Source organism: Actinomycetota bacterium (assembly GCA_018334075.1).
Lineage (GTDB): Bacteria > Actinomycetota > Coriobacteriia > Anaerosomatales > UBA912 > JAGXSC01.
Genome location: JAGXSC010000021.1, coordinates 1 through 57,671 on the forward strand (window position 1 = coordinate 1; position 57,671 = coordinate 57,671).

Genomic DNA, 57,671 nt, shown 5'->3' on the forward strand with positions numbered 1-57,671 from the left:
GCTGTTGCCTCTGCGCTCCTGTGACACTTCAGGCAGTTGCCGTCAAAGGCCTTTTGCTCTTCGGATGCGACAGGTTGCCTTGTAGCTCCCACAGATCCTGCCCAGCTCATCCAAAGCCATGCTCTGGAAGGTCCTGTGGCACTAGTGCCCCTTGGAGTTTGTGAGTGCGGGAAGGTATAGCCTGTTCGGGTAGAGCTATCGGTTTGGTCGTGGCAGCTTTCGCAATCTGTGACAGGAGCCCATGCGATCGGAAGACCGGCTCTGCTCGTAGCTGTAGTAGAGCCTACAGTTGGATGTCCTGTTTTCGATACAGGCGTGTGATCACCTATGTTTTGGTGGCGATTCTCCGCCCACCACCGCGTCTCCCCATCAACGGTCCAGCTTCCCACCACCGCTAGCATCGTGGAGGTGTGGCAAAGGTTGCAGTTGTATCCGGTTCGAACGATCGACTCTGTTGAATCGGGCCAAACGGTGCCTGAAAGGGCGGTTGTCGTGATGCCTGAAAGATTAGGGCTTGCAAGCGCTGTTGTAAGCAGAGCATCGGTTGCCGGGTTCAAAAGCTTCTGAGAGATGACTTGATACTGCGAGCCTCCGACACCATGCGGGTTGTTCAGATGACATCCGATAGAGGTGCAAGCGGCATTGTCTCCAGAACCGTGAGGTCCTCCGGCCTCCCACGTTATAACGACGTTTGTGACCGTGGAAGCCCCAGCCCTGTGACACCCCGTGCAGGTGGCATCTTGAGTGTTTAGAAGGAATATCCCATCCCCTCTTGCCCTGTGGACAGAGTGACACACTCCGCACTTGGCGGTTGTGGCCTTATATCCTCCGTGTACTCCAGGCGATGTGGGGTTGTCCCCGATCCACCTCAAGTAATCGCCTCTGCCGCCAGGACCTCCCCTTGTATCTGGAGCGTAGTAATCAGGAGCTCCCCAGGTCCTTACGTGAAGTCCGGGGTGGCAGCTGTTGCACCTGACATCGTTATTGGCAACCGCTGTAGATATCGTGATATCGACGTTTGGAGCGTGGCAAAGTGCGCAATCTCCGTTGTGTTCAGGGATAAGGTTTGAGACGTGACACGCACTGCAGCTTGCGGGGAAGGGTGCTAGCCCTCCGTCGTGAAGCACATCGTGGCCGGCTCCCACATGACAGGTCTCACAGGCGAAAGGCTCAGTCACATTCATCGCCGAGACTTGCTGAGCTGAGAGTTCCCCTGAATCTCCAGATAAAGACTGCCCTGATACTCCAGAAGATCCCGCCGGCAAGATAGCAAAGGCTGGAACTGATCCTGAAGGCCCAGCGTGGCACGTAAGACAGGTAAAGGGCTGGCCTGCTCGGGTTGTAAGCCCTTCGTGCTCAGCGGTGATCGCAAGATCATGGCAAAGCCCACACTGGGGCGAGCTTGTGGTTTGGTGACGGGCGTCTTCAAGTGCAACGGAGTGGGGCGGTGCTGGGTCTGCCACGACATGAACGTCAAATGCGGGAGGATCGTGAGGTATCCACCTGCTTGGACGCGGCACTGCTCTATAATGGCAACTCAGGCAGTCCCGATAAAAGGCCGACGAGTGAAATGCTGGGCCGAACACGGCTCCCAGCCAGGCCGCGCTGTGAACACCATGGCAGCCGCTAGCCTCGCATGCCACATAATTAGAGAAATTGCCGTGGCATATCGAGCAAGTCGTCTGACTGATCCTGTCTTGGTGAAGCGTCTGTCCGTGGCAACTCCAACACTCTTCGACCCCGATACTTGGAGTTGTTGTGGAAGCCGTGGCTTCGGGGATCGACAGACACAACCAAGCCCCAAGAAAAGCCGCAATTAAGCAGCCAAGCTGCGTATATCGAAGATTCACCCTCATTTCATTCACTGCCCCTTGTGAGATGCGCTGCTCGAATCAGACCTTTCGCAAAGTTCCCTGAAGTAGTCTAAATAATAACCCACTTGCCTATCTAACGTAAACTTCGACTTCACTCGTCTGACTCCTGCCATGGCATACTCACGCCGCAATCCCTCATCGGAAAGAAGCCGCACCAGACCGGAAGCGAACTCTTTCGAGGAGCCGGCCTTGGCACAAATACCGGTTTTACCATGGAGCACGATCTCGGGAATGCCGCCGATATCACTTGCGATGACAGGTATCCCACACGCCATCGCCTCTACGGTTACGAGAGAAAAACTCTCGGCGAGCGATGGGTTCACAAAGACATCGGCAGCCCTGTAGTAATCGGCGAGCACCATCGGGTCGCTCGCAAATGGCACGCCCCTTACCTCGACCGGGCTGCCTGCAAAGCGCTCTCCCTGCCCACTCGTGTCCTCGCCGAGCACGAGCACAAGCAGGTCCTTTGCAACTTCGACGGGAAGCTCACTAAGCGCCGCGCTGAGCACACCGAAGCCCTTGAGGGGATTGCTGAAAGCTCCTTTGGCGACAACGAGCGCGATCTTTTTTCCCATTGGCAAACCCAAGCGCGCCCTGGCCTCCTCGAGGTTACCCGGGACGAAAACCCCTTCCGCATCGATGCCGTTGTAGATGACGCGGGCCTCGCGTCCCTCTGTAAGCAAGCCCGCCTTCTCTGCCATCGAAAGCATCCATTGCGATGGAGCTACCAGCGCCACTTCGCTTGAAAGCAGCGAGCGACGCTTCACTTCGAGATTTTCCGCGCTCTTATCGGCCCTGATAGGAACGTAGCGCTTGAGGTCTGGACACGAACCGCATCCTGTCTTCCAGCGCAGGCACTCGAGCGGCTGCGCGCAGTGCCCCGTCAACAGCCATGTATCGTGCAAGGTAATCACGGTAGGCACTTGCGCCGAGATCGCCGGCAGTGCCCTGACATCAAAATACCCACCGTGCAAGTTGTGCAGGTGAACGATGTCCGGCAAAAAAGGACTGAGGTCGAGCAGGTGCTTTGTCCAGGGAAAATCGAAATCTTCGTGCCCGCGGGCGACACGCAGCCAGCGATCCGGCTCTGCGGCGACCCTAAGGCCCCTGGAAAGCGTCGCACGAACGCCCGGGCGGGCGGTGTACCCACCCTGCACTCGCCAAGCAGCTCTAAGCAACTCTCGCGCCCAGGCGCTTCGGTAAGCGTCGCGCGGAATCTCCATGACACCGTCAGCCTCAGCGTTATAGTTGGCAACCGCCAGTACGGACTCAACGCCACGGGCCAGATACGACTCGTGCAGTGACAGGGCGGATTTCTCGGCGCCTCCTCCGAGCACGGCGGCGTTGACGGAGAGCACCTTCACGAATCGCTCCCTCCGTTGTTTGACGAACTGATCACCCTTGCTGCCTGGCGAGCCGCTCCATGTCGGCGTCGACCATCATCGCGACCAGTTCCTCGAACGTAACCCTTGGCTCCCAGCCCAGCTTATCGCGAGCTTTTGTGGAGTCGCCCAAAAGCCTGTGGACCTCAGCTGGGCGCCAAAATTCGGGATCCTCCACAACATGATCGCGGTAATCCAGCCCTACCCGCGCGAACGCGATTTCGCAAAACTCACGCACGGAGTGCTCGTGACCCATCGCAACAACGTAGTCATCAGGCTCATCATGCTGGAGCATCAGCCACATGGCTTTTGCAGAGTCGCCGGCAAAACCCCAATCCCTCTTGGCTTCCAGGTTACCGAGCCTAAGCTCGCGCGCGAGCCCCAGCTTGATGCGTGCCACACCATCGGTGATCTTTCTGGTGACGAACTTCATGCCTCGGCGAGGCGATTCGTGATTGAAAAGGATGCCGTTGCTGGCATGAATTCCGTAAGACTCGCGATAGTTCACGGTAATAAAATGCGCGTATGCTTTTGCGACACCGTAAGGTGAGCGCGGATGAAAGGGGGTCATCTCGGTTTGCGGAACCTCGCGAACGTGCCCGAACATCTCTGAGGTCGAAGCCTGATAGAAGCGCGTGTCAGGCGCAAGGCGCCTTATGGCCTCCAGAAAACGCAAGGGCCCTAACGCGTTGTACTGCGCTGTAAGCATCGGCTGCGAAAAGGAGGTCGGTACGAACGACTGCGCGGCTAGGTTGTAGACCTCGCCCGGCGAGGTGCTCGTCAGAACATCCATTATCGAGTACTCGTCGAGCAGGTCACCTTCGACGAGCTTGACCTGGTCGAGCAGGTGCTCCACCCTCTCATAGTTCTCAGCTGAGAGGCGTCTTACCATGCCAAAAACCTCATACCCCTTCTCAAGCAGAAGCTCGGCCAGATAGGAGCCGTCCTGCCCGGTAAACCCTGTTATTAGCGCACGTTTCCCCACTATATCTAAACCTCCCTGTTCCAGTCGTCCTCGATCCGAACGATATCGTCCTCGCCCAGGTACTCGCCCACCTGAACCTCGATAACTTTCAGCGGCACTTTACCGCAATTCTCGATCCTGTGTGTCGATCCGATGGGTATATACGCACTTTCATTGACGTGGACCTCGAAGCGCTCGTCGCCTCGGGTCACAAGCGCGGTACCCGCCACGACGATCCAGTGCTCGGATCGATGATGATGCCGTTGCAAGCTCGGCTTGGCGCCGGCATGTATCTCCAGAAGCTTGATTTGAAAGCCTGGACCCTTCAGAAGGCTCGTCCAAGAGCCCCATGGGCGCAGGCTGACCTTCGGCAAGACCGCCTCCTCGGCCTTGAGCGCCAATAGCGCATCAACGACAAGGCGCACATCCTGCGCGCGATCCTTGGCGGCCACCAAGGTCGCGTCCGCAGTGTCGATCACGAGCAGGTCCTTTACCCCCAAGGTGGCGACGAGACGATCGGTCGAGTACACAATCGTCGAAGAGGTATCAATATCGACGCCTCTTCCTGACCGAACGACCCCGCCCTCATCGGGAGTTGCGACACCCTCTAGCGCAAGCAGGGAGCCCACGTCACTCCACTTAAGTGAAGCCGGAATAACCGCGACGCTTTCGGATCGCTCCAAAACCGCGTGATCTATCGATATGGCCGAGAGCTTCGAGAACCTCTCACGAGCCTCATCGAGATCGGGAGAACCGCCGGCACTTTGCCGCGCAAGCCAACGCGCCGTTTGAGCGATAGGGGCAGTGTCCTCGAAAGAATCCATCTCTTCGAGCACTTGCGCTGCGCGCATCACAAAGATGCCGGAGTTCCACAGATAGCCCCCTTCGGCCAAAAGCGCCTTCGCGACCGAGAGCTCGGGCTTCTCGACGAAGCGCTCCGCCACATGCGCGAGCGCTTCACCGCGCGGGCCCGCAGAAAGAGTCGGGTCGATCTCTGTGCCATGCGCAGTATCTGGCAACAGGTGGCCGACCTTGATGTAGCCATATCCAGTCTCAGGCCCCGTCGGGGTGATCCCGATAGTCACCAGAAAACCGCTCCTGGCGGCATCTATGGCCGAGCGCACGCACGATTTCCACTCCTGGCCTGCGTCAAGCAGGTGATCGGAGGGGGAAACGATCATAACCGCTTCCGGGTCAGCAAGCTCCAGCGTAGCAGCAGCATAGGCGATCGCGGGCGCCGTATTGCGCGCAAGCGGTTCGACCAGATATCTGACCTTGCGCGCCGAACTTTCCGACTGAGAAGAGAGGTGGTTTCTCAACTCATCGAAGAGCCGCTCGCCTGTGACCACCAAAACGTCGCCGGGCTCCACAAAATCGTCCACGCGATGTATGGCCTGCACAATAAGGGAGTTGTGCCCAAAGACGGTGAGCATTTGCTTTGGGGACAGCTCACGCGAGAGCGGCCAGAACCGCTGACCGCTACCACCAGCGAGTATGACCGCATAAACACAACCTCTAGTTTCCAAGCAAATCCTCCTTATATCTGTCACTGCCTATCGCCGATAAGGGCTTCGGCGCGCTCAAAGTAATCGTCGATGAAGGGATAATAATTACCCCACCTACGGGCATCAGGCAACGCTTCGAGAACCCGATCCGGGTCGCCGGTAAGGACGGCGAGGTGCAGCTGCTCGGCCACAAGGGCGGGAGTGGGCGGAATCCTGGCTGCCGCTGTATCGAGCAGCTCTTGTTCCCACGACAGGTCGGTACGGCCGGTATTTCGGGCCTGATAAAGTGAGTGGGTCGCGATACTCACGAGGTTTGGGGCGAACGCGGCGATGTGCTCGGGTGCCCGCTCGACGGCCTGACGGGCGTAAAGATGCTCGTCAGCATCGCGAGCGACAAGCAAACGCGTCTCAAGCGCTTGTCTTTGGACCTGGGGGTGACCGGGTATCTTTTCAAGCGTTTCCTCGAAAAAGACAAGCGCTTGTCTTGGATCGTCAGCATGGAAAGCTGTAAGCCGCATCTCGGCATAACCAAGCCACACCGCGACAATCGCTGTTAGCAGGCCGGAAGCGACAAACAGGAGTCGCAGTCGGCCGAATATGCCCGCGTCGCCCGGCGCAGGGTTTCGCTTCCGCACCGGATTTTCAGCTTCCGCCGACGCCAACGGGGCGACCGCGAGCCCGGCCATAACCGGAGCAAAAAGGCCGATCGCGAAGATCACCGGATTGACAAGCAACGCAAAGAGAGCCGAGAGAAACCCAGCCGCGAGCCCGAGCCGCAAAGTTGCAGCCGAGTCGGGCACCTTCAACTTCTCCCTTAGCACCAGCGCCCAAACCGCGAAAAGCCCCATAAAAGCTATAAGCCCGAGGAGTCCCAGTCGCGTGGTGATCTCCCAGATGATCGAGTGAGGCGACTGAGGGCTATACACCGTCGGATCTATGCTGTCGGGTCGATCGGGAATGTGCTGAAACGCTTCGGGCGGAAGGTACTCCACGGCGGCCACACGATATCCACTTGGGCCAAAGCCAGTCAGCGGTCGGTCGAGAAGCATCTCCTGTGCGCCCTGCCACATGTGAACTCGCGAAAGCATATTTCCGTCCCCAGCAGCCAGCGCATGAAAGTCGACAAACCTTGCGCTAAGCGCGGGAACTTGCGCGAAAATCAGGGCTGAAGCCAGCAAGAGAGCGACAAGCATCGCTGAAGCGCGAAGAGCTCGAAACACACCTCCCGCCCCGTGCAAGATCGCCGGATGAACGAATACCGCCAGCGCGACCGAGAACACAACGCTCAAAAGCCCCATCGTCGAGCCGGAAAACACCCCCGCCCCGATGCCGATCACCAACGCCGAGGCATACATTACCAGACGCGTCGCTCCCACTGTTCGAGACGCGATAGCGACAGCGATGGGTATCAGCGGCATCAGCGCCGTTGTGCTGTACCCCGTCGAGCCAAAAACCCTGATCGTCGCTGTCGTTATCTGCTGATAGGCAACGATCGCCGATAGGAGCGCGGCGACGCACACAACTACCAAAAGGGAAGATTTCATCTCACTTTCATCAAGCAGGAGTCTGGCCGCCAACAGAAACATCGCAGGGAAAGCGAGCCACTGCACGAGTGGCATATTCGCGTAAAGATCGTAGAAAAAAGCCGCAAACAGGCTGCCTGCGCCGAGCCACGAGATCGCGATCGCAACTAAAACGGCTGCAACTCCCAGAGAAAGACGCCTATCCAGCCTGGTGGTGGCGACAACACCTAGGCCTAACGCGATAAGCCAGAGCGCGACAGTCAAAAGGTTGAGCGCCTTGGCGATCGGCACTGGAGGAAGATTGGTGATAAGCCAAGCGCCGGGAGAGAGAAACGCAAGCAAAATCAGGGCACCAAACATCCAGCGTGAGCTCAAGATTGGACTACCCTGGATGCCTGACATCGATAAAACCTCCTACCGAGGACTATACCGGTAAGCGGCCTCTGTATGACACACATCTAGACAAAAGTCCCGCTGGGCAGAGTAGGCCCACTGTTGATGGCAGGTATCACACGCTGCCTCATCCGCGCCCTGATGATCACTCATCAGCGAAGGCGGATGCCCAACTCCAAGCATCTGTCCGTGACATTGGGTGCATGGGCGTCTCGTCTCCGTATGACACGGCTGGCAAAGACGACCGTCACCGGTCCAGAAATCCACCGCCGCCTGGCGAGCATGCGCATACAGCTTGAACTCGTTCGAATGCGGCAACCTGAGTCCATGGCAAGGATCGCAGTCCCTCACTTCGTTGTGGCATCCACCACATCGAAGCTCCTGAACTAACGCTGCGGGCTGGAACGTGGCGGGAACGCTGGCCGAGGCGGCCGGGTCTCCCTCATGACAGACCGCACAATCACTCGATGCGATCACTTGGTTGTGACAGCGCAAGCACGGCGCCATCCCCGCACTGTGACTGGCGACAACCCCGTCGTAGAGAGTGTGACAATCAAGACAGGCAGCCCCTGCCTCTAAAGGTTCATCGTGAGACATTCTGATGCCGCGCCGCTCGTTGAAGGTATCTGCAGCAATTTCAGCAGAGTGACAGGTGCGACAGGCCGACTGCGTAACCCTGCCATAGTAGTCGTAGTCCACAAAACCGGTAAGTGCGCCGAAGATATGCAAAGAGCGCGATGGGAGTTCCGTGGTCACCCTTGCCAGAACACCTCCAGGCTCATGGCAAGCAACACAGGTGACCCCCTCGTGCGGATCCTCAGCCACATCCGAAATCGTATGCACGCTCTCGACATGACAGCCGGTACAGACGAACGAAACCGATGTCGTATAGCCTGTAACCATCCAGACTCCGCCAAAAAAGAGCAAAAAGATCCCGGCACTCGCAAGCCTTTGCCGTAAAGGCACGTAGGATTTTTTCGCCGAGATGGGCGCGGGAGAGTCCTGGTTCACCTCCTCAACTACCAGGTCAGGCGAGGCTACCGCCTGGTCGGCATCTGGCTCAAGCTCTTCATCCTCCTGGTCATCGCCGGAGGCAACAAACATGATCGCAATGACGAGCAGTATCGCAAGGAGTGTCCCGATGATCGCGTATAGAAGCAGGGCAGCCGCAAGATCGGAGATAGGATCAAGTAGCAACGTGAGGAGCAGAGCGCCGACATTTTCCAGCCCCAATTCGCCTCCGGGCATCATCGACCCCCTCCCTCGTCCGGCAGCGTTCCGATCGCGCCTCCGGGATGTACATGCGCGTCATGGCAAAGATTGCAGTCAGCCTGTAAATGACAGCGATTACAAGACCGCTCATCCTCTTGCGCTGGCTGTGCGTGTGTCCGAACGAATTCGCCTGTATGAGGCATTTCCGTCCCATGACAATCGTCGCAGAAGCGCTGCTGATGGCAGTCGGTGCACTGTGCCTCAGGGCTTAGCGCGTAATCCGAGTGCGCTCGAACGAAGTTAGGGCTATGGGGAGTTCCGACCCCATGGCAAGTATCACAAGAAGCGGCCGTGTGACAGGCCACGCACGTCGTGGAGTCTCCCATGCCATGCGTCTGTTCCCATCGCTCACCGTGAGTGACAGCAAACGTCCCTGAGGTAATGCGATCCTCCCTGGACCGACCCTCGTGACACATCGCGCAATCCATAGCCGCTTGTGCGACATGGCACGTCAGGCATGTATCCATCGAATAGGTACGCACCCAGGATATCTGCGCCCCATGAGCTACCGTCGAGTGACACTCGGCGCAATCCGTTTCGACCGCACAGTATGCATGCTCGATTCTGATCCCGTTATTCGTCAGCCGCGCCTCCACCACTTCTTCGTGGCAGCCCAAGCAGGCAGAGTTACTGACATAACTCAAATCCCTCGCGCCGTAAGGGCGAGAGAAAACAACGTTGGCGAGATGCTGAGCTCCGAATTCAACTCTACCAATAACGCCGCGCGGGATATGGCAAGACGCGCAATCGACTTCGGAGTGTGGAGAGGCGGCTGTGGCGTTTACGAAGGACTCCTGCTGATGGCATGAAAGGCATGATGGAAATGCCATGTAATGGTAGGTGCCCGCAAAGAGCGCCAACGTAAAGGGAGCGACAACAACAAGCCACATCCACAGCTTGTTCTTGTCGCTCAATACGGGCCACTTAATCACGAATCAACACCTTCGCGTAGAGTACGACCGGCTCCTGACATTGGGGCCGGTCCCACATACGTGAGACCGGCCCCCACTTCTGCTTACAACCATAAAGGTTACAGCCGTAAACAGTTCATGCGTCTGAATGCTAGTAGGTCACACCGACACCAGCATCACCAGCAGTGTTACGATGGCACTTGAGGCAGTTGCCGTCGAATGCCTTCATTTGATCATTTTCGATGCGGCTCAGAGGCTGTCCTACGCCGCCGGACCAACCCATCCACAGCAAGGACCTACCCGCCGGCAAATTGCTTGCACCAACCGGAGTCTGTCCGTGCGGGAAGGTAAAACCGGACCATGTCGCGGCATCTGTCTGGTCGTGGCAGCTCTCGCAGTCAGAGACCGGAGCCCACGCGATCGGGACACCCGCTCTGCTCGTAGCAGCCGTAGAGCCTATAGTTGGATGTCCAGTCTTTTGAACCTGAGCGGTCTGAGTCGCGGCTATGTTGGCATGACGATCTTCCGCCCACCACCGTGTCTCACCCTCAACAGTCCAGCTTCCGACTACCGCAAGCATCGTGGAGGAATGGCAGATGTTGCAGTTGTATCCTGTGCGAACAGCTGACTCGGTGGAGTCAGGCCAAACGGCACCATCCAGCGCGGCCACGGTTATACCCGAAGAGACGGGGTTGGCGAGCGCTGTGGTAAACATGGAGTCCGTGTAAGGATTGAGCAGCTTCTCAGCCACAATCGTGTACTGTGAACCACCGGCGCCATGCGGGTTGTTCATATGGCACGCCCGGTTGAGACACAATGCGGGGTTACCTGAAGAGTGCGGACCACCTGACGCCCAGTTAATAACTACGTTCGTAACTGTAGAACCAGTCATATGACAGCCAGCACACGTACCGAATTGAGCATTGAGCAGCTTGACTCCATCACCTCTGGCTCGGTGAACCGAGTGGCAGATACCGCACTTGGCGGTGTTTGCCAGATAGTTGGCGTGAACTCCAGGGTTGGCCGGGTTAGCGCCAATCTCTGCAATTGTAATGCCTCCGGCCACGCCGCTTCCTATCGGGGTTCCCCAAGTGTAGTAATCAGTCATCCAGTTGAAAGTCCTGGCCCGGGTTGGAGCCAGGTATGCGTATGCGGAAGCCGCGAAAGCAAAGACAAGGGCGACCGTCAACGCGACAAACAGAATACTTCTTTTGCGATTCACCATACCTCCTTTTGTACCAAATGTACGTGAAATTACTTGTTTCATTAGCTACACCTCCATTCCCAAGTTTAGATTTTGGTGCGACCCCAATATCAGGGTTCGCGAGCCAATTCTTAGACAGCCTACATTAAGTAAACTGTACTCTTCACAGAATACTCAAAACTCCACACGTTGTCCATACCCCTGCAGCCCCTCAGGAGGTGGTCAACGCATCTTTCTGCTTCTTCTTGCGCGCCCTGCTGATAAGGAAGACTGCCAGAGCCATTATGACGAGCGCAAGCGGTATCGCACACGCTCGAACCGGGCCGGTAAGCGCCCTGTTCGCAGCTGCTACCAGATCGCCACCTCCGGATGATCCCGGAATCCTTACGATCTGCGCCCTGCTGTTCAGGCTATCGGCAACCGTAAACCAATCCCGCTGAGGATCGTAACTGACACTTGTCGGGTAGAAAAACTTTCCGTCTTCGGCTCCCACGTTGCCAAACTTGCCAACAAACGAACCGTCCTCGGCGTTGAAGACCGCTAAAGTGCATTCGAACATATCGGCTACCACGATGCGTCCCGCACCATCGAGAGTGATGCCCAACGGCAACTGCAAGGCATCCTGACCCTTGAGCACCTGATCCTCGGCCTCTCTTACCGTAAGGCGACCATCCTCCATATCGGCCTGGTTGCCGGGCATGCCGGTACGTACGATCCAAAGCCGGTTTCCATCCGCGTCATAAGCGCTAAGACGATTGTTGAATGAGTCGGCGACAAAGATATTACCGTTCTCCGCAATTGCAACACCGTGAACATAGTCGAACTGATAGTCTGCTTGGCCTCTTGAGCCGATAATCTCGATGGGACTACCCTCTTTATCCAATATCGCAAAACCCATTATCGATCCGACCACAATCCTGTCATCGCTGACAGCCACAGAAACGGGTCTGGGGATATTGAAGGAGCCCGCATCGTTTCCGGCCGAGTCAAGTACCCTGACCCTGTCTTGCTGCGTCTCTACTATATACATAAGGCCATCAGAGCTAACCGTCATACGCGATGGAGAGATCAGCGGATCATCTTCGGGTCCCCTGAACATCTCAATGAACCTGCCATCAGGAGTGAATCTCATAACCGCGCGGTGCTGAGAGTCGATGATATATATCGAGCCGTCCGGGCCGGGAACAGCCGACGCGGTACGGAGAAACTGATCTTCCGGGGCCAAGCTCATTCCATATATGGATCGCACCCAAGTGACACCACCCAAATCGGCTTCAGCCACTGGATCTCCAGGGGGATCGATCAGCCTTAGCAACAGAAATGTAGCGAGCCCGAGCAAGAGAAAGAGCACGACGAGGGTCAATCCTAAAATTCGCCTGCCCCTGCGTGACTTTTTCGCCGGAGCCGGTGCTGCAGGTGTGAGTGTAATGGGCAGATCGCTCATTGCGAAGCTCCGATTCTCTCAAGTCCATCGTGCGCCCTCGGATAGTAGGGGTCGAATCTCAGCGCCTCGCGGAAATCAGCCTCCGCCCCACTCTCGTCTCCCAGCCTTAGCTTTACGTTTCCGCGATCAACAAGGATATCGGCAGCTCCGGGGTTGCCCTCAATGAACTGGTTGTAATACTCCAGGGCGCCTTCCCAGTCTTCCATGTCTTCGTAAATCTTCGCTTTGAGAAGCTTAGCTGTGTAGTAGTTCTCGTGTTTCCCCTGCAGTTCCGCAGCACGCCCGACCACCCCGCCGCGAGCAATTTGTGCTTCGTAGTATTTGTCGATCTGCTCGATGGCTTTATCGGCAGCGGTAAGTGCCTGCTGATACTCGCCTTGTGCTCGCAACAGACGCGCCTCCCCTAAAGCGATATCAGCGGTTTTCGAGTCATCGACGCTTTCGCGCGCATCCGCGATGGCCGCTCTTGCACGAGCATACTGCTCGGTAGCGACGAGCGCCGCTATGTGCTGACCCCAGACACTGGCGTCGGTTGTTCCCGCGTCGATAGCCTGACCAGTGACGGTCAACTCTCTTTCCATCAAGGTCCTGGGTCCGGTCTGCTGAAGCACCCCTGTGAGCAATGCGCTCACTACGGTAACGAGGAACAGAATCAATACTCCCGTAGCGACAAACGCCATGATGCGAACGGCTTTGTCGTCAAAGATTGAAGATGGGCGTTTTGTCCTGCCCGGGCCAGGAGTTCGGTTTGCTTGCGTCTTAGAGTCGCCTTGCTGGACGGGATCTTCCGGCATCAAAAATCCTCCATCATGTTGGGTCACACACCAGTAATTGATTCGAGCTCGCGATCTCCTGTCATCAGGCCGCGATTACCAGCCGCTAAGTCTACAGCAAGTAAATGGCCAATTCCTAGAGCAGGGAGCAGATTACTGAAGTGGACCTGTCATGTCAGGTCATCAGGCAGGGCAATGTGTCCGGCCACAGCGCTTGCGGCGGCAACCGCGGGAGAGCTCAGGTAAACCTCGCTCGTCGGGTCTCCCATGCGCCCGACAAAGTTGCGATTGGTAGTCGCCACCGCACGTTCGCCCGCAGCTAAAATGCCCATATGGCCACCCAGACACGGACCGCATGTGGGAGTCGAGATGGCGGCGTTTGCGTCCAGGAAGATATCGAAGAGTCCTTCGTGCATCGCTTGCTGGTATATCCGCTGAGTCGCCGGAATTACTATAAGCCGAACCCTGTCATGAACTTTTCGGCCCTTCAAGACAGAGGCGGCGATCCTAAGATCCTCGATGCGCCCGTTTGTGCACGAGCCGATCACGACCTGGTCGATCGCGACATCGCGGGACTCCTCGGCAAGACGGGTGTTGGACGGCAGATGCGGGAAGGAGACAGTCGGCCTGAGAGCGGATGCGTCGATCTCGATGATGCGAGCATATTCGGCGTCTGGATCGGAGTAATACTCGACCCACGGACGCTTTGCTCGGCCGGTCAGATACTCACGCGTGATATCGTCGACGGCGATAATCCCGGATTTGGCGCCCGCCTCGATGGCCATGTTGCAGACAGTCATCCGATCGTCCATCTCCATGCTATCGATGGTAGATCCGGTGAACTCCATCGCCTGATATATCGCTCCATCCACGCCGATCATGCCTATGATGTGCAATATGAGGTCCTTGCCGCACACCCAGGGCTGAAATTCGCCGTTAACCACGAACTTGATCGAGGCCGGAACCTTGAACCAGGCCTCGCCGATAGCCATTCCGGCAGCAGCGTCGGTGCTACCCACCCCTGTGGAAAAGGCGCCCAATGCGCCATAGGTGCAGGTGTGGGAGTCAGCGCCGATGATAACATCTCCGGCCACCACTATCCCTTGCTCAGGCAGCAAGGCATGCTCAACACCCATGCACCCGATCTCGAAGTAGTTGGTTATGGATTGCTCGCGCGCGAAATCGCGCATGATCTTCGCCTGCTCGGCTGATTTGATGTCTTTATTCGGCGTATAGTGATCCGGAACGAGCACTACCCTCTCTGGATCCCAGACCTTACCGGCGCCCGTGCGCCTGAACTCACGGATCGCGATAGGCGCGGTCACGTCGTTTGCCAGGACGATGTCCAGCCGGCAGGTAATGAGCTCGCCTGGCGTAACCTCATCCATGTCAGTATGTGCGGCAAGTATCTTTTCCGTGATCGTCATCGGGCGGGGCATTCGCTGTTTCCTCCTTGTTTAGGGATGTGACTTACCAAACCTTCAAAACCCCTGATCAGGGCTCGTCAATAGCTGAGGGTTTTTGCGCTGCAAGCAGCAGCCTGTTGAGCGCGTTGACGTACGCTCGCGCAGAGGCTGTGATGATGTCGCTGTGTGCGCCTCGGCCGGTAAACACCCTGCCATCCGAGCTACGCACGCGGATCGTGACTTCACCCAGGGCATCGATGCCGCGCGTGACGCTTTGGACGCTGAACTCGATCAGGTCATTTTCCACATCTATCATGCGATTGATCGCGCAGTACACGGCATCAACGGGGCCGGTCCCGTGACTCGAGTCGATCATCCGCTCGCCGGTTGCGACCACCTCAAGCTCCACGGTCGCTGTCGGAATACCCGGCTCGCCACACATGACGTGAATCGACTGAAGATGATAGACCTCGCCGGCAAGCGCACGCTCGGACTCGGAGACCAGAGCCTCGAGGTCTTCGTCGTATATCTCCTTCTTCTTGTCGGCGAGCTCCAAAAACTCCGTGTACACGCGCTCGAACTCGTGGTCTTTGAGCTCGTGTCCGAGCTGCTCGACCCTGTGGCGTAACGCGTGCCGACCACTTCGCGCGGTAAGGACTATGGCGCTGCCGCGAAGACCGACTTCGACAGGATCGATGATCTCGTAGGTTGTGCGCTCCTTCAACACGCCGTCCTGATGGATTCCGCTTGAATGCGCGAACGCATTGGCTCCGACGATCGACTTGTTGGGCTGTACGAAGATGCCCGTGACGTTGCTGACCAGGCGCGAAGTGCGCATGATCTCGCGCGTGTTTATCGACGTGTCGACTCCGAAGTACTCGCTGCGGGATCGAAGCGCCATTACCACCTCTTCAAGGGCGGTATTTCCGGCCCGCTCGCCGATGCCGTTTATCGTGCACTCGACCTGCCGAGCGCCCGCCTTGACGCCCGCGAGCGCATTGGCGGTGGCCATGCCCAGATCATTGTGGCAATGAACGGCCACGGTCACGCCCTCGATGCCGTCGACAGAGTCGAAAAGTCCACGCACCAAGGCTCCGAACTCCTCCGGATAGGTGTACCCCGTGGTGTCCGGAATATTGATGACGGTCGCGCCTGCCGAGATAACCTCCTGAACCATCCTGTAGAGGAAGAGCGGATCCGCCCGACCGGCGTCCTCGGCGTAAAACTGCACGTCATCGACGAGGGAGCGAGCCAACTTCACCGCAGCTACCGCTCGCTCGATGGCGGTTTCCGGAGTGACGCGCAACTTGTCGCGCATGTGACTCTCAGACACCCCTATCCCGGTATGGATCCGTGGCCTTTTCGCGCCGACAAGCGCGGCCGCGGCGCTCTCGATATCAGCAGGAACCGCACGTGAAAGCGCGCACACCACAGCTGCGTCGCCCACCTCGGCGGCGATTAGCCTGACGCTCTCAAAATCGCCGGGGCTCGAAGCCGGAAATCCGGCCTCGATCACATCGACGCCGAGCCGCACGAGCTGACGGGCGATCTCGAGCTTCTCCTCGGTGTTCATACTCGCGCCCGGGGACTGCTCCCCGTCACGCAAAGTGGTGTCGAAGATGAAGACCTTCTCTGGCGCTTTAGGTGATGGATCGCTCACTAGGTGATTCCCCTCGCGACTCCGCGCTCCATGATTCCTCTCACAGCTCCACGCCCCACGCCTCATCCATGCCGACTTTCTCGACTATCGTACGCAGCAACTCAGCGCTTATCGAAGAATCGACCGTCACGCCCATCAAGGCCTTTCCGCCGGCCTCGTCCCTGCCGACCTGCATGGAGGCGATATTGATGCCCTCGGAGCCAAGGATCGTTCCGACATTGCCGATCATGCCTGGCCGGTCGCGATAGGTGAAAAAGGCCATGAACTGTGATGGCGCCATGTCGAGATCGTAACCGAACAGCGACACGATTCTCGGCTCATTCTTCTTGCCGATGAGCGAGGCCGCAACCTCGATGCGCCCGCCCGGGCCCACTCCGGTGACCGAGACCATCGAAACATAATCCGTAGCCTCGGTCTGCTTTGTCTCGATGACGTGAATGCCGCGCTGCTCGGCGTAGTAATCAGCATTTACGAAGTTGACCGACTCGGCGCTGACAACCGCCAGAAGTCCTTTGAGCATCGCGGTCTTGAGGATGCGGGTGTCGGTCTCGGCGAGCGCTCCCACAAACCTGATATCGAGTGATTCGAGGCCTTGATGCGCCATCTGGGCGACCATCTTTCCAAGGTCCTCGGTAATCGAAAGGTACGGTCCGACCTTTTCATAAACCTCAGGGGAGACCGGCACTATGTTCACAGCGGTGGGAACCATCTCGCCGCGAAGCCCAGCCGCCACATAGGCGGCGATCTGCTCGCCCGCCCTGTCCTGCGCCTCGGCGGTACTTGCGCCAAGGTGCGGCGTGAGAATGACGTTGTCGAAGTCGATCAGGGAGGAGTCTGTGCACGGCTCGACCTCGAATACATCGATCGCGGCGCCGGCCACTTTGCCGTCTTCGAGGGCCTTGCGAAGCGCTTGCTCCTGGAAGATGCCTCCGCGAGCTGTGTTTATCAGCCGCACTCCGTCTTTCATCTTCGAGAACTGCTCGGCGCCGAACATGCCGATCGTCTCTTTGGTCTTGGGCAGATGCACCGTGATGTAATCGGCCTGGGCCAATACCTCATCGATGTTGTCGAGCATTTCGACGCCCATCGCCGAGGCGCGCTCGGGCGTAGTGTATGGATCGAAGCCGATGATGCGCATACCAAAGCCGCGGGCGCGCTCAGCCACAAGTGAGCCGATTCTTCCGAGGCCAAATATCGCCAGCGTTTTCTCGTAAAGCTCCGCGCCGGTGTACTTTGAGCGCTCCCACTTGCACTGCTTCATGCTTGCATTCGCCTGCGCGATATTTCGCGACTGTGCCAGCATCAGAGCAACAGTGTGCTCGGCGGCCGAAACGATGTTGGACGTCGGCGCGTTGCACACGATGATGCCTCTTTCCGTGGCCGCCTGAACATCCACGTTGTCAACACCGACACCGGCGCGTCCGATGACCTTCAAGTCCACACCCGCTTCGATCACCTCGCGCGTGGCTCGTGTCGCCGAGCGCACAATAAGCGCGTCATACCCGGGTATCATCTCAACGAGCTGCTCAGGGGTAAGATCTGTTCGCACTGTAACCTCGAACTCCTCGTTGAGCTTGTCGATGCCTTGCTTGGCGATCTTTTCCGCGACCAATATCTTCATGATCTGCTCCTCATATGTGCGCCTCTCATGATTCCATAAAAACAGACTCGGCGGCTCTCACACCTGCGCCACGCTCAAATTGATAGCCGAGAGAAGCCAGCGTCATCTCAAGGGCCGTAAGGGTCACGATTATGTCGAACTGACCGAAGTACCCCAGGTGACCGATACGGAAAATGCGACCTGTGTACTCGTCCTGGCCACCCGCGATAGTCACGCCGTACTTGTCTTTCATCATCTTTACCAGCGCTTTGCCGTCGATATCATCCGGAACCCAGACCGGTGTCACCGCATTGCCGCGACCCTCTGGCGGAGCGAAAAGCTTCAGTCCGAGCGCCTCGCATCCCGCACGTGTAGCCTCGGCAAGCCTGGCATGGCGGGCTATGGTGTTACCCAGGCCCTCCTCGGCGATCATGGAAAGCGCTACGTTCAGACCGAGCACGAGTGAGACCGCCGGGGTGAAAGGCGTGGTGTCCTTTTCGATGTTCTTCTTGTACTTCATCCAGTCGAAGTAAAACTTCGGCAGAGTCGAGCGCTCATAAGCCCGCCACGCTTTCTCGCTGACCGAACAGGCGGCCAGGCCGGGCGGAAGCATAAGGCCCTTCTGGGAGCCCGTCATAACGACATCGAGTCCCCACTCGTCGGCTCTGCATTCGACGGCTCCGATACCGGTGATGCTGTCGACGATCAGAACACAATCGGGGTAATCGCGAACGATAGCGCCAATTGCCTTCACGTCGTTTAGGACACCGCTGGAGGTTTCGGATTGCGTGACTATTACGCCCCTTGCGTCCGGATTGTCCCGGAGCGCCTGGGCAATATCTTCGGGGCTTGCGACCTGTGTCCATTCGTATCTCAAGTCAACGACTTGAAGCCCATAGACCTCGCAAATCTGCTTTTGCCTGTCCCCGAATTTGCCGTTGCGCGCGACGATAACCTTGTCGCCCGCGCAGAAACAATTCGCGATCGCGGCTTCCATAACTCCAGTACCCGAGCTGGCGAAGAGAAGAACGTCGCTGGTGGTCTGGAAGACATACTTGAGGCCCTCGATGGCTTGCGCGAAAGCCTTGGAGAACTCAGGTGTCCTGTGATGGATGATCGGCGCTGCCTGCGTGAGTAACACCTCGGCGGGAACCGGTGTGGGCCCAGGTGTCATGAGGTAGCTTTTTTTCATGCTGCTCACTCCTTTTCCAACCACGTGAACATCTGCCTCAAATCCTGACCGACATCCTCGATTAGATGCTCAGAGTTGATACGCCGCATTGCTTTGAAGTGAGGCTGCGAGACCTTGTTCTCAAGCATCCAATCGCGAGCGAAGTTGCCGCTTTGGATGTTCCACAGAACCTCCGCCATCGCTTGACGCGTCTCGTCGGTGACGATCTTAGGTCCGGTGACATACGCGCCGAACTCCGCGGTATTGCTTATCGAATCGAACATCTTGGCCATTCCGCCCTCATACATCAGATCGACGATGAGCTTGAGTTCGTGCAAGCACTCAAAGTAAGCGACCTCCGGCTGATAGCCCGCCTCCACCAGCGTCTCAAAGCCAGCCATGACGAGTGCCGTGGCGCCGCCACAAAGCACCGCCTGCTCGCCGAAGAGATCGGTCTCCGTCTCCTCGGCAAAGGTCGTCTCGATAACGCCCGCGCGGGCACCGCCCACGCCAGCCGCCCAAGCCAGCGCGATATCGCGCGCCTGACCGCTGGCGTCCTGGTGAACCGCTATGAGGCACGGAACGCCCGATCCCTCGGTAAAGACGCGGCGCACCATGTGGCCGGGGCCTTTGGGGGCGATCATGATGACATCGATGTTGTCAGGCGGCTCTATTTGACCGAAGTGGATATTGAAGCCATGGGCAAATGCGAGCACCTTGCCGCTTGTCATGTGCTCGTGTATCTCCGAGTAGTAAATATGCCCCTGGACCTCATCGGGAGCTAAGATCATGACTATATCCGCCTCGGCGGCCGCCTCGCGAGGGGTCATGACCTTCAACCCGGCGCTCTTTACCTTCTCCCATGATTTGGAGTCGGCCTTCAGGCCAACTCTGACATTGCATCCGGAGTCGTGGAGGTTGAGCGCATGAGCATGTCCTTGCGAGCCGTAGCCTATAACCGCGATCTTACGGTTTTTTATCACACTCAGATCGCAGTCTTTTTCGTAGTACATAATCGCCATGGTGGTTCCTCTCCCTGTTTATGCCTTGGTGTTTTCTTTGGGGCCGCGCGCGAGGGCGACCCTGCCTGTCCGTGCAAGCTCCTTGATGCCGTACGCTCGAAAAAGATCCTCCAGGGCCTCTATCTTGCTGGCCGATCCGGTGGCCTCTATCGTCAAAGAATTCTTCCCCACATCAATTATCTTTGCGCGAAAGACGTTCGCTATCTCAATGATTTCATGACGGCGTTCCGGCGCGGCATTGACCTTGAAAAGCACGAGCTCCCTGTCGACCAACTGCGATGGATCGAGATCCTGGATCTTTATCACGTTCACGAGCTTGTGAAGCTGCTTTGTGATCTGCTCAAGTGGAGTGTCTGCGGCGCTGACCACGATAGTGATCCGCGAGAGCGTGGGATCCTCGGTAGGTCCAACAGCCAGAGAGTCGATATTGAAACCCCGGCGCGCGAAAAGCGATGCCACGCGAGTTAGCACTCCGGGCTTGTTCTCCACCAAAACCGACAACGTATGGTTCATCTTACTCCCACACCTCCTCAAGCAGATCGTCGCCGAGCATCTCCGAGACCGGACACCCCGGAACACCGCCGAGCATCTCATCGATACTGGCCCCTGGAGCCACCATCGGATAAACGCACTCCTCGGGGGCGACCCGGAAATCAAGCATAGCTGGACCCGGATGCTCGAAGGCACGAAGAAGAGCGGCATCGACATCTTCGGGGTGAGATATCTTCTCGCCCATCCATCCATAAGCCTCGGCGAGCTTCACGAAATCCGGTATATCCCGAGACAGGACAGATGCCGAGTAGCGTCTTTCATAAAAGAGCTCCTGCCACTGACGAACCATGCCCAGGAAGCCGTTGTTCAATATAACTACCTTGACCGGCAGATTGTTGATAGCCGCCGTGGCCATCTCTTGGCTGTTCATCTGAATAGAGCCGTCGCCTGCAATGTCGATGACAAGCGCGTCCGGCCTTCCGACCTGAGCGCCGATCGCTGCGGGCAATCCATAGCCCATCGTACCGAGTCCGCCCGAGGAGGCCCAGGAGCGAGGGTGCCTCAGTGTGTAGAACTGGCATGCCCACATCTGGTTCTGGCCAACTTCAGTGCAGATTATCGTATCGCGATCTTTTGTAAGCTCGCTGACCCTCTCAACCACATACTGAGGGTAGAGAACTCCCGGCTCGGTAGCGTAATGCAGGGGGAACCTCTTGCGCCAGTCATCGATCACTCTCATCCACGCATCGGTTCGCGGCTGCGCGACCATCTTGCGCAACTCAGCGACTATACCCGCGAGAATGGTTTTTGCGTCCCCGACTACCGGGACGTCCACGTTCTTATTTTTTCCAATCTCGGCTGGATCGATGTCGATGTGGATGACTTTCGCTTTGCTGGCAAAGGCCGAGAGCTTGCCCGTCACCCTGTCGTCAAAGCGAACTCCAACCGCGATGAGCAGGTCGGTCTCAGTAATCGAGTAGTTGGTGTACTTGGCGCCGTGCATTCCAGGCATGCCGATCCAAAGATGATGGTCCTCAGGAAAGGCGCCCTTGCCCATCATCGTAGTTGTCACCGGAATCTGCATGAGCTCGGCGAGATCCTTCAGCTCTTTGGCAGCGGCACTGGCGATAACTCCGCCGCCGACGTAAAGGAGTGGTTTGCGAGCCTTCGAGATCATCTGGGCTGCCTGCTTGATCTGTTTGGCGTGCCCGCGATAGGTGGGCCTATAGCCCGGAAGATGTGCGACCTCGGGCCACTCGTACTCCAGCTCACCCTTGCTGACATCAACCGGAATGTCTATGAGCACCGGGCCTGGCCTTCCAGTCGTCGCTATATGGAAAGCCTCTTTCACCACTGACGGCACCTCGCTCGCGCACTTTATCAGGTAGTTGTGCTTGGTGATAGGCAAGGTTATTCCGGTGATGTCAGACTCCTGGAATGCATCCGTGCCGATAACGCTGGTAGCGACCTGCGCTGTGATAACAACAATCGGAATGGAGTCCATGTAAGCGGTGGCGATGCCGGTCACGGTGTTAGTGGCCCCCGGCCCGCTTGTGGTAAGAGCGACACCGCATCTGCCTGTCGCGCGAGCATAGCCATCCGCCATATGAACAGCACCTTGCTCATGGCGAGGCAGAATAGTGCGAACTTGGTCGTGCTCATAGAGGGCGTCGAAGATGGGAAGAGCGACGCCACCCGGATAGCCGAAGATCGTGTCAACGCCTTCAGCAACCAATCCTTTGACGAGTGCTTGGGCACCAGTAACTTTATTGCTCATAAGCTACCGGCCAATGCAGGAAACCCTGGAGCAACCCCAGGAGCTAATCTGATTTTGACAATGCGGCGCATCATGTTGTACCTGCACTTTCGGGTCAAGTACAACCGCAACGCCGCACGAAGTGAACACCATAAACTGATGTCGACAAGCCCTTGACCGCAAAAAGCATACGACCTTGGGCTCGCACGGCAGATAACGGTTGCCACCGACTCGACTTACTTGCCTCTTGCGCCCATGAAGGTCATTCGTGGATCGCATGAAACTTTTGGCCGAGTGGCTCGGGAGTGGTTTCGAGTCGTCTCGCGTCAGGCTTCCACGATAAATCCCGACTCACTGTAACGAAGGTTCGCCTCTACTCGTCTCCGTCAAAGCCATATTCCGATATTTACTTATCGCGAAGTATATTGAAGTTCCAAAGATACGGCAATCGCCAGGGCTGCTGGAGATACCAAAAGCCCTGACGATCTTTACCACACGCCACTTTCGCTACTGAAATACCCTTAGCTCAGCGACGCCATAGCCATTGGATCGCCCAGTGCCAGTCCTACTGCACTCGACTCGAATCCATCGTGCGTCCCGTGCTGAGAACGTGATTCGCTGCACGGCAGATGTTCCGCTTTCTGTTCTGAACGCCTCGGTCCAATTTCGATTATCCGTTGAGACCAATATGCGATAGTTTCTCGCCCAAAGATCACCGCTCCATGCGATCTCTACAGTCCTTACCCTGAACCTTGACCCCAAATCAACAGCAAGCCACTCCGTAGTCGTACTGCCTCCGGTCCTGTTTGACCACCAGAAGGTGCTCAGATTGCCGTCGCCTGCCGTACCCGGTGTATTAGTCGTGCTTGCCGATCGCGATGCCGTGAAGGCCCTGTTCAGCGCGAGATTGGTAGGCGCCACCGCGACCGCAGATAGAGCCACGTTTCTCGTCGTGGTCCCTCCCGCAGTAACGGTTACGGAACCCGACCATGTGTGATATCCGGTTCTCGAGACGGTCATCGAATACGTTCCTGGAACGATATTGGCCAGCGTGTAAGTTCCATCAGATGCGGTTGTCGCTGACCCAACGTTGACGACGGTCACTGTGGCGCCACCGACCGAGGCGGTAGTTGTCGCGTCAGTTACGCGACCCGCTACGATACCGGTCGTCATACCCGGTATCCCGCCAGGCATGATGTTCGGCCAGAATGTACCTTGCCGCGGATGCTCCTCTGGATCGCACGCCGCACCGCAATCTTGTTCCTGCCAACCCTGCGGCGTATAGCTCCTAACGCTTATACGCGAAGTACCACCATCGTTTTGGCCGGTCCCGGGCCATGCCCTGTAAGCAGGTGGATCACATACTGTGCCGAGCAACCGGGGCCTGCCCCAGCCATGTGGAATAGCTACATGACACTGATTACAGTAAGCTCCTTCCCGACCCCTGTCATCGTGCTCCTGATGCGCATTCGTGCTCCAGGTTCCTCCAGGAGTCCGAAGATCATGGCACTTTTCGCAGATTATCCTGGCCGGCTGTGAGCCCTCCTTTGTCATGCTCATCCCCGTCGGGGAGTTGGCGCTTAGTTGCGCGGTATTGCTCTCGTTGCCCGTCGTGACACGGAATGGATTCGGAAACGCCGGATCGATATTGATTCTCATCGCCGCGCCATGAGGCCCTGCCGCGTTGGTATATGTATGGCAATCATTGCATGTGACAATAGAGTCGTATGTCCATCCCGGCAAAAGGAATGTATTCACTGGTGGCAGTGCCCATGTATAGGTGATCCCGTTTACCACAAATCTGTTACGCATGCCCGGAAGATCCGCTCGCACCCTGTGCATCGACGCATTCCTAGGATCGAACTCCATCGCTTGGCGCGCATTGTGCGCGGAGTCAGGGTGACAAGTCAGGCAACGAAGATCGTTAGCTTCGATGGCCGCGCGCACGACAGGGTTCGTGGACCTGTGGCATGTCGCACAGTTATAACCCAGCACTAAATGCTCCTCGTCCACAAACCGGAAGTGGCAACCCTCGCACCCAACACCATTGGCCGGTCTTCCATCATGTACTCCCCTGTGCCTGTCAAGCCCAATCCCTGGGTGGCATGTGGAGCAGTTCGTGGTCGTGGCTGGCTGACTCGGACTGATGTGACACACCGAACACCCTCCACCAGGAGCAGCGGTAGTATGAATGGTGGCAACATCCTGAATGTTATGGCAGCCGGCACCCGCGCAACCGGTGTTCGTTGACACGTGTCGCTGAGGCATTTGATCGTGGTAAACAGGATGACATTGTGTGCACCCACGATCCCAGACAGCTGGGAACCTCTCATAGACATGGCACCGCACGCAACCTATAGGTCCAACTCCTGGCCTTCTGTGCTCAGCTGAGAGATCCACGTAGTGACACGCCCTGCAGTTCTGCTGCAGTGTTGCCTGATGAGCGGCTGCCGGATAGTGCCTCTGCTCTACAGGCGAGTAATCATGACAGTTGACGCACCTGGCGGTTACTGTAGTGTCCACTGCCGCGTTATGGCAGGTTCCACACTCAGGATGCAGGGCAATCACATCCGCGGTCCTGTGGCACGCGACGCACTCCTGGCTATCTGGCGCCTGATGAATTACATCAATGTCTCCGTGCACGACGTGGCACGTCGAGCAGTCCGCCGTGGCCCTACTCCAGTCAATGCGAGCTGTATCGGTGTTTAGATGACATAGCGCACAGGTATCGGTGTACTGGGGATACCTGTCCATAAACGGCTCATGCACCTGAGGTAGCATGTTCGAGCCATGGCATCCCGCCAAGGCGCACGAGGGATCCATTGCGCCAAACTCATGCAGGGTGTCCATATTCCGATGGTATTCAACGCCGGTGACAGCATGACAGCTTGAACACTCCGCGGTCTCGGCGGCCAGGTCAGGTACGCGCGCTCGATTTGCATGACAGACGTTGCAACTTTGCGGAGCTCCTGCGTGCAATGGCGCGACGTCTATGGCACCATCAACAATGACACCATGGCAACGCCCGCATCCCGCAACCGATGCAGTACTGGTGGCAAGATGCGCTGTCAAATCATCATGATAAGTAACATGGCAGGCTGTGCATCGGGTATCGCGCGCGTCGATCGCGGCTTCCGATCGCTGACCCATCTCGCCTTCGAAGTAAGAGTGACATATCGCGCAACCGGTAAGTTGGCGTCCGGAAGGAGTCGTTGCGGTCATCCCAGTACCGTGCTCTATCGTCAGGTCGGCGGAGTGACAGCTAACGCACGATACCTCGGGATCCTCGGCGAACACAGACTGATGTATCTCACCGATCGGCCCATGAACATCGTGACACGCATTGCAACCTGTCTGCCGGGTAGCGATTGCGATGCCGGTTCTCAAATCAGTGGACCGATGACAGCTTGCGCAAGACAAGGCGTTGCCTCGTGCGTCGTAGCGCGGCAGCCGGGTCACCACTTCGACTCCACCCACCATTTCAAAGGTGCCCATATGCTCATCAACAAGGTTGCTGGTATGGCACATCGCACAGTCGGTAGTGGCCGGGCCAGCCAGTGACCCCGTCCAGTATGCGTAATTTGGTATCCCGCCGGCTCCAATCAATAGTGGACTGGCCCAATGCACCGGCCTGTGAGCCACGTCTTGCTCCACTCTTACGTGGCAGGCGTCACATGCGGTCTGACGCTGCTCGATCGCCCTGATGACAACAGGATCCGCGGAACGATGACAGTCCATACATGTAAAATCGCGGACGATTTCCGTGTGGGCCAGCATCAGGTCGGGAGTGGTATGACAGCCATCTCCGCCGCAACCCGCCATATCCCACGTGCTGCGATGCGCAACTTCGTCGTAGTGCTGCTCGAAAGTGAAATGGCACACAGTGCAATCGCCTGTAGCCGGCAAGGTCGCAGGCTGAGACGGTGCGACCGGCGAATGGCACACCAGGCAAGATCGCCTTTCGGGGATCGCCGGATATACCGCGGCGGTGTGAATCTCGGCAAGATCGGTCCCGGCATGGCAGGCAAGGCAGACCTCACCGGCCGCCACTATCACATGCCCGGCTTCCGCCGCAGCATGATATGGATCCGCGGAACCGACTGTGTGACAGCCGCCTTGTATGCAGCTCTGATTCCATACCGTATAAGTATCACGCGGGTAGGGATGGCAGACCGCACACCCGATCCCCGTAGTGCTCGCGCTGGGTCTCTGATGCTCGGCTTCCAGATCAAGAGCGTGACATGAGGAGCAGGTGACTCCCTCGATCACTCCATCTTCGGCGACGTGATCGATGCTTTCGTAGCCATGATACGCCTCGTACCCGACATGACAGACATCGGCACATCCTGGTGAAAACCCAGGAAGCCCAGCTTGCGATACAGCATGACACGCAGGGTTTATGCACGTCGATGTCGTAACACCCACAATAAGTCCATCGGTTTGTCTCATCGGGACAGCGGGATAATCCGGCAGCGCGTGATTCTCATGAGCCACAGGGGCCACATGACAGGCCGAGCAGGCTGCCGAGGCATGACATCGCGAGCACTGTGGGTACTCGTCACCGAACTCCCGCTCAACCCAATCCTCTGTGATATGAATCTGATGGAGGGCGGCGGGAGAGGCCAGTAAGGACTGCGCGTTCGCAAAAAACCCGTACTCCGTCAAAGTCAGATTGTTCACCCGAGGCTCGGGCATCGGGAACCAAAAGTCCTGCGAGCCATCGTGACAGCTATGACAGAACCTCATCTCCGCATGGTAGTGAATCAATACGTCCCTACCTGCCCAGCGAGTTTGGTCGGGAAGATTGAAGTGACATGTTCGACATCGGTTGTAATCAACCAGCTCAGACACAGAAAAGTTGACTCGGCTGAATACGGGAGCGTCGGCCGCTACGTCGTGACACGCGATACACTCAGCGTTGGTCTCGAAAGGCGGCTCCGGCAGTGCAGCAAAAGCTGACGTCGTCCCCCAAAAAAAGGCAGAAACCAACATTAACGCAATAACCCCAAATCGAACACGCATAGCGACAGCCGCCCTCTCCTAAAGCCGCATTGGCTACTATGCGTAAAGTATGTGATTTACATCACAATTCCACAATACCCCCTAGGGGATAATCGCAAATAATTCCCCGATAATCCTGCCTCAATCGCCTATTATCCTGCTTGGCACCGGTCAACGAGCACCCTGAACTACCACTTCTCGGCCTGTTCCGTCTTTACGCGCCCCCAGCAAGGAACTTGACTCTCCCTGAAAGGCATTGCCCTCGAAGAATCTTACTTCCGCGCCATCGGCGGTCCATCCCATCGGATAGGTATCACGCCTCACCGTAAGGTGGGTCACGCCCCCGGTACCCAAGTCGATCACTTGGACCCTGGAGTAACCGTCATCCCCAGAAAGAGTCGCCAAAACATGCCTGCCCGTAGGCGACAAACGCAAGTCGCTGTAGCCAAACGGCCGGTTTCCTGGAGACCCCTGTATGACCCGCCGAGAATCCCTGCCATCGATTGCGGCAATCCATATCGCCGGACCCGTGCCACCCATCGATCCGCCGCCGGTAGCGTAGACGACCCTGCCCGACATGACATCGATAGCGTTGACGCGGGCTGCCGTCTTTGATCTTGAAAGCGCGCTGCCGGGCCTGAGCACCCAGAAATACGCCTGCTCGGCCTCAGGTTTGGCAGGATCAAAAGGTGGGATCGCAACCACGGTTCCATCCGCCGCAGCTGCTGGAGAGTGCCCATCGACGACCTTTTGCGCTCCGCCTCCCGACACAGGCAGCCTCCAAACCTCAGGACTCGCCGAGCCTGAAGTCACACGCACATATAGCACAGCCGAGGAGTCTTTGAGCCAAACAGGACGCATAGCCTCGGCGGGACCAGCGCTCCTCGCGACTCCTGTCGAGACGTTCACGAGAACAATCGACCCATCATGCACCGTCGCGATAAAAGCGCCGTTCGGAGAGAGTGTGATCGGGCCAGTCCCGAGCGAGGCGACCCTCACGGGGTCACGCCCGTCCTCACAAGCCACCCACACTGCGTCTTCAAGGCGATAGGCGATCCGCCCGCGAAGGCCACCGGCGCCAGTAGCTGCCTGACTGCCGGTCGTAGTTTCCGTCTTCGGAGGCGCGGCGGAGGTGGCGGCCGGCGTCGGTTCAGCTGTCGGCGTCGGTTCAGCTGTCGGCCCACCAGAAGCATTCGAGGAAGTCGTGTCGCGATCACCGGATCCTGAACGGTTTTCGGTGGTGTCAGCGACCTGTCCGCGCTCATCTTTGGCGCTCGGGTCCTGAAAATAGACCGCAACGGCAATGGCTGTCACGACAATCGCAGTGATAGCCGCTACCATGACCGTCTTTCGCCTGGGGCTGGCGGCTGCAAGCTGCTTCAGAATCTCGCCAACCGCCTCACGTCGGCCCTTCATCGCCGAAAACGCTCCCTACGCCATCGCCTCAATCAGTGCATCGGCATACTCCTGCGTGCCGACAGCGCCATCAGTGTTTCCATAACGCGAGCGCCTGATATCGTAGGTGACCTTCTCGCCGGCGCCAATGACCTCGTACACGGCGCCTAGGAGACGGTCAGCCGCATCGCTCTCGCCGAGGTGTCTTAGCATGAGCGTCGCCGAGAGAATCTGCGCCGTCGGGTTTGCCATGTTCTTGCCTGCGTACTTTGGCGCCGAGCCATGTACCGGCTCGAACAGAGCGCACTCGGTGCCAATGTTCGCTCCGGGAGCAATGCCCAGTCCTCCGACAAGACCGGCGGACAGATCGGAAACTATGTCCCCGTAAAGGTTGGGCAGCACGAGTACGTCCCACCATTTCGGGTGAAGCACCAGCTGCATGCAGGTGGCGTCCACTATGTAATCCTCAAACTCAATTCCGCTGTCGGAGTACTCTTGCGCCACCTCACGGGCGACCTTGAGAAAGAGTCCGTCGGAGTGCTTGAGGATGTTTGCCTTATGCACCGCTGTGATTTTTTTCCGGCCGTTTGCTATCGCGTAATCAAAGGCGAACTTCACGATTCGCCTTGTGCCAGTGATCGATATCGGCTTTATAGACAGTCCGGAGTCCGGACGGATCTTTCCGGCACCACGCTCTTCGGCAAACCGGATGAGATCGGCGGCGTCCTGTGAGCCCTGCTCGAACTCGACTCCAGCGTAGAGGTCTTCCGTGTTCTCCCTGACGATTACCAGGTCGATATCCTCGAAACGCGCGCCGCTGCCGGGAATCGAAAACGCGGGGCGGAGACAGGCGTAAAGATCGAGCTCTTTGCGCAAGGCGACATTGACGCTGCGAAAGCCAGTACCTACAGGCGTCGTAATCGGGCCCTTGATAGCGACCTTGTTCTTGCGGACGGATTCCAGCACCTCGTCTGGCAGGGGTGTTCCGTACTCGGCCATTACATCCGTGCCGGCGTAAGCGAACTCCCACTCAATATCCACGCCCGTTGCCTCAACGACGCGGATCATGGCCTGGGTTAGCTCAGGACCAATACCATCGCCGGGAATCACTGTTACCGTGTGCCTCGTCATGCGTTGCAGACCTCCATTTCAGCGCTTCAGTTTCTTCTTCTTTGTTGGCGCACATCCAACTATCATTCTGGCCCGATGGCCGACGATACCTTTAGCGGTTTCCGCATCAAACTCCATCCTTTTGGCAGCCGCCAACTTCACCTCATCTGAGGCGGCACCGGTCACGAGACGATACACTCCCAGAAGCATACTCGGGAACTCCGGATCCCCATGATAGACGCGAACCGCCTCATCGATGAAGGGCCAAACCTTCTCCGAGCGATGGGCGGTCGTTGCGCCATAAGAACACAGCAGTTGAAACGCAGCGAGTCGGGTAATCCCGGACTCTGCGTCGTGCAGGGATGTAACCGTAGCGCCGATGGCCCGATCCGCGACCCTTGCATCCTGGGCCACCATCTTCTCCAGCGCGGCGAGTATCTCCCAGCGCGTTTGCGCCTCCGGTCTCAAAAGGGCATCGGCGAGCTCGGGTCCGTAACCCCTGAGCAGATCCGGCCTGCTTTCCGTCAACAAGCGCACTACACGAGCAGCAAGCGTGCGCTGCGTCCTTCGATCGCACGACAGTGAGCCCACCACCAAAAGCAGTGTCTCCTCGCTGCCGGAAGCCATCTCGGCGATCTCTTCGACCGTGCCTCTAAGGAGAGCGCCATCGGCTTCGGGTGTATTCTTTTCGAGTGCCTTCTTTTTGCTCACTGCCACTGTCCATCCCATTTAAAAACGCGACCTACAGCGCGAATCCGCCGTGTTTCTTGAAGTGCTCCACCAGGCCGCCATCGGCCAAAAGCTGCGCCATCACCGGAGGCAGTGGCGGAAAGGGTATCTCTGTGCCCTTGGTGTGGTTGGTGATGATTCCAGCCGTCAAATCGACAGTGAGCTCATCGCCGTCATCGATCAGATCGGTATCGCACTCGACAACGGGAAGTCCTGTGTTGATCGCATTGCGAAAGAATATCCTGGCGAAACTCTTGGCCAGCACAGCTTTTGTGTTGCTGTGAATCAATACCAACGGCGCCTGCTCACGGCTGGATCCCATGCCGAAGTTCTTCCCGGCGACAAGAAATCCGCCTTCCGGGCTGACCTTCTCGTAGTACCGGGGATCGAGGTCTTCCATGGCGTGAACCGCCATCGCTTCCATATCAGCCGATTTGAACTTGTACTTGCCGGAAATTATGTAATCGGTATTGATGTCGTCACCGTATTTATATGCCTTCGCGGAAAGCGTCTTCATGAAAGCACCTCTCTGGGGTCGACTATTTTGCCCTCAAGCACCGAAGCGGCGACCGTGGCTGGAGAACCTAGGTAGATAAACGCGTTGCTATTACCCATGCGCCCCTTGAAGTTTCTGTTGGCGGTGCTTATCACATTCTCGCCATCGGACGGCACTCCATTGTGGGTTCCCACGCAAGGACCGCAACCCGGAGTAACAAAGACAGCGCCTGCCTCGATAAGATCGCTCACATAACCGGCGTTCATCGCGTCGAGAAAAATCCGCTTGCTCGCTGGCGCAACGATGAGACGCACGTCAGGATGAATCTTTCTCCCGCGCAAAATGTCAGCCGCGATCTTCAAGTCCTCAAAACGGCCATTGGTACACGTGCCGAGAACACCCTGGGCGATTGGAGTGCCTGCTACCTCCTCGATGGGAGAGACATTGTCCACCGCATGGGGTTTGGCGATCTGGGGACCTATCCCAGATACATCGAAAGTCAGCTCTCTAATATATGTAGCATCTTCGTCGGGCTCAACGGGAGCGGGGGATTTTGGACTCCTACCCTCAAACCAGGCCAGAGTCTTGGCGTCGGCCTTCATGAGACCGGCCTTCGCGCCCACCTCGACCGCCATGTTAGAGATCGTCATCCGGGCGTCTATCGACAGCGCATCTATTACCGGCCCGTGAAACTCTATGGCCTCATATGTCGCGCCGTCCACGCCGATCTTTCCCGAGAGATGCAAAATAAGGTCCTTGCTATAGACACCGGGCTGTAGCTCGCCCTCGTAGGTGACCCTCATGGTCGAAGGCACCTTGAACCAGAGCTTGCCCGAAGCCATCGCTGCCGCCCCATCGGTGCTGCCCACTCCGGTGGAAAAAACATTGAGCGCACCATAGGTGCACGTGTGGCTGTCACAGCCAACCATGAGATCACCCGGGACGACATGCCCGTGCTCCGGGATTAGCTGGTGACAAACTCCCTCACCGATGTCGTATATCTTGCAGCCTGTCTTCTTGCAAAAGTCACGCATGATCGTATGCAGAGCACTGACACCCTCGATAGGGCTGGGGCTGCTGTGGTCTATGACTAAAGCGACCTTCGCAGGGTCGAAAAGGCTCTCGACACCCATCTTTTCCAGTGCGCGAATCGCAAGGGGCGACGTGCCGTCCTGTCCCATCACGAAATCAACATCGGCGATAACGATGTCGCCGGCACGCGCATCGATACCCGAGTGTGCCGAGAGTATTTTCTCGGAGATTGTTTTGCCAGAAATCTTGACCACCCTTTCGCTGACTATGTGCGGGACTGCAAGGTCTTCATACGCTTGAACTCCGCGTACAACTCCACCAGCTCCTTGTCGAAGAGGGGGCGCTTGAGTTCAATCGCCTTTGTGCGCACCATAGGTAGCAGCCCAACAGCATCTTCATGAGTTATCTCAGCGCCGTACTCCTCGAACTTCATCTCCAGAGTGCGAGAGCCCGAGTGCTTACCTACAACTATCTGACGCTCGAGACCCACCTCGCAAGGAGAAAATATCTCGTATGTTTTCGGATTCTTTATGACCCCGTCGGCGTGAATGCCGCTTTCGTGCGCAAATACGTTGGTACCGATGATCGACTTCCAGACAGGAACAGTCCTTCCCGCGGCCGCCATCACAAACTCGCCCATCTTCCGGAAGCTCTCGGTGCCGATTTCGAGCTCAACTCCCTCGATGTACTTCAGGGCCATCACGACCTCTTCGAGCGCTGCGTTACCAGCCCTTTCCCCAAGTCCACCGACGGTCACATTGACCCAGTTCGCTCCAGCGTGCAATCCGGCAAGCGCGTTTGCCACCGCAAGGCCGAAGTCGTTGTGCGTGTGCATCTCCACATCAAGGCCGGTGGCCTCGATCAGCTCGCGGATCACCTTGTAGGTGCGAAGAGGATCGAGCGCGCCTATCGTGTCGCAAAACCTGATCCTGTCCGCTCCCTCGGCCTTGGCAGCCTTGGCGTACTCGATCAGAAAAGCCATCTCTGTGCGGCTCGCATCTTCGGCGTTGACCGACACATAGACGCCGTTACTCTTAGCAAAGGCCACGGACTCACGGATCGTGTTGAGAACCCAGGCTCTGTCCTTTTGTAGCTTCGTGGCGATGTGGATGTCGCTCGTTGCAAGGGAGATGGCGACCGCGTCGACGCCGCAATCAAGCGATGTCTGTATGTCAACGATGTTCGCGCGGTTCCAGCCGAGCACAGAAGCCCTCAGCCCCATGTTCGCGATCTCCTCGATAACGGCGCGCTCATCACCGCCCATCACGGGAATTCCGGCTTCGATCTGGTCGACGCCGACATCGTCGAGCATCTGCGCTATCTTGACCTTCTCGGCGTTTGTAAATACCACGCCGGCGGTCTGCTCTCCATCTCGCAAAGTGGTATCATCAAGCTTGATGGGACGTTGCCCCATCGCACTTTCTATTGGAAGTTCCCACACCATAATATGGTTTTCCATTAGCAACCCTCCCATCGGCGTACGTTATTAGCATAAGCATCTTATAATACGCTAAGTGACCCTATTCGACCAGCAGGCGGGACGTAAATGATTATTCCCTTCGGCGAGGGCCGACTAACCCGCGAGCCGCAATGAGAGTGATCTTGCCCTACAGTCAGCAGATGGCCGAGTACGACTTCGGGCCGATGCATCCGATGCGGCCTGAGCGTTTCACACTCGCGCTCGATCTTATGTACGCATGCGGGTACTTATGCGATGGTGATTCGCCGTCGAGGCGCGGTGCCAGGGCGAATATCGTTGAAGTCGAAGCCGCAGAAGTACAAGACCTGTCGACCGTGCACAGCCGAGCATACATCGACACCGTGATGGATGCCTCGAAAGACCCTGCGCGCTTCAGCGCGAGGCGCGGCATCGGTACCGCCGACACCCCCGCCTTCCACCAGATGCACGAGACGGCCGCACTGATATGCGGGGCCACGATCGAAGCGCTTCGCGCGGTCGTAGAAGGCGACGCTCGCAGCTCCTTGAGCATCGCGGGCGGACTTCACCACGCGCACCGCGAGTCCGCGTCCGGGTTTTGCATCTACAACGATCCCGCCTGCGCTATCGCTGTGATGACCAGAGACCATCCTGGCCTGCGCGTGGCCTACATCGACATCGACGCTCACCATGGCGACGGCGTCGAAGGCATCTTCTATGACAGCCCGGACGTGCTTACCATCTCGGTGCACGAGTCGGGACGGTACCTGTTTCCCGGCACCGGACGGGTTCTAGACACGGGCGTCGGAGCAGGTAAGGGCTACGCGCTTAACGTACCGCTGCCACCGCTGGCCGACGATGCCTGTTACCGCCTTGTCTTGCGGGAAGTGATCGCTCCGGCGATAGCCGCGTTCAAGCCCGATGTGATCGTCGCTCAATGCGGAGCCGATGCGCTGCACACAGATCAGCTGACCCACCTCGGGCTTACCCTCTCCGGCTACAGCGGTATCGCAGAAGGCCTCGTTCAGATTGCCGAGGAGGTGTGCGGCGGACGCCTGTGCGCAACGGGCGGCGGCGGGTACGATGCTTACCTCGGCACACCTCGCGCGTGGACGCTGCTGCTAGCCGCGATGCTCAAGGTCGATCCCGACCCGCTACTGCCAGAGAAGTGGCGCTCGCAGGTGCAGGAAACCATCGGGGAGCACGCGCCTTTTCACCTGCTCGACGACTCCTTTGCCCCGATAGGAGGCGTTGCCGAGAAGGTCAGGGCCCAGACCGCAAGCGTCGTGGAACGCGTCCGGCAGGCCTCGCCGCTGCTGAGGTAGGTCCGCCCAGGGTGTGTTGTGTTGGCGGTGTCTCGGCCTACGGCGAGGACGTTTTCTCCGCCCACGGAGGCACCCGGCTACCGGCTTCGCGCATCCGCGCACGAGCGGAGCCTACCTGCGGGCACAGTGATGAGAGCAACGCCCAGAAACGTGGCGAGTGATTCGGCTCGATGGTATGGGCCAACTCATGCAAGATGACGTACTCGACAAGATCTCTGGGAAGAAACACCAAGTTGCGGTTGAGTGAGATCGTGCCCGTACTCGAGCAGCTTGCCCACCGGGTGCGCTGGCCGCGTACCGACGCGCGCCCATACGAAATCCCTACCGCCGAGGAGAGCTCTTCGAGTAGTAGCGGCAACCGCGCTTTCGCGAGCTCGTCGCGCCACCGACGTAGTGCCGTCAGGCAGGCGACCGGGTCGCTCACATCGCCGGAAACGACGATCGAAGCACCCTCGACTCGTGCGCGCGCGCGTTTTTGCGGCGCCGGGCGCATCGTGACAGGCCAGCGTTCAGAGAAAGCGGCGAGATCGACTACCTCGGGCAAAAGTTCGCTAGGGTGCGCGGCAAGCTCGGCTCGACGGAGCGCCACGGCCGCCATGTTTCGCTCGATCCACCTAAAGTGAGCGCGGATAGCGGTTTCGGCATCGGCCTTTCGCGCCCTTGCCGGCAAGACAACCACGAGCCCCTCGGCCGCGCTCACCCGCAACCGGACGCGTCGCGCGCGCGAGGAGCGGCGTAGCGTGTAAGCTGGCAGGTCGCTACCGAGAGGCACGGCTGATCCTCCACACGTTGTGGATCCTCTTGTTGCGCTCGAAGTCTTTCGGGATCGTCTCGGCGGTGATGTTTTTGGCCAGAAGCTGTGATCCCTCAAGCGCCGAGAGATCCATCTTGAACTTGCGCATGTTGTTGGAGAAAACGATCACCCCGTCAGGCGCCAGCAGCTCAGCCGCCGCGGTAAGCAATTTGATGTAATCGCGCTGCACATCGAAGCTTTCTTCCATGCGCTTGGAGTTCGAAAAGGTCGGCGGATCACAGAATATGAGGTCGAAGGGGGCAAGCGATTTAGCCTCTGGTGAAAACAGCCACGCTAAGACGTCGGCACGGATCCTCACGTGCTCATCACCAGAAAACCCGTTCGCGGCCATGTTCCTCTCCGACCACTGAAGGTAGGTCGAAGACATATCCACGCTCACCGTGGCGGCCGCCCCGCCGGAAGCGGCGTAAACACTCGCGGCGCCAGTGTACGAGAACAGGTTGAGAAACCTCTTGCCGAAGGAGCGCTCCCGCAGCATCTCGCGAGTTATCCTGTGATCGAGAAAAAGTCCTGTATCCAGGTAGTCGGAGAGATTGACGTGGAAGAGCAGCCCCCCTTCCGCGACCGTAAAGTAAGCCTGCCGCTCGCCCATTCGCTCATACTGCGAACGGCCGCTCTGCTTCTTTCTGACCTTCACGAACACATCTTGTGCGCCGATTCCGAGCACCTCGGGAACGGCCGCCACTACCTCGGCCAGACGCCTGCTCGCGACCGCTGGATCGATGGTACGCGGTGGAGCGTACTCCGCCACGCACGCCCACACTCGGCCCGCGTCGGGGCCAGCGCCTTCATAGCGATCGACACTGACGGCGTACTCCGGTATGTCAGCGTCGTAAAGCCGGTAGCAGCTGACGCCGGAGCGCTTGGCCCAGGAGCGCAGGTGTCTCGCGTTCTTGCGGAGCCTGTTGGCGAAGGCGGATTCGGTCGCCGAGATAACCTCCGCCGAGAAATCCGGGCTGGCGGCAAGGCCGACGCCGGAAATTACCGGGCACGGGAGCTCGAAGATGTGGATCTTTGCAGGAATGCGGCCGTTGTAGATGTCGTGCGAGGCTATAGCGGGCACTCCGATCCTCTCGGCGGGCGCGGCTTCCGGTGCGATCATCGCTAGCCGGTAGCCAGGAAACGCCTCTCGCGCACGCGCGCCGAGCAAGGCGTAAAGCTCACCCGGGCCTTCGTCGCTTTTCAGCCTTTGGCCGTAGGGCGGGTTCATCGCCAGCAGTCCTAAAACGCCATCTTCCGAGCGGACGGCGCTCTGTGGCGGTGATGCCTCAAGAGCTTCGCCTCGGCGGATACTCACGTAACGTTCGAGTCCTGCTCGGCGAACGCACTCGTTTGCTAAAGCGACAGCGCGCGGATCGATATCCCAGCCGAAAACAGGAGGGATGCGAGCAACTCCTTCCTCGGCCCGGGTGTCAGCCTCGTCGAGGAGGTCGCTCCACGCTTGCGGATCGTGCCCGAGCCACCCATCGAAGCCCCACCTTGAGCGCAGCAAACCTGGAGCGCGGTCACCCGCGATCGCCGCTCCCTCGATAAGTAACGTACCTGAACCGCAGACGGGGTCGATGAGGGGGCCGCCTTGCGCAGCGATTTGAGGCCACTTCGAGAAGAGCAGGACGGCCGCGGCCAGCGACTCTTTGAGCGGAGCGGTCACCTGCACTCCCGGCACCCTGTAACCGCGCCTGTGCAGCGCATCTCCCGACAGGTCGATGCTTATCACTGCACTGCGTAAGCGCGCGACGACGTTGACCTTCAGATCCGGGGTGAGTATGTCGACATCGGGACGAACTCCCGTGCGTGCGCGGAACCTGTCGACGATCGCGTCTTTGACCTTCAGCGCGCCATAGTGCGAGTGCGTGATCGGCGATTTCGAGCCGGTGAAGTCGACCGCTATCGAGCCTGTGACCGGGACATGATCTTCCCACGCGATCGAATTGACGCCTTCGTAAAGCTCCTCCGGGCTTGATGCCGGCACCTCGGCGAGCCTCAGCAAAACCCGCGAGGCCGTCCTGCTCCACAGGCAGACCCTGTACCCAACGGCGAGCTCGCCGGAGAATTCGACGCCCGCTCGCGCAGGCCGAACGTTACTCGCACCAAGCGAGAGTATCTCCTCGGCGAGCAGCCTTTCGATACCCAATGGGGCCGGCGCGAAAAATGAAAAGGTAGTCATAAGTGAGAAATTAGCACATCGAAAGCATTAGCGCGTGCCCCGCATGGCGTGAGCGATCCGCGCGCGCGGGGCGTCGGAAACCGCGCCTGGGCCACCGTAGACGCGAACTTTGCCTATCTGCGCGCGCCTGACCCGAATCGCCGACTCTACGCGCTCGTCGATAGCGTGCGGCGGAGTGAGCACCAAAAGCGAGCCGAGGCGACCCTGGGCGATGCCGCCCGCGAGCGCATCGGGGAAGGTCGTGCCCGCCGCCACGCCAAGCCCGCTCCATCTCAAGCCGAGGGGCTCGCCATGCGCCGCGACGGCAAGCGAGGTAGCGTAGCGATCGGCCCCCGAAATGCGCGTGACTAGCGGCGCGACTGCGGCGACTTGCGTGGCCACGCTCGACGCAACGACCCCGGTCCCGCCGATAACGAAGACCTCGCTCAGCGGAAGGCCGCGCAGCACTTCAAGCGTGGCGGTATCTGCCGAGGAGGGGCGGGTCAACAGGATCGGGCGCTCCGTCGCATAGGCAATCGGCGAGACAGAGAGTGCATCCGGAAAGTCCTCTCCCGTGACAATGTATGCCGCGCTCGGCAAGCCCCTGCCGGCGCGCTGGCGCTCGCTTGCCGCCCTGCTGGCAATCTCGCTGGCTGTCTCGTAACGATCCACGCCGCCGATCCTCTCGACAGAGACGCCGCTGATGGTGGCAACCGCGTTCATCACATCTCGCGAGACCGCTCCTTCTTCGCCGAGCACAATGACACGTGACGCGCCGAGGCGAACGATCTCGTTTCTGACGCCGACAGGCAGTGTATTTGCACGCGTCAGCAGTATCGGCGCGTCGAGTACGCCCGCTAGGGATGCGCCGCCTAAAGCATCGGGCCAGGTCTCCCCTGTGGCCAGAAGCACGTTTCGCGCAGATCCAGCCGCCGGAAATGCTGACCACGAAGCTCGAATGGCCGTCTCGTACCTGCAAAGACCCCACACCGGCTCTATCACATCGAGGAAATCATCGTCGACGCCAAGGTACCGAAATGGCGAATAACCGGTCTCATTCCAGAATGGGTACACGATATCTCTGGAGACCGCTCCCCTCTGCGAGTTGCTCTGCTCCAGCGAACGCCACCTGGTGCGCTCCGGATTGGCCCACCCCGCGAATATCGCGACATGCGAACCGGGCTTTAGCAGTATGTCACCCGGCTGTAGTTCGTCTTTTGTGATTGGGGCGCTGACTTGCGCGAGATCGCGCGTCGTGCGTCCAGGAGGCGGCAATACCCAAGCCATGGAGACAAAGCCTGAACAGTCCTGGCGATAACCCTCGAACCTGGAGGTCTGGCTGTAGGGAATCCCGAGATCGACCCACCTTTGAGCGCGCAAGATAATTGTGTCGCGAGAGATGGCGCCTGCGTCTTGAGCGAACGCCAGCGCAAAAACCACCGTCACCACAACAAGCGTGATCGCGCGAATGAAGGTGCCTGGAATCGCCTGCAGGCAAAGGCTGATACGTGCTGGAATAGGCTCCATCACATCTCCTGGTACGGCCACTGTTATGTATCGGCTAAAGTTGGCGTTGCGTGAAGCGCTGGTACGAATGTGTTGATTTTACCAGTTTCTCCGAAGGAAGCCACTGCGCTGCGCTGGTTCGAGGTGATACCATTGGCGTTAGCATGGCCAGCTCCCGAAAGGAGGCAGTAAATGTCGACACCGTCACCGGGACAAAGAGCCCCTGAACTTGTGCTCCCGACACATCTCGGAAGCCAATTCGATCTTGCCGCCGAGCGGGGCAAAAACGTTGTTGTAGTGTTCTATCCGCTCGCGTGGACCCCTGTTTGAACCAGCCAGATTCCCTCGTATCAGGCGCAACTCGCCAGGTTCGAGGAGCTCAACACCCAGGTCCTGGGTGTAAGCGTCGATCACACACCAGCCCTCATAGCCTGGGCTGAGCACCTGGACGGCATCACCTACCCTCTCGCATCCGATTTCTGGCCGCATGGCGCGGTTTCACGGAAGTGGGGAGTCTTCAGAGAGCCGGATGGACACTCTGAGCGCGCTATCTTTATTGTCGATCGCGATGGCTTCATTAGGTATGTGGACGTTCATGACATCGATGACCAGCCCGACAATGAAGTGTTGTTCCGGCAGCTCGAGCTAGTTGAGCCGGATAGGTTGCCGACTCAGCGCGACGCCGAGCCATCACAAGAACCAAATTCCTCGGCAGGCACCGTCGGCGTGGTGATGTACTGCACGCCAGGCTGCTTCGACTGCATACAGGCTCGTAAGTGGCTCGCAAAGCACGCCATCGAATACGTGGAAGTCGATGTCTCCAGAGATATCGTCGCCCGCGATCGCGCTGCGGCTTACAACGAGGGCCGCCTACACACTCCAACTTTCGAAGTCGGCGAACAGGTATGTGTCGACTTTCGCCCCGACAGGCTAAGACAACTGCTCCGGCTCGACCGCAGCTCGTAAGTCAGGTTTTCTTCCGAGAACCGCCCGTCTTTTCATCCGCGCCGGGATGACGCAGCCGTGTCCTGCCCGAGCCGTACTTCAGGCCGGTAAGCCCGCCTCCGGTCAGCCCCACACCGGCAACAGCCAAATAGAGCACCCCTATCAACTGGCCGGTCAGCACCACAAACGAACCGGCCAAAACGATGCCTATCCCCGTCAACCAAAAGACAAAGGACGCTCGAGCGCGAGTCCATTCGCCCACGGCCAGTCCCGCAAACATGCCTCCCACGGCTCCCGCCACGCCCGCTAAAGCCACAAGCAGCGTCTCCATTTAGCGGCTACCGGCCTTCCTGCTTCAACTTGCCGAGCAACCACGCCATATTCTCGCCAAGGCGGCGCATTGTCCTCACGCCTTCTTCATCCTGCAAGACATCGCCCGGTTGCCGCCCGACTCCGATGTTCCAGTAGCTCGAACCAACCATCATCATCTCGCCGATAAGGAAGAAGTGAGACATTGTGTCTAGCGCATGGATGGCCCCCGCCCTTCTGACCGCAACGATCGCCGCTCCGGGCTTTCGAGCGAAAGTACTACCGTTGGCCCTGGACACATACCCGACCCGATCGATCACCGCTTTCATGTCGCTACTCACATCGGCAAAATAAACAGGAGAAGCCAGGATGATGCCGTCGGCTTCTTTGAGCTCCTCGATGATGACATTGACGAAATCATCTCGGCCATGACACTGGCCATCTGCCCTCTTATAGCAGGCCGAGCACGCGGTGCACCCCAAAACCACCTTCCCGGCGGTCTGCATCTGGACGCACTCGATACCCGCCTCCTCGAGTGGCTCGAACACCATATTCACGAGTGAAGCGGTATTGCCGCCTACTCTCGGCGACCCGTTTATGGCAACGACTTTCATCTTCGCTTACTCCTGACCTCGATGGACGAACCGTCCTTTAAAGATTACTCCAGCCTTTCGTCTCGTGCACGCTTCAGCTCTCCGGCATGCCTGCCGATAGATTCGATACAAGCATGATCACATGCAACACGAGTCAAGCACGCCCGGAGGATGATACGGTGATCAAGACATCGCGCGGTCTTGCACTGATACGCGATTACTATAACGATGAAACATGCTACATGTTTATGATCGTGCTTAATTCAACCTCGGCGCTGGAAGCCAACATCGCTCTCGAACTTCTGCTGAAGTCGGTTCCCGATCGCGCCTTGATATGTGCCGTGAACATGCGCGAGCTGTTCAAGTCGCTGCCCGCGCCCCCGTTTGTCATGGCTGTCGACGAGGATACCCTGACACGGGTAGCGGGTCTCGAGAAGAACATGGCGGCACTGGAAAAGAGCATAGAAGACGAATACTCCGTAGTAGTGACCACCGCCGGCAACCTGGTGCTCGACCTGATCGTTCGGGATGGCGACGTCAAGCATTTCTGGACACCGACCCCGATTACCACCGATTTCATGAACCCCGATCTCATTGAGGCGGTTCTGTTCAGCGATTATCTTCTCGAATCGATAGTCGACCTTTTCGTAGCGATGGGCGTACCTGTGCATCCTAACTTCTTCATGTCGCTTGAAGATTGGTGCCTTGAAAACGCGACCGAGGCGATGCGGGACTTGCAAGAGCTATTCTGATGCACGCTCATGCACCGACCACATCGGCAATGGCAATGACGTGGCAGCCCGCCTGCTTCATGCGCGTCCACGCATCACTTTCATCATTGGGAGCCAAACCAACGGCTCGGCACCCGTCTTTGACAACCACGACCTGAAAGCCAAGTCTCTTGGCATCGAGCGCTGTAAACAACACACAGTAATCGGTAGCAACTCCGGCGAGCAGCAGTCTCGAGACACGATGCCGCTTCAGCAGAACCTCCAGCCCTGTCGAGTGGCGCCGGTCGTTGTCGAAAAACCCGCTATAGCTATCGATCCTGGGATCGGCTCCCTTGCGGACGACATGGTGAATGCCGGAGATGTCCAGTCCCGAGTGAAACGACGCGCCGGCGCTCTGCTGAACACAGTGATCCGGCCAGAGCGTCTGCTGGACGCCATCGATCTCCACTACATCCCCAGGCGCCTTTCCGCTATGAGAAGAAGCGAAGCTCAGATGCCCGGGGGGGGTGCCAGTCCTGTGTCGCTATAACCATGTTTCCGAACCGCTGAATAAGCGCGTTTGCCACCGGCACCACTTCATCGGCACGCGGAACAGCAAGAGCGCCAGAGCTCATAAAGTCGTTTTGGATGTCCACCAACACAAGTGCGTCCATCGGCGATACCTCCTGTTACAGATATTCCCAGCCGCCCGCAAAAAGCCGAGCAAGCAGTTTCATCTCTTTTGGTCCGGGTCGCTCCTGTGCAGCATAATAAGATCTTTTCTCCGCTCGTATAATGAGCTCTCCAGTCCCACTGGATATCCTTGCGGGTTCAAGAAGCGCTTGATAGCAGGGTCCAGCGCGTCGACCTCCGATATAGCCCGGCTCCTGATGCTCTCAAGCGGCTCTTGCGGCTCTGTTCTCCCGCCCCCACGCAGGACAGGGCGGAGGATGTCAGTGTACCCTTGCTTCGCGTCGAAACACTTGCGCCTCGTAACATCTAGAGGGTCGATCATGCACGCCTCGGCAGAAGGCGGCGCGTGGAGGTCATACACCATGTCGCCGGCGATTCCATCTTCCGAAAAATAACGCCGTACACCAAGGATGCCAGGGATGGTGACCTTCGCCGTCTGCTCCGATATCTTGATGCGCGGCACCCACTCGCCACCCCTGCGCCTGACCGCCGAAAGCTTGTATACGCCGCTTATCGCGGGCTGATCGAATGCGGTCACGAGCTTGGTGCCCACGCCCCAAATATCGACAGCCGCGCCTTGATTTTTCAAGCTGGTGATCACATGTTCGTCCAGCTCATTGCTGGCAACGATCTTCGCCGAGGGGAAACCGCCTTCATCCAGAATCTTCCTTGCCTCCACGGAAAGATACGCCAAATCTCCGGAGTCTATACGGATACCCGCCATCTCTTGACCGCGTAGCCGCATGCGTTTGGCGACATCGACGGCCCTTCGAACTCCTCGCAAGGTGTCATAGGTGTCAACCAGGAATGTGCAGTTGCCTGGCATGGTCCGCGCGAACGCCTCGAAAGCCTCCTCCTCTTCGTCGAAGGCGACAACCCAACTGTGAGCATGAGTTCCTGCAGCAGGTATGCCGAAAAATCTCGATGCAAGTGTGTTGGAGGTAGCTACGCACCCTCCGACGTACGCTGCCCGGCTCGCCGAAAGCGCACCGTCAGGTCCCTGGGCTCGGCGAAGTCCGAACTCCACGACCGGGTCTTTTCCGGCGGCAAGACAGACCCTTGATGCCTTGGTCGCGACAAGCGACTGGAAGTTGAGTGTGTTTAGAGTCGCGCTTTCAACCAGCTGGCAATCGGCGATGGGGCCGGTCACTTTGAGAACCGGCTCTCCCGGAAATACAACGGTGCCTTCGGCAACAGCGTCCACGTCGCCTTTGAATCTAAATTCCCGAAAGCGCTTCAGGCAGCCCGCATCGAATAGCGGTGCGCCATCTGAACCTGTCATTCCGGCGAGATGTTCGATGTCAGAGTCGCTGAACCTGAGTCTTTCCAGGTGATCGAGAACCTGCTCCAAGCCGCAAAAGAGCGTAAACCCGCCGCCAAACGGATTTTCCCTGAAAGAAACGTAAAACGAGGCCTCCATCTCACTTGCCGAGGTAAGCCAATACCCCTGAGCCATGCTCAGCTGGTACATGTCTGCGAGAAGTCCGGAGTGGCCGCCTGCCGCACTGTGCATCACTTGGGTCTCCTCAGCTCTAAACGCCGCTAATCAGATTAATGAGAATCTTATTCGATATTGGCTGCGATTTGGGCCAATTAGGGGTATAGTTTCAACGGTTCTTCTTTCAAAATTTGTGCACCGACGGATCGGGGGAACATGAATCGATTGAACGCTTCCGAACAAAGCGCCATCTCCAATGCCGGGACAACAGACTCGGCTGCTGGTAACAGAGCACGCAACGGAGATAGGGCAGTGGATGTGGTAACCGCCCACTATGCCGCCGAGGAGCACAGATTCAGGCAGGAGAGATTCGCGCAAGCATTGAGGAGAGCGTCCTCGACCAAAGGAAGCTCGTGACCGAGGAGTCAGAGCAACCGACTCAAAACCGACTTGCCGAGCAACGATCAGCTCATCTAGCTGCACACTCGACAGACCTGGTCAACTGGCGCCCGTGGGATAGCCGGGCCTTCAAGCGGGCTGCCAAACTGGGTCGGCCGATCTTTCTATCGATAGGCCATCAGGCCTGTCATATGTGCCGCGCTATGCAGGTTGATTCTTTCAACGACTCGAGCTTTGCCGGGTTTGTCAATCGCCAGTTCGTGTGCGTAAAGGTCGATCGGGATCTAAGGCCTGACATCGACTCCTTCTATCAGACGTACGCGGGGGCAAGTACGGGAATCGGCGGGTGGCCGCTAAACGTTTTCCTCCTGCCTGACGCGCTACCCTTTCTTAGCTGGGCTTACCTGCCAAGAATCGCATCGGAGTCAAGCGGGCCAAGCGCAATTGACGCGGCCGCTTCAGCTATGGAGTCCTGGATACTTAGGCGAGAGGATGCCGAGGCAGCCGGAGCAGACGCATTGGCGTTGATGCAAAACATATACTCGGTGGACGCAAGTGAGCTTACGGTACGCGACGCCGAAGAAGCGGCTGACAGGATTCGCGGGATGCTCGATCTTTCCTTCGGCGGGCTTGGGGAAGGCCCGAAGTATCCTCAGCCTACGGTGGTAGACTTCCTACTCGCCTCGCACCAATCCACGAAAAAGTCTTGGCAGTTAGAGGCCGCTTCCCGTTGGGTTCAGTCGATACTCGACGGCGGACTATTTGATCGCGAGGCCGGGGGAATCTTCCGCTACACCGAAGACAGGGAGTGGCGCAAGCCATCTTCGGAGAAAGCCCTCGGCGATCAGGGGGCGTTCCTGTCTACGTTGGCCACGCTCCACAAAATCGACAGCGACGACAGTTACCGGCTTGCGGCACAAGCGATCTTCGAGTTCCTGGGGCGTGATCTTTCGCACCCCGAGGGTGGATACTGCTCTGCGGCGGGCAACGTCATCACCTCATACAACGCAATCGCCTCCCGAGGACTGGTAGAGGCAGGCGTCGCATTCGGCGACGACGCTATGGTGAAATCGGGCCTGGACACGCTTGAGTGGATACTCTCGACTTGCCTCAAAGGCAACGAGCTCGTGCGCCAGCCTGACGATCGTAGTGTTGCGTCATTGCGCTTCCTCGAGGATTATGCCGCCACAACAGCCGCCTGCTTGAGCGCGTTTGAGCACACCCGGCAAGAACCGCTGTACGCTGCGGCGAGGCGGCTTCAGGCTAAAACTGTCAGGCTTTTCGCCGGCGACTCAGGCTTTGTGGCTGTCTCCGGGAATCATCTCTTGCCCATGGCGCCGATGGAAACAGCAGACACGTCTTACCCCGCAGCGCCTTCGCTGCTGGCGGAAAACGCTATCCGGCTCAGCAAGCTCTCTGCCGACACTCCTGAAGAGCCGCTGGTTTCACAAGCGCTCGCGCAGTTCGCGAGGACGATCCTCTATGCGCCGCATCTTGCGGGACACGCGCTTCGAGTGCTCAGGATGCGCAGCGACTCCTAGGGGCAGTGAGCCAGAGCGTACCGCCGGCGCAACGCGGCAAATCCCTGCTCGCGATTCAGTCAGCGGGCAGAACCGCAACACCCCATGCGGTTCCGGTATGAGCAGCTATAACGGAGCCTACTTCGTAAACGGCGACCTCACTGCCCTCGAATCGCTTCGCGATATCGTCCCGCAGGCGCTCGGCACGCTCAGCGGACAGGGCGTGAAGGACATAGAATTTCCCCGTACGGGCACTGCCCATCTGGTTTGCCACCCACTCGATAGTATGCTCGAGAGCGGCTTTTTCACCCCGGGTGCGGGCCACAGGCTGAAAAGCGCCTTCCGGATCGACCGTGATTGTCACCTTGAGGTTGAGCATGGAACCGAGAAAGGCCGAAACTTTGCCGATACGACCGCCTTTTACCAGATTATCAAGTGAATCAAATCCGACGATCATCTTGACCCGATCCCGAATACCCTCAAGCCTTTCGATCGTCGCCTGAGGGCTCAACCCCTCCTTGGCGGCGGCCACAGCATCGTGCACCATGAATGCCAGCCCCCCAGAAAGGTTGCGGGAGTCGAAAACGTGTGCACGCCCGTTAAAGCTCTCGGCGGCCTGGCGTGCCGAGTCCAGCGTCCCGGACAGCTTGCTCGAGATGTGAATCGACACGACCTCGTCTACCGTCTGCAACAGCCGCTCGTAAGCCTCTTTGAAAGCGCCTACCGATGGCTGTGATGTCGTCGGCAGAGCAGGCGAAGCCGCCATGCGAGCGAAGAACTCCTCCTGGGATAGCGTTCCGTCGAGCATGGACTCATCGCCAAAATTCACGTAGAGGGGAACCACCGTGATATTCCGCTCCTCATAGACGTGTCGCGGGATATCGGCGGTACTGTCAGTCACCACTGCAAACGACTTTGCGCTTTCGCTTCCCATGATGCTCGCTCCTTATTACGGTTTTTCAAGCTATTGAGCACACAATATACCCGACAAGCTCCCGAATGGGTACTCGCAGTCTTACAGATGCGTTCTTACCGGTCGGAGCGCTACTGGCCCAGCTTCTCGCGAAGCAGCTCATTGACGATGTTCGGGTTGGCCTGTCCCTTTGTCTCGCGCATCACCTGGCCCACAAAGAAGCCGAGTAGCCCGGCCTTACCTCCACGGAAGCTAGCGACCTGCCCGGGGTGCGCCTGAAGCACCCTGTCGACCGCTTCCTCAATCGCCGAGGAGTCGCTCACCTGTCGCATACCGCGAGCCTCGACGATCGATCCTGGCGCGTGCCCCGTCTCGGCCATCTCGGCGAACACCTCCTTGGCCTGTCTGCTCGATATGGACCCGCTATCCACAAGCGAAACCAGCTCCGCCAGCGACGACGGAGTGATAGAGAGGTCATGCACGCTTTTTCCTTCGAGATTCAACAGCGCCGAGACGTCATTGAGCACCAGATTGGCGACGGCCTTTGCTTTTGCGGGACTCACGATCTCGACTGTAGCCTCGAACAACGATGAGAGATCCCCTTCACTGACAAGGATGTTGGCGTCATATGCCGAGAGCCCGAAGTCGCGCATGTATCTTTCGCGCTTCGCTACGGGAAGCTCCGGCAGCTTCTCTCGAAGCGCCTCTACCCACTGCGCTGAAAACTCGAACGGAACCATATCCGGCTCCGGAAAGTACCGGTAATCGTGCGCTTCTTCCTTGCTGCGCAGGCTTGTAGTGCGTTTTGCGGAAGCATCCCAGTGGCGCGTCTCCTGGACGACCACACCGCCCGACTCGAGTGTGTCGATCTGCCTGACGATTTCGTGCGCGACTCCATCATGGAGGGATTTAAACGAGTTCAAGTTCTTGATCTCGGCCTTGACCCCGAAGGTCGTCTCGCCGCGCTTGCGAACGCTTACGTTCGCATCGACTCGCATGGAGCCCTCCTCCATGTTGCAATCGGATATCCCAAGGGTCAGCCAGGTCAGTCGCAGCTGCTGAGCGAAGCGTCGGGCTTCCTCGGGAGTCCGGATATCGGGCTCTGTGACAAGCTCAATGAGGGGCGTCCCAGCGCGATTGAAGTCCACGAGGGAGTGCGTGGCGCCAGCAAGCCGGCCTTCCGCTCCGCCGACGTGAATCATCTTGCCGGTGTCCTCCTCGAGGTGTATGCGCGTGATGCCGATTTGCGTGGTATAGGCGCTTGCGTCTTGCCCGATCAAAGTCACACCGGAAGAGTGCTCACGGTCTACTCGCTGCTCGACTCCTCGGCCATCGATCTGGATATCTATGGTGCCCTGAACGCAAAAAGGGTGATCGTACTGGGATATCTGATAGTCCTTCGGCATGTCGGGATAGAAATACTGCTTCCTGTGAAACCTGCTTTCGAGCGCTATCTCGCACGAGGTTGCAAGTCCCGCGAGAACGGTAAGCTCAATGGCGCGCTCATTTGGTACCGGCAACGCCCCAGGCAACCCAAGGCAAACCGGACAGACCCGCGTGTTGGGCTCGCCGGCGAACTCTACCGGACATGCGCAGAACATCTTCGTGTCACATGCGGTCAGCTCAGTGTGTATCTCGAGGCCTATGACGGCTTCCCACTGAGTAAGTAGCTCATATAGCCGTTCCTTTGCCACACAAATGTCCTTTCAATCCAATATCGCAGGTAATGCTTCGTGTATATGCCCGGGAACGCATGGACATCTCGCCATGCGATTCTACTCGAACTTAAAGGCCTTAGCGCTTCCTTCCCCGAAGTCTGGCAAGAATTATCGAGCCGAAAAACCAGAAGCTGATCCCGAAGGCGGCAAAAAGTCCGATCTGCCCAACATACTGCACCCACGCAGGTGCACCCGCGGCGCTAAGAAGTGAAGCGAAACCGATTATCAGGGCCGCCACGATAATTGCAAACGCCAGTCTGTTCACCAGCTCTTGAAGCCTGCTCAACAGATCATCGTAGCCAGTGACTCTTACCGAAACCTTTACCTCGCCTTTGGACAATCTCCTGAGCACCCGGTCTGCTGAATCCGGAAGTTGCTCCAGCACACGCATCGCGTGACCGAATGCCCTAAGCCCTCGGCCAGCAAGAACCTCGGGGCTCGAGCGTTCCTGAACGACTTGCGTAATGTAGGGCTTAGCCGTAGTCGCAAAATCGAACTCGGGATCGAGCATACGACCCACTCCCTCAAGCACAACAAAGGTGCCGAGAATAAGTGCAAAATCACTCGGGACCCCCAGCGAGTAGTTTCGAATCAACCCCAGCATCTCGGCAGAAAGCTCAGCGAAGTTGATGCGCCCCAATTCGCGGCCATGATACTTGTTGATCAGGCGACCAACCTCTCGCCTAAGTGCGACATCATCGACCGCCGGGTTGTTGCCCACGGCGACAAGAGTATCTGTCGCCAGGCCATAGTCCCTGTTTATTGCGGCCCACACCAGATCGATAAAGCGGTGCCGAGACTCCTCGGATATCCAGCCCATTCGCCCGAAGTCGGTGAAACCGACCCGCCCATCAGGGAGAGCAAAGTAGTTTCCTGGATGCGCGTCGGCATGGAAGTAGCCGAGCTCAAGCATTTGCCGAAGGTAGCAGTTGATGCCCCGTTGGGCTAAGATAGCGCGATTGGCTCCGGAGCTATCAAGCTCCTCGAGCCGGTTCATCCGAACTCCATCCAGCCAGTCCAGGGTAAGCACCTTCGACGTTGTAGTTGCCCAGTGAACGCGTGGGAACGCCACACTTTCATCATCCCGAAACGCTCGCCATAACATCTCGGCGTTGGACGCCTCCTTGATGTAATCAAGCTCCTCGCGTACGGCCAGAGCGAACTCATCGGCTATCGATACCGCATCGATATCCCCGAAAACATCGGTATGCGCATCCAGCCACCTGACCTGTGAGGTCACGATCCCGATATCTCGCTCGACAATGCCTTGAACACCAGGTCTTTGAACCTTCACCGCCACGCTGGATCCGTCAAAGAGTGTTGCCTTATGGACCTGCCCTATAGAGGCAGACGCGGCAGGGACCTCATCGAAGTGGGCAAACAGCTCCTCGAGCGAAGCGCCGAGCTCGGCTTCGATGACCGAGCGAACGACCTCGAATGACTCGGGCGCCACATCGTCCTGCAGTTTTGAGAGCGCGGTGGCCAGCTCCGGCGAGATTACGTCCGTGCGGGTCGAGATAGCCTGTCCGACCTTCACAAACATCGGGCCGAGGCGCTCCAGCGTCCGCCGGATCCTCTCTTCAACCGTCACCTCAGAGTCGGGCTGGGTTTTCGGGGCGTGCTTGGGTATCGGGCCGAACCTTCGCAGGCCAGCAGCGGCTATCACAATGTGCAAGCCCTCCTCGGCGAGCACCTTAATTATCTCCCGATGCCGCTCGAATTGCCGCATCTTGTCTGCGGAGCTCTGGCCCCTGACTCTCACGGCTCTATCGGGCCATCGGAATCAGATCTGCGAGCGGCGAGAAGCGCCTTGATCTCGGTGAGCTCGACCTGAAGGCGCTCCACATCCTTCTGGGACGCAAGACCCATGGCCTCGATAACCTTCGTGGTCTCTTTCGCGATAGCCTTGCCGAGCGAGGACGTGGTTTCATCAGCCTTGTCGGAGAGTCGGCCAACGAATCCTTCGGAGTCGCTCTTGGTTATCTGGCCGCGCTTTATAAGCTCGTCGGCGAGCTCTTCTGCCTTTTCCCGCGCAAATACGGTTGCGCCGAGACCCATCAGAAAAGCCTTCTCAATCAATCCGGTTTCCACGCCCTGTTTCGCGTCCTTGTCGTTGTGTTCAGTCATGAGCTTCCTCCCATCGGGCAATATCACATCTATTGAGAATGATTCCCCGCCGGCATACATTTGAACTCTGCCACTCTCTCGAAAGCGGCCGCCGCGCGAAACATGGTCTCCTCGGCGAAGTAATCGGCGATGATCTGAACCCCTATCGGAAGTCCAGTTGAGGGACACAAGGAAGCTGGGACACTCATTGCCGGCAGACCTGCCAGGTTCACCGGAATCGTGTAGATGTCGGCAAGATACATGGCCAGCGGATCGGAAGACTTCTCGCCGAACTTGAAGGCCACCGTCGGCGAAGTCGGAGTCAAGATAATGTCGAAATCGCAAAAAGCGCGGGTGAAGTCCTGCTTGATCAACGTGCGGGCCTTCTGCGCCTGGCCGTAGTAGGCGTCGTAGTATCCGGCGGAAAGCGCGTAGGTCCCAAGCATTATGCGGCGGATGACCTCAGGTCCGAATCCCTCGGAGCGGGAGCGCATGTACAGATCGAGGATGTCGCTCGGATCCGACACCCTGTGCCCATAGCGCACACCGTCGAACCTGGCCAAGTTCGAGCTGGCCTCGGCGGGGCCTATGATGTAATACGCCGAAAGCCCGTGAGTCGCGCTGGGAAGCTCGACTTCGTCGACTTGCGCGCCGAGCGAAGCGTAGATGTCGGCCGCTTTCAGCGTCGCTTCGCGGACTTCGGCTGCGCACCCATCGGCGTGCAGAAGGCCGGTTGCAAGCCCGACTTTAAGTCCGCTCACGCCGCCATCGGCAATGCCGGCGCGGGCCGCCGCCGTGTAATCAGGAACGGGTATATTCACGCAGGTTGAATCAGCAGAATCGAAGCCGGCGATCGCGCGCAACACGAGTGCCGCATCCTCAACGCTTCGAGCGAAGGGTCCGATCTGGTCCAGAGAACTTCCGAAAGCCACCAGGCCGTACCGCGAGACCCGGCCGTACGTTGGTTTTACGGCAACGGTGCCGGTAAGCGCGCCGGGCTGCCTGACCGATCCGCCCGTGTCACTGCCCAAAGAGATCGTGACCTGACCGGAGCTGACACACGCTGCGCTTCCTCCACTGCTCCCGCCAGGGACGCGCTCTGTGTCCCAGGGATTGCGGGTCAATCGGAAGGCTGAGTTCTCGGTAGAGCTCCCAAAAGCGAATTCATCCATGTTGCACTTACCCACCGGCAACGCTCCCGCGTCGATCAATCTGCGGGCGGCGGTGCAGTCGTATACGCTTTCATACCCTTCGAGCATTCGGGAGCTGCAGGTGGTGCGCGTCCCGAGAAGGTTCATGTTGTCCTTGAGCCCAGCCGGCACGCCTGCAAGGGGCGGCAAGGCAAGGTCGGGATCTTCGCCTGAGCGCACAGATTGAGCTCTGGCCTCATCGATCTTTTCGGCGGCGGCTCGCGCCAGCTCGGGGGTGAGTTGATTGAATGCTCCGATCACGCCATCGGTGGCCTCAATTGTGCGAAGTGACGCCTCGGCAACCTCTCTTGCGCTGAAATCGCCCGCGACTATGCCCCTGCGAAGCCCGGTTGCGCTTAGGCGCGTATACTCGTCGAGTCTCACGCTTCACCGCCCGGGCCAATGATGCGCGGAATGACGAACGCGACCCCATCTGTGTCGGGAGCGTTTTTTAGCGCCTGCTCACGCGAGAGACCGGGACGCACCTCGTCGGCGCGCATGACGTTGATCGAGTCAAGCGGGTGCGCTGTGGGCTTTACGCCGTCGAGATCGAGCTGCTGAATCGAGTCCACGTGGCCGAGAATGGAGTTGAGGTCTTGAGCAAAACTCTTGACCTGCTCATCCGTTAGAGCGACTCGCGCCAGCAAGGCCACGTGACGCACTTGTTTTTCTGAAATCGCCATACCTTATCCTCTCAAAAAGCTTCGGGTTTCGGAGCTTCGCCTGTCTCAAGAATCTCAATCAGGGCACTCTCATCTATAACCGGCACACCAAGCTTTCTTGCTTTGTCCAGCTTGCTTCCGGCATTATCGCCGGCCACCAAGTATGAGGTCCCCGCGCTAACGGAGTCGGTCACCCTGGCTCCAAGCGCTTTGAGCCGAGCCGCGGCCTCCGACCTCTTCATGCCCTCCAGTGTTCCAGTGAGCACGAAGGTAAGACCGGAGAGCGTGCCTTGACCCTTAGGCTCTGCCGCTTCCTCCTCCATTCTAACCCGGAAGCTGCGCAAGTTGCTTACGATCGCCACATTCTCGGGGTTCGAAAAGAACGCTCGGACACTCGATGCAATCACAGGACCCACGCCCTCGATGTCAGCGATCGGGTCGTGGACAACGGGTTGCTCGACGTTGCCGGACGGGCCGCTCTTCTCGGCGGCAAGCGCATCTTCGAGAGCCTCGATAGATCTGAACCGCTGCGCGAGCGACTCGGCGACTGTAACGCCGACATGCCGAATCCCGAGACCGACAAGCACCCTTGACAGAGGCCTCATGCGGGAGTCATCTATGGCTGCCATGAGTTTTTCCGCCATGACCGGGCCGAGCGTTACGGCAGAGCCGTCTTTCTTTGTGCGGCCCATATCCAAAGCGGCGAGCTGCTCGAAGCTCAGGCGATAGAAGTCGCTGACGTCGTGAACAAGGTCCTCGGCAATCAGGCGTGCGATGATCTCGCTTCCCATGCCGTCGATGTCCATTGCCGCTCGGGAGGTCCAGTGCGCCAGCTTCTCGAATCTTTGTGCGGGGCAGCTCGCGTTGATGCAACGGCTGACCACCTCCCCTTCCGGCTTCCATATCTGGCCGGCGCAACTGGGGCACTTCTCCGGCATCTGCCACTCTTCGGCCTCCGGAGGCCTCATGCCCAATATCGGTCCGACCACCTCGGGAATCACATCGCCGGCCTTGCGCACGATTATGGTATCCCCGATGCGAACATCCTTACGCCTGATCTCGTCGATATTGTGTAACGTCGCTCTTGCAATCGTGGATCCAGCAACCTTTACCGGATCGAACTCGGCCAAGGGCGTCAGCGCCCCTGTCCTGCCGACCTGCACGCGAATATCTCGCAATATCGAAGTCTTTTCCTCAGGAGGGAACTTGTACGCGATCGCCCATCGAGGGGCTTTGCTTGTATAGCCGAGTCGCTCCTGGACGGCGAGTTCGTCAACTTTGACGACCACGCCATCGATCTCGTATGGAAGCTCATGGCGTCTGGCCAGCGCCGCTTCACAGTACTCGTATACGGCAGCCTCATCCGCACAGGCGCGAGTCTCCGGATTGACCTTGAGTCCCGCCCTCTCAAGCCAGCCGAGAACCTCGCTTTGGCGCTTCAGCCCCAAGACCGCAGGATCGGCGATTCCGTAGGCGTATGTCGCCAGCTCGCGAGAGGCGGTGACCCGCGGATCCTTCTGCCTGAGCGACCCGGCTGCCGCGTTTCGGGGATTGGCGAAAAGCGGCGCTCCGGCTTTTTCTTGCTCGAGGTTCAACCGCTCAAAGCTGGCGAGCGGCATGAAAACCTCGGCGCGCACCTCGACGTCCGCGGCGCCGTGCAGCGCAAGTCTCTCCGGAACGTCATCAATCGTCCGCAAGTTCGCTGTTACATCTTCGCCTGTAAGGCCGTCGCCCCTCGTGGCGGCGCGCCTCAACGCCCCATCGGAGTACGTCAATGCGACAGATGATCCATCGATCTTCAGCTCACAAACAAATGCGCATGAGCTCGCCGAGACAGACTCCCTGATCCTGGCCAGCCACTTGGTAAGCTCTGCGATATCCATCGCGTTGTCCAGGGAGTACATCCGCCTGGAGTGCTGCACCTGCTCAAAGAGCCTCGCGTGACCTGCGCCTACCGTGGCAGTGGGTGAATCTGCCGAGATAAGCTGCGGAAACTGCTCTTCGAGCCTTTTTAGCTCCGCAACCAGATCATCGTAGGCGGAATCGCTGATCTCAGGAGCGTCCAGGCCGTAATAGAGGTGATTGTGACGCTCAATCTCCTCGCGTAGCGCGTCTATGCGTAAGGCCGCCGATTTCTCCTCTGAAGGCAACTCCGCGGGGTGATGTACCAAGGGGCCCTCACTCTCCATCAGATCTGAGCCTCTGTACGTGCACGTCGCCTACTGAATAAATCACAGTCTGAGAGACGAAGCGATTGATTCGCTCGGCCTCGTATATCCAGACATCGGCCAGAGTCACCTTGAAGTACACGCCTCCTGGACCGGCAACCGGCTCTACCTCCACTTCATTGGCAAGGTAAGCCCTAAGCTCGGTTTCAACGTAGTAGCTGAAAACACGAGCTGCGTCACGGTACTCGTTATACAAGGCAAGTCGCTTTTCCGCTTCGTAAATATCCAACTCGTCCACACTGTCCATAGCGTCCCCTTCGTACCCATGTTGCTCAAATTGATCAGTGTCCCGCAGGCGCAAGGTCGGCATCTTTTAGAGTGCTCAACAAAAACCACGCATGCTAAACTGTTGCGAGCCCAAGTCAAAACCAAGTGTAAGGCGCCCACAAAAATGAAATCTATCCAAACCGCATCACTTACTGCAATATTATCAATCACTCTAGCGATATGCGCACTCCACTTTCCCCATCCAGCATCCGCGGCCCCGGTCGCAGTGCAAGAGGTGAATGTGAGTCTCGATACCGCTCTGGAGAACTTCCCTGATGGGCTACTGTTTGTGACTGCGATTCTGCCGGAAAACGCCCCTTTGCCGGCCGAGGTCGACGTAATGGTTCCTGTCGGAAGAGAGATCTTGTGGGCTGGCGAGGTTCTCGGCGGAGCACTGGAGAACAACCCCTGGGTACAGTACCGCAGGATACCGTATAACGACAGCTTCGAGACCTTTCGCGCGGTACTCACTCAATCTAGAACCCTGCAGCTGGAGATAGAAGCTGGCGGGAAAGTGACGCCGCAAGAGGGCTTCACCGAAGCGATGGTCGAGTGGCAAGCGCCAACTGCGCTTCCCGTTGTCCGCCTGGGAATAGTCGTGCCTCCCGGATCAACTATGACGACCGGGCCAGCAAATATTCTGGCCGGGCGAGCCGGGGACAACAAGATCGTCTTCTACAGGGAGTACCGCGATGTAGCGGCAGGAGACACCTTTGAGCTCAGGGTGGGTTACGCTCCGGCCGATAATATCGACGGCTCGCTCGCTGCGGACGGCGCGCCTCAAGAACACAGAGGGATACTCTTCCCGCTTGTGGTCGGGGCGGTTTTGGCCGCAGTTACAATCGTACTTCTTGCCATCAAGGCGGACACCAAGCGCAAACGTGAGTCTCAGTAGAAGGCTTACCTCACAATAGCGCCCCGGCTCGATAGCTCGAGCGCACAAAAGGAGCGCTAGCCACAGCGGAAAAGCCCATAAGCTGCGCCTCGGCCCGCAAGAGATCGAACACCTCGGGCTCGACAAATCGATCGGGTACAAAATGCCGCGCACTCGGCTGAAGGTACTGTCCGATGGTCACAACCGAAACCCCCTTCGAGCGCAGGTCCCGCAAGACTGTCAGGGTCTCATCGATGGTCTCTCCCAATCCCAGCATAAGGCCGGACTTCGTCTTCATCGAACCCGAGGATACAGCGACCGCATGCTCGAGAACCTCAAGCGAGCGATCGTATCGCGCTTTTGGTCGAATAGCCGGGTACAGGCGAGGAACGGTCTCAACGTTGTGCGCGAAAATGTCCGGCTCGGCGCCAACAACTGTCCTTACCGAAGCGAGATCGCCGAGAAAATCGCTGGTGAGCACCTCAACTGTGGCTGAAGGCACGGCTTGGCGCAGAGAATCGATGACCCCTGCAAGGTGAGCCGCTCCCCCATCGGGCAGATCATCGCGCGAGACCATGGTAACGACAACATGCGCGAGCCGCATCCTCTTAGCGGCCTTTGCAACTCGAAGCGGCTCCTCGGGATCGAGAGATTCAGGCCGCCGGGAAGTCACTGCGCAAAAGCTGCAGCTACGGGTGCACGAATCGCCCATCACCAGGAAGGTCGCAGTCCCTGCCGAGAAGCACTCGGCCCGGTTCGGGCACTTTGCAGAGTGGCATACCGTGTTCAGCTTCAGGTCACCCAACGTTTCCTCGACCATACTCGCTTTACCAGGGATGCCAAGCGGGCGCTTGAGCCATGTGGGAAACGCCTTTCGGCGGTGATGCGCGAAAGCTTTATCTGTGTTTTTATCTTCCTCTGTCATAAGCCTCTACCTCGCTGAGCCTGATTCGCCAGAGATGCCCGATACTCCAGGAGTAACCGGTCGATATCGAGAGGGCTTTTGACAACATTGAGCTCGTGACGAAGTTGCCTGGCGCCAGGCAAGCCAAAGATATACCAGGCCACATGCTTGCGCATCCGAAGCACCGCCGCATCGCCCGCCGCCCTCACCGCCGAGGCCACATGCTCCCGCGCCACATCCACTCTCTCAAGCGGCGATGGCGGATCGAGCCTCTCGGCGAAATCCAGTAACGACCGTGCCTCGCGAAAGAGCCACGGATTGCCCCTTGCGCCGCGCGCGACCATCACAGCATCGACGCCAGTTCGCTCGAACATCGCCACCACATCATCCGCCGAGAAAACATCGCCGCTACCCACAACCGGAATCCGCACAGCTTGCTTTACCTCCGCGATCAGATTCCAATCGGCGTGTCCCTGGTAAAACTGACCCCTGGTTCTCGCATGTACAGTGACAGCCGCAACCCCTACCGACTCCATCAGGCGGGCGAAGTCCACCGCGTTGATCGAGGATGCGTCCCAACCTGAGCGAAACTTCACCGTTACGGGAACCTTGCACGCCCCTACCACGCTGCCAGCGATTCGCGCCGCCAAATCCGGGTCGCACATCAAAGCGCAGCCCTCGCCCTTGCTGACTACCTTCTTTACGGGGCAGCCCATGTTTATGTCGATAAGCGCGAGCTGTGTGCCGAGCCGCTCGACAACGCCGGCGGCTTGCTCGGCCAATATTTCGGTCTCCGCGCCGAAAAGCTGCACCGCGCAGTACTCCTCCTGGTCGGCTACTGTCAGAAGAGAGTTCGAT

Annotated in this window: 46 protein-coding genes and 2 pseudogenes (1 of these 48 running past the window's edge); 7 read left to right on the top strand and 41 right to left on the bottom strand. The window is 58.2% G+C overall.

Going from position 1 to position 57,671, the window contains the following annotated elements:
* The 24 genes from KGZ89_03090 to nifV form a co-directional block, all read right to left on the bottom strand.
* Positions 1 to 1,856: hypothetical protein (locus KGZ89_03090; protein MBS3973835.1), on the bottom strand; the 1,856-nt coding region annotated here is incomplete at its 3' end.
* A gap of 5 nt (positions 1,857 to 1,861) precedes the next feature.
* Positions 1,862 to 3,238, bottom strand: coding sequence for a glycosyltransferase (locus KGZ89_03095; GenBank protein MBS3973836.1), 1,377 nt, complete (start codon positions 3,236 to 3,238; stop codon positions 1,862 to 1,864).
* A gap of 31 nt (positions 3,239 to 3,269) precedes the next feature.
* Complete coding sequence (gmd, locus tag KGZ89_03100; protein MBS3973837.1) at positions 3,270 to 4,244, bottom strand: GDP-mannose 4,6-dehydratase; 975 nt, start codon at positions 4,242 to 4,244, stop codon at positions 3,270 to 3,272.
* Between the two features lie 2 nt (positions 4,245 to 4,246).
* Positions 4,247 to 5,746 (bottom strand): mannose-1-phosphate guanylyltransferase/mannose-6-phosphate isomerase, encoded by a 1,500-nt coding sequence (locus KGZ89_03105; protein MBS3973838.1) that lies wholly within the window; start codon positions 5,744 to 5,746, stop codon positions 4,247 to 4,249.
* A gap of 20 nt (positions 5,747 to 5,766) precedes the next feature.
* Positions 5,767 to 7,650, bottom strand: coding sequence for an O-antigen ligase family protein (locus KGZ89_03110; protein MBS3973839.1), 1,884 nt, complete (start codon positions 7,648 to 7,650; stop codon positions 5,767 to 5,769).
* A gap of 12 nt (positions 7,651 to 7,662) precedes the next feature.
* Entirely contained in the window at positions 7,663 to 8,892 is a 1,230-nt protein-coding gene (locus tag KGZ89_03115) for a hypothetical protein (protein ID MBS3973840.1), read from the bottom strand.
* On the bottom strand, positions 8,889 to 9,845 hold the full coding sequence (locus tag KGZ89_03120; GenBank protein ID MBS3973841.1) for a hypothetical protein: 957 nt from the start codon (positions 9,843 to 9,845) through the stop codon (positions 8,889 to 8,891). Before KGZ89_03120 ends, KGZ89_03115 begins: the two co-directional genes overlap by 4 nt.
* 130 nt (positions 9,846 to 9,975) lie before the next feature.
* Complete coding sequence (locus KGZ89_03125) at positions 9,976 to 11,046, bottom strand: hypothetical protein (GenBank protein ID MBS3973842.1); 1,071 nt, start codon at positions 11,044 to 11,046, stop codon at positions 9,976 to 9,978.
* A 193-nt stretch (positions 11,047 to 11,239) separates the two neighbouring features.
* Positions 11,240 to 12,472 (bottom strand): NHL repeat-containing protein, encoded by a 1,233-nt coding sequence (locus KGZ89_03130; GenBank protein MBS3973843.1) that lies wholly within the window; start codon positions 12,470 to 12,472, stop codon positions 11,240 to 11,242.
* Positions 12,469 to 13,266 carry a tetratricopeptide repeat protein gene (locus KGZ89_03135; GenBank protein ID MBS3973844.1) on the bottom strand — a complete coding sequence of 266 codons (798 nt, stop codon included), beginning with the start codon at positions 13,264 to 13,266 and terminating at the stop codon, positions 12,469 to 12,471. Before KGZ89_03135 ends, KGZ89_03130 begins: the two co-directional genes overlap by 4 nt.
* A 149-nt stretch (positions 13,267 to 13,415) precedes the next feature.
* Positions 13,416 to 14,684 carry a 3-isopropylmalate dehydratase large subunit gene (gene leuC / locus KGZ89_03140; protein ID MBS3973845.1) on the bottom strand — a complete coding sequence of 423 codons (1,269 nt, stop codon included), beginning with the start codon at positions 14,682 to 14,684 and terminating at the stop codon, positions 13,416 to 13,418.
* Positions 14,685 to 14,739: 55 nt separating this feature from the next.
* A complete protein-coding gene (locus tag KGZ89_03145) occupies positions 14,740 to 16,377 on the bottom strand; it encodes a 2-isopropylmalate synthase (protein ID MBS3973846.1) in 1,638 nt (545 codons plus the stop codon).
* A complete protein-coding gene (serA, locus tag KGZ89_03150) occupies positions 16,352 to 17,932 on the bottom strand; it encodes a phosphoglycerate dehydrogenase (GenBank protein MBS3973847.1) in 1,581 nt (526 codons plus the stop codon). Before serA ends, KGZ89_03145 begins: the two co-directional genes overlap by 26 nt.
* Before the next feature lie 25 nt (positions 17,933 to 17,957).
* Positions 17,958 to 19,103, bottom strand: a complete 1,146-nt coding sequence (locus KGZ89_03155; GenBank protein MBS3973848.1) for an alanine--glyoxylate aminotransferase family protein — start codon at positions 19,101 to 19,103, stop codon at positions 17,958 to 17,960.
* 5 nt (positions 19,104 to 19,108) lie between these two features.
* Entirely contained in the window at positions 19,109 to 20,104 is a 996-nt protein-coding gene (gene ilvC / locus KGZ89_03160) for a ketol-acid reductoisomerase (GenBank protein ID MBS3973849.1), read from the bottom strand.
* A gap of 18 nt (positions 20,105 to 20,122) precedes the next feature.
* Positions 20,123 to 20,617, bottom strand: coding sequence for an acetolactate synthase small subunit (gene ilvN, locus KGZ89_03165; GenBank protein ID MBS3973850.1), 495 nt, complete (start codon positions 20,615 to 20,617; stop codon positions 20,123 to 20,125).
* 1 nt (position 20,618) lies between these two features.
* Positions 20,619 to 22,373 carry a biosynthetic-type acetolactate synthase large subunit gene (ilvB, locus tag KGZ89_03170; GenBank protein MBS3973851.1) on the bottom strand — a complete coding sequence of 585 codons (1,755 nt, stop codon included), beginning with the start codon at positions 22,371 to 22,373 and terminating at the stop codon, positions 20,619 to 20,621.
* 486 nt (positions 22,374 to 22,859) lie between these two features.
* Positions 22,860 to 27,344 (bottom strand): discoidin domain-containing protein, encoded by a 4,485-nt coding sequence (locus tag KGZ89_03175; GenBank protein MBS3973852.1) that lies wholly within the window; start codon positions 27,342 to 27,344, stop codon positions 22,860 to 22,862.
* Positions 27,345 to 27,524: 180 nt separating this feature from the next.
* A complete protein-coding gene (locus tag KGZ89_03180) occupies positions 27,525 to 28,769 on the bottom strand; it encodes a hypothetical protein (protein ID MBS3973853.1) in 1,245 nt (414 codons plus the stop codon).
* A gap of 15 nt (positions 28,770 to 28,784) precedes the next feature.
* The gene (locus tag KGZ89_03185; protein ID MBS3973854.1) at positions 28,785 to 29,879 is read right to left on the bottom strand and encodes an isocitrate/isopropylmalate dehydrogenase family protein; all 1,095 of its coding nucleotides are present in this window, start codon (positions 29,877 to 29,879) and stop codon (positions 28,785 to 28,787) included.
* Positions 29,880 to 29,897: 18 nt separating this feature from the next.
* A complete protein-coding gene (locus tag KGZ89_03190) occupies positions 29,898 to 30,569 on the bottom strand; it encodes a hypothetical protein (GenBank protein MBS3973855.1) in 672 nt (223 codons plus the stop codon).
* 31 nt (positions 30,570 to 30,600) lie between these two features.
* Positions 30,601 to 31,104: a 3-isopropylmalate dehydratase small subunit gene (locus KGZ89_03195; GenBank protein MBS3973856.1), complete on the bottom strand. Its 504-nt coding sequence runs from the start codon at positions 31,102 to 31,104 to the stop codon at positions 30,601 to 30,603.
* Positions 31,101 to 32,384 carry a 3-isopropylmalate dehydratase large subunit gene (locus KGZ89_03200; GenBank protein ID MBS3973857.1) on the bottom strand — a complete coding sequence of 428 codons (1,284 nt, stop codon included), beginning with the start codon at positions 32,382 to 32,384 and terminating at the stop codon, positions 31,101 to 31,103. Before KGZ89_03200 ends, KGZ89_03195 begins: the two co-directional genes overlap by 4 nt.
* Positions 32,381 to 33,529, bottom strand: coding sequence for a homocitrate synthase (nifV, locus tag KGZ89_03205; GenBank protein MBS3973858.1), 1,149 nt, complete (start codon positions 33,527 to 33,529; stop codon positions 32,381 to 32,383). Before nifV ends, KGZ89_03200 begins: the two co-directional genes overlap by 4 nt.
* A gap of 176 nt (positions 33,530 to 33,705) precedes the next feature.
* Between nifV and KGZ89_03210 the strand changes: the two genes are divergently transcribed.
* Positions 33,706 to 34,878, top strand: a complete 1,173-nt coding sequence (locus KGZ89_03210) for an acetoin utilization protein AcuC (GenBank protein ID MBS3973859.1) — start codon at positions 33,706 to 33,708, stop codon at positions 34,876 to 34,878.
* Positions 34,879 to 34,915: 37 nt separating this feature from the next.
* On the opposite strand, the gene KGZ89_03215 is transcribed toward KGZ89_03210, so the two are convergent.
* The 3 genes from KGZ89_03215 to KGZ89_03225 are packed head-to-tail and all read right to left on the bottom strand — an operon-like array spanning position 34,916 to position 39,365.
* On the bottom strand, positions 34,916 to 35,650 hold the full coding sequence (locus KGZ89_03215) for a M48 family metallopeptidase (GenBank protein MBS3973860.1): 735 nt from the start codon (positions 35,648 to 35,650) through the stop codon (positions 34,916 to 34,918).
* Complete coding sequence (rlmKL, locus tag KGZ89_03220) at positions 35,637 to 37,859, bottom strand: bifunctional 23S rRNA (guanine(2069)-N(7))-methyltransferase RlmK/23S rRNA (guanine(2445)-N(2))-methyltransferase RlmL (protein ID MBS3973861.1); 2,223 nt, start codon at positions 37,857 to 37,859, stop codon at positions 35,637 to 35,639. The genes KGZ89_03215 and rlmKL overlap by 14 nt, the downstream gene beginning before the upstream one ends.
* A 27-nt stretch (positions 37,860 to 37,886) precedes the next feature.
* On the bottom strand, positions 37,887 to 39,365 hold the full coding sequence (locus tag KGZ89_03225) for a cell wall-binding repeat-containing protein (protein ID MBS3973862.1): 1,479 nt from the start codon (positions 39,363 to 39,365) through the stop codon (positions 37,887 to 37,889).
* 171 nt (positions 39,366 to 39,536) lie between these two features.
* On the opposite strand from KGZ89_03225, the gene KGZ89_03230 reads away from it, so the two are divergent.
* Both KGZ89_03230 and KGZ89_03235 read left to right on the top strand, forming a co-directional pair.
* Positions 39,537 to 39,674, top strand: a complete 138-nt coding sequence (locus KGZ89_03230) for a redoxin family protein (protein MBS3973863.1) — start codon at positions 39,537 to 39,539, stop codon at positions 39,672 to 39,674.
* Between the two features lie 9 nt (positions 39,675 to 39,683).
* Positions 39,684 to 39,977 (top strand): annotated as a pseudogene (locus tag KGZ89_03235) (redoxin domain-containing protein).
* 334 nt (positions 39,978 to 40,311) lie between these two features.
* Here KGZ89_03235 and KGZ89_03240 read toward each other — a convergent pair.
* The gene (locus KGZ89_03240) at positions 40,312 to 40,605 is read right to left on the bottom strand and encodes a hypothetical protein (protein ID MBS3973864.1); all 294 of its coding nucleotides are present in this window, start codon (positions 40,603 to 40,605) and stop codon (positions 40,312 to 40,314) included.
* A gap of 22 nt (positions 40,606 to 40,627) precedes the next feature.
* Entirely contained in the window at positions 40,628 to 41,212 is a 585-nt protein-coding gene (locus KGZ89_03245) for a flavodoxin family protein (protein ID MBS3973865.1), read from the bottom strand.
* A 158-nt stretch (positions 41,213 to 41,370) separates the two neighbouring features.
* Between KGZ89_03245 and KGZ89_03250 the strand changes: the two genes are divergently transcribed.
* Positions 41,371 to 41,943, top strand: a complete 573-nt coding sequence (locus tag KGZ89_03250) for a hypothetical protein (GenBank protein ID MBS3973866.1) — start codon at positions 41,371 to 41,373, stop codon at positions 41,941 to 41,943.
* A 7-nt stretch (positions 41,944 to 41,950) separates the two neighbouring features.
* On the opposite strand, the pseudogene pncA reads toward KGZ89_03250, so the two are convergent.
* Together pncA and KGZ89_03260 are read right to left on the bottom strand one after the other, a co-directional pair.
* Positions 41,951 to 42,575, bottom strand: a pseudogene (gene pncA / locus KGZ89_03255) (bifunctional nicotinamidase/pyrazinamidase).
* Between the two features lie 59 nt (positions 42,576 to 42,634).
* Positions 42,635 to 44,107 carry a nicotinate phosphoribosyltransferase gene (locus KGZ89_03260; GenBank protein ID MBS3973867.1) on the bottom strand — a complete coding sequence of 491 codons (1,473 nt, stop codon included), beginning with the start codon at positions 44,105 to 44,107 and terminating at the stop codon, positions 42,635 to 42,637.
* Positions 44,108 to 44,257: 150 nt separating this feature from the next.
* On the opposite strand from KGZ89_03260, the gene KGZ89_03265 reads away from it, so the two are divergent.
* Both KGZ89_03265 and KGZ89_03270 read left to right on the top strand, forming a co-directional pair.
* A complete protein-coding gene (locus KGZ89_03265; GenBank protein ID MBS3973868.1) occupies positions 44,258 to 44,449 on the top strand; it encodes a hypothetical protein in 192 nt (63 codons plus the stop codon).
* Positions 44,446 to 45,972: a thioredoxin domain-containing protein gene (locus tag KGZ89_03270; protein MBS3973869.1), complete on the top strand. Its 1,527-nt coding sequence runs from the start codon at positions 44,446 to 44,448 to the stop codon at positions 45,970 to 45,972. Before KGZ89_03265 ends, KGZ89_03270 begins: the two co-directional genes overlap by 4 nt.
* A 55-nt stretch (positions 45,973 to 46,027) precedes the next feature.
* On the opposite strand, the gene KGZ89_03275 is transcribed toward KGZ89_03270, so the two are convergent.
* The 8 genes from KGZ89_03275 to KGZ89_03310 all read right to left on the bottom strand — a co-directional run bounded on the left by KGZ89_03275 (position 46,028) and on the right by KGZ89_03310 (position 55,015).
* Positions 46,028 to 46,885 (bottom strand): DegV family protein, encoded by an 858-nt coding sequence (locus tag KGZ89_03275; protein MBS3973870.1) that lies wholly within the window; start codon positions 46,883 to 46,885, stop codon positions 46,028 to 46,030.
* A gap of 110 nt (positions 46,886 to 46,995) precedes the next feature.
* Positions 46,996 to 48,558, bottom strand: coding sequence for an Asp-tRNA(Asn)/Glu-tRNA(Gln) amidotransferase subunit GatB (gene gatB / locus KGZ89_03280; GenBank protein ID MBS3973871.1), 1,563 nt, complete (start codon positions 48,556 to 48,558; stop codon positions 46,996 to 46,998).
* A gap of 100 nt (positions 48,559 to 48,658) precedes the next feature.
* Complete coding sequence (locus KGZ89_03285; GenBank protein MBS3973872.1) at positions 48,659 to 50,344, bottom strand: AarF/ABC1/UbiB kinase family protein; 1,686 nt, start codon at positions 50,342 to 50,344, stop codon at positions 48,659 to 48,661.
* Positions 50,341 to 50,709, bottom strand: coding sequence for a hypothetical protein (locus KGZ89_03290; GenBank protein ID MBS3973873.1), 369 nt, complete (start codon positions 50,707 to 50,709; stop codon positions 50,341 to 50,343). Before KGZ89_03290 ends, KGZ89_03285 begins: the two co-directional genes overlap by 4 nt.
* 29 nt (positions 50,710 to 50,738) lie before the next feature.
* Positions 50,739 to 52,211, bottom strand: a complete 1,473-nt coding sequence (gene gatA / locus KGZ89_03295) for an Asp-tRNA(Asn)/Glu-tRNA(Gln) amidotransferase subunit GatA (GenBank protein MBS3973874.1) — start codon at positions 52,209 to 52,211, stop codon at positions 50,739 to 50,741.
* Between the two features lie 47 nt (positions 52,212 to 52,258).
* Complete coding sequence (gatC, locus tag KGZ89_03300; GenBank protein ID MBS3973875.1) at positions 52,259 to 52,561, bottom strand: Asp-tRNA(Asn)/Glu-tRNA(Gln) amidotransferase subunit GatC; 303 nt, start codon at positions 52,559 to 52,561, stop codon at positions 52,259 to 52,261.
* An 11-nt stretch (positions 52,562 to 52,572) separates the two neighbouring features.
* Complete coding sequence (gene ligA / locus KGZ89_03305; protein ID MBS3973876.1) at positions 52,573 to 54,729, bottom strand: NAD-dependent DNA ligase LigA; 2,157 nt, start codon at positions 54,727 to 54,729, stop codon at positions 52,573 to 52,575.
* Positions 54,719 to 55,015, bottom strand: a complete 297-nt coding sequence (locus KGZ89_03310; GenBank protein ID MBS3973877.1) for a DUF2469 family protein — start codon at positions 55,013 to 55,015, stop codon at positions 54,719 to 54,721. The genes ligA and KGZ89_03310 overlap by 11 nt, the downstream gene beginning before the upstream one ends.
* 261 nt (positions 55,016 to 55,276) lie before the next feature.
* Between KGZ89_03310 and KGZ89_03315 the strand changes: the two genes are divergently transcribed.
* Positions 55,277 to 55,930 (top strand): hypothetical protein, encoded by a 654-nt coding sequence (locus tag KGZ89_03315; GenBank protein MBS3973878.1) that lies wholly within the window; start codon positions 55,277 to 55,279, stop codon positions 55,928 to 55,930.
* Positions 55,931 to 55,940: 10 nt separating this feature from the next.
* Here the strand turns inward: KGZ89_03315 and lipA are convergent, their stop codons facing one another.
* Together lipA and dusB are read right to left on the bottom strand one after the other, a co-directional pair.
* Positions 55,941 to 56,834, bottom strand: coding sequence for a lipoyl synthase (lipA, locus tag KGZ89_03320; GenBank protein MBS3973879.1), 894 nt, complete (start codon positions 56,832 to 56,834; stop codon positions 55,941 to 55,943).
* Positions 56,831 to 57,671, bottom strand: the 3' portion of a protein-coding gene (dusB, locus tag KGZ89_03325) for a tRNA dihydrouridine synthase DusB (GenBank protein MBS3973880.1). It continues 179 nt past the right edge of the window; only the last 841 of its 1,020 coding nucleotides appear in the window; the start codon falls outside the window, past its right edge; its stop codon occupies positions 56,831 to 56,833. Before dusB ends, lipA begins: the two co-directional genes overlap by 4 nt.

What these genes read in the sequence shown, in the direction of transcription:
- leuC (MBS3973845.1), bottom strand. Translation starts at nt 14,684, where the DNA reads ATGCCCCGCCCGATGACGATCACGGAAAAGATACTTGCCGCACATACT.
- KGZ89_03155 (MBS3973848.1), bottom strand. Translation starts at nt 19,103, where the DNA reads ATGAAAAAAAGCTACCTCATGACACCTGGGCCCACACCGGTTCCCGCC.
- KGZ89_03245 (MBS3973865.1), bottom strand. Translation starts at nt 41,212, where the DNA reads ATGAAAGTCGTTGCCATAAACGGGTCGCCGAGAGTAGGCGGCAATACC.
- serA (MBS3973847.1), bottom strand. Translation starts at nt 17,932, where the DNA reads ATGAAGATATTGGTCGCGGAAAAGATCGCCAAGCAAGGCATCGACAAG.
- KGZ89_03135 (MBS3973844.1), bottom strand. Translation starts at nt 13,266, where the DNA reads ATGCCGGAAGATCCCGTCCAGCAAGGCGACTCTAAGACGCAAGCAAAC.
- ilvC (MBS3973849.1), bottom strand. Translation starts at nt 20,104, where the DNA reads ATGGCGATTATGTACTACGAAAAAGACTGCGATCTGAGTGTGATAAAA.
- KGZ89_03195 (MBS3973856.1), bottom strand. Translation starts at nt 31,104, where the DNA reads ATGAAGACGCTTTCCGCGAAGGCATATAAATACGGTGACGACATCAAT.
- KGZ89_03275 (MBS3973870.1), bottom strand. Translation starts at nt 46,885, where the DNA reads ATGGGAAGCGAAAGCGCAAAGTCGTTTGCAGTGGTGACTGACAGTACC.
- KGZ89_03180 (MBS3973853.1), bottom strand. Translation starts at nt 28,769, where the DNA reads ATGAAGGGCCGACGTGAGGCGGTTGGCGAGATTCTGAAGCAGCTTGCA.
- KGZ89_03290 (MBS3973873.1), bottom strand. Translation starts at nt 50,709, where the DNA reads ATGACTGAACACAACGACAAGGACGCGAAACAGGGCGTGGAAACCGGA.
- ligA (MBS3973876.1), bottom strand. Translation starts at nt 54,729, where the DNA reads ATGGAGAGTGAGGGCCCCTTGGTACATCACCCCGCGGAGTTGCCTTCA.
- gatC (MBS3973875.1), bottom strand. Translation starts at nt 52,561, where the DNA reads ATGGCGATTTCAGAAAAACAAGTGCGTCACGTGGCCTTGCTGGCGCGA.
- KGZ89_03210 (MBS3973859.1), top strand. Translation starts at nt 33,706, where the DNA reads ATGAGAGTGATCTTGCCCTACAGTCAGCAGATGGCCGAGTACGACTTC.
- ilvB (MBS3973851.1), bottom strand. Translation starts at nt 22,373, where the DNA reads ATGAGCAATAAAGTTACTGGTGCCCAAGCACTCGTCAAAGGATTGGTT.
- KGZ89_03185 (MBS3973854.1), bottom strand. Translation starts at nt 29,879, where the DNA reads ATGACGAGGCACACGGTAACAGTGATTCCCGGCGATGGTATTGGTCCT.
- KGZ89_03145 (MBS3973846.1), bottom strand. Translation starts at nt 16,377, where the DNA reads ATGAGGCGTGGGGCGTGGAGCTGTGAGAGGAATCATGGAGCGCGGAGT.
- KGZ89_03310 (MBS3973877.1), bottom strand. Translation starts at nt 55,015, where the DNA reads ATGGACAGTGTGGACGAGTTGGATATTTACGAAGCGGAAAAGCGACTT.
- KGZ89_03175 (MBS3973852.1), bottom strand. Translation starts at nt 27,344, where the DNA reads ATGTTGGTTTCTGCCTTTTTTTGGGGGACGACGTCAGCTTTTGCTGCA.
- rlmKL (MBS3973861.1), bottom strand. Translation starts at nt 37,859, where the DNA reads ATGACTACCTTTTCATTTTTCGCGCCGGCCCCATTGGGTATCGAAAGG.
- KGZ89_03115 (MBS3973840.1), bottom strand. Translation starts at nt 8,892, where the DNA reads ATGATGCCCGGAGGCGAATTGGGGCTGGAAAATGTCGGCGCTCTGCTC.
- KGZ89_03260 (MBS3973867.1), bottom strand. Translation starts at nt 44,107, where the DNA reads ATGCACAGTGCGGCAGGCGGCCACTCCGGACTTCTCGCAGACATGTAC.
- KGZ89_03230 (MBS3973863.1), top strand. Translation starts at nt 39,537, where the DNA reads ATGTCGACACCGTCACCGGGACAAAGAGCCCCTGAACTTGTGCTCCCG.
- lipA (MBS3973879.1), bottom strand. Translation starts at nt 56,834, where the DNA reads ATGACAGAGGAAGATAAAAACACAGATAAAGCTTTCGCGCATCACCGC.
- nifV (MBS3973858.1), bottom strand. Translation starts at nt 33,529, where the DNA reads ATGGGGCAACGTCCCATCAAGCTTGATGATACCACTTTGCGAGATGGA.
- KGZ89_03225 (MBS3973862.1), bottom strand. Translation starts at nt 39,365, where the DNA reads ATGGAGCCTATTCCAGCACGTATCAGCCTTTGCCTGCAGGCGATTCCA.
- KGZ89_03110 (MBS3973839.1), bottom strand. Translation starts at nt 7,650, where the DNA reads ATGTCAGGCATCCAGGGTAGTCCAATCTTGAGCTCACGCTGGATGTTT.
- KGZ89_03130 (MBS3973843.1), bottom strand. Translation starts at nt 12,472, where the DNA reads ATGAGCGATCTGCCCATTACACTCACACCTGCAGCACCGGCTCCGGCG.
- ilvN (MBS3973850.1), bottom strand. Translation starts at nt 20,617, where the DNA reads ATGAACCATACGTTGTCGGTTTTGGTGGAGAACAAGCCCGGAGTGCTA.